General features: G+C 50.0%; 44 protein-coding genes, 4 tRNA genes and 9 pseudogenes. 35 read left to right on the forward strand and 22 right to left on the reverse strand.

Annotation, left to right across the window (positions count from 1 at the left end):
- The coding region (locus SPH27_RS21725; protein WP_322435831.1) for a hypothetical protein at positions 1-189 on the forward strand (189 nt) is incomplete at its 5' end.
- Positions 190-238: 49 nt separating this feature from the next.
- A pseudogene (locus SPH27_RS21730) lies at positions 239-490 on the forward strand (IS66 family transposase); the annotation flags it as partial.
- Between the two features lie 483 nt (positions 491-973).
- On the opposite strand, the gene SPH27_RS21735 reads toward SPH27_RS21730, so the two are convergent.
- A complete protein-coding gene (locus tag SPH27_RS21735) occupies positions 974-1,576 on the reverse strand; it encodes a helix-turn-helix domain-containing protein (protein ID WP_322435832.1) in 603 nt (200 codons plus the stop codon).
- Positions 1,577-2,123: 547 nt separating this feature from the next.
- Here SPH27_RS21735 and SPH27_RS21740 point away from each other — a divergent pair.
- Complete coding sequence (locus SPH27_RS21740) at positions 2,124-2,642, forward strand: hypothetical protein (RefSeq protein WP_322435833.1); 519 nt, start codon at positions 2,124-2,126, stop codon at positions 2,640-2,642.
- Positions 2,642-3,421 carry a site-specific integrase gene (locus SPH27_RS21745; protein WP_322435866.1) on the forward strand — a complete coding sequence of 260 codons (780 nt, stop codon included), beginning with the start codon at positions 2,642-2,644 and terminating at the stop codon, positions 3,419-3,421. Before SPH27_RS21740 ends, SPH27_RS21745 begins: the two co-directional genes overlap by 1 nt.
- 146 nt (positions 3,422-3,567) lie before the next feature.
- Here SPH27_RS21745 and SPH27_RS21750 read toward each other — a convergent pair whose 3' ends face one another.
- From SPH27_RS21750 to SPH27_RS21760, 3 genes are all read right to left on the reverse strand, one after another.
- Entirely contained in the window at positions 3,568-4,497 is a 930-nt protein-coding gene (locus SPH27_RS21750; RefSeq protein ID WP_322435834.1) for an Rpn family recombination-promoting nuclease/putative transposase, read from the reverse strand.
- A gap of 362 nt (positions 4,498-4,859) precedes the next feature.
- A complete protein-coding gene (locus SPH27_RS21755; RefSeq protein WP_002215068.1) occupies positions 4,860-5,186 on the reverse strand; it encodes a type II toxin-antitoxin system RelE/ParE family toxin in 327 nt (108 codons plus the stop codon).
- Positions 5,186-5,413, reverse strand: a complete 228-nt coding sequence (locus SPH27_RS21760) for a type II toxin-antitoxin system Phd/YefM family antitoxin (protein WP_002211753.1) — start codon at positions 5,411-5,413, stop codon at positions 5,186-5,188. Before SPH27_RS21760 ends, SPH27_RS21755 begins: the two co-directional genes overlap by 1 nt.
- 301 nt (positions 5,414-5,714) lie before the next feature.
- Here SPH27_RS21760 and SPH27_RS21765 point away from each other — a divergent pair, with 301 nt between their 5' ends.
- Positions 5,715-6,920 (forward strand): AAA family ATPase, encoded by a 1,206-nt coding sequence (locus tag SPH27_RS21765; RefSeq protein ID WP_002211752.1) that lies wholly within the window; start codon positions 5,715-5,717, stop codon positions 6,918-6,920.
- Positions 6,917-7,888, forward strand: a complete 972-nt coding sequence (locus SPH27_RS21770) for a ParB family protein (protein ID WP_002215070.1) — start codon at positions 6,917-6,919, stop codon at positions 7,886-7,888. The genes SPH27_RS21765 and SPH27_RS21770 overlap by 4 nt, the downstream gene beginning before the upstream one ends.
- Before the next feature lie 136 nt (positions 7,889-8,024).
- On the opposite strand, the pseudogene SPH27_RS21775 reads toward SPH27_RS21770, so the two are convergent.
- Positions 8,025-8,145 (reverse strand): annotated as a pseudogene (locus SPH27_RS21775) (DUF4113 domain-containing protein); the annotation flags it as partial.
- Positions 8,146-8,266: 121 nt separating this feature from the next.
- Here SPH27_RS21775 and SPH27_RS21780 point away from each other — a divergent pair.
- On the forward strand, positions 8,267-9,664 hold the full coding sequence (locus SPH27_RS21780; protein WP_322435835.1) for an ATP-binding protein: 1,398 nt from the start codon (positions 8,267-8,269) through the stop codon (positions 9,662-9,664).
- Between the two features lie 161 nt (positions 9,665-9,825).
- On the opposite strand, the gene SPH27_RS21785 is transcribed toward SPH27_RS21780, so the two are convergent.
- The 3 genes from SPH27_RS21785 to SPH27_RS21795 form a co-directional block, all read right to left on the reverse strand.
- Positions 9,826-10,026: a hypothetical protein gene (locus tag SPH27_RS21785; protein ID WP_002211750.1), complete on the reverse strand. Its 201-nt coding sequence runs from the start codon at positions 10,024-10,026 to the stop codon at positions 9,826-9,828.
- A gap of 193 nt (positions 10,027-10,219) precedes the next feature.
- Positions 10,220-11,512: a site-specific integrase gene (locus SPH27_RS21790; RefSeq protein WP_322435836.1), complete on the reverse strand. Its 1,293-nt coding sequence runs from the start codon at positions 11,510-11,512 to the stop codon at positions 10,220-10,222.
- Positions 11,513-11,556: 44 nt separating this feature from the next.
- Positions 11,557-11,814, reverse strand: coding sequence for an excisionase family protein (locus SPH27_RS21795; RefSeq protein WP_322435837.1), 258 nt, complete (start codon positions 11,812-11,814; stop codon positions 11,557-11,559).
- Positions 11,815-11,912: 98 nt separating this feature from the next.
- Here SPH27_RS21795 and SPH27_RS21800 point away from each other — a divergent pair.
- A pseudogene (locus SPH27_RS21800) lies at positions 11,913-12,176 on the forward strand (antiterminator Q family protein); the annotation flags it as partial.
- Positions 12,177-12,341: 165 nt separating this feature from the next.
- On the opposite strand, the gene SPH27_RS21805 reads toward SPH27_RS21800, so the two are convergent.
- Both SPH27_RS21805 and SPH27_RS21810 read right to left on the reverse strand, forming a co-directional pair.
- Positions 12,342-12,632: an addiction module antidote protein gene (locus SPH27_RS21805; protein ID WP_322435838.1), complete on the reverse strand. Its 291-nt coding sequence runs from the start codon at positions 12,630-12,632 to the stop codon at positions 12,342-12,344.
- Positions 12,629-12,934 carry a type II toxin-antitoxin system RelE/ParE family toxin gene (locus SPH27_RS21810; RefSeq protein ID WP_322435839.1) on the reverse strand — a complete coding sequence of 102 codons (306 nt, stop codon included), beginning with the start codon at positions 12,932-12,934 and terminating at the stop codon, positions 12,629-12,631. The genes SPH27_RS21805 and SPH27_RS21810 overlap by 4 nt, the downstream gene beginning before the upstream one ends.
- Before the next feature lie 392 nt (positions 12,935-13,326).
- Here SPH27_RS21810 and SPH27_RS21815 point away from each other — a divergent pair.
- The 11 genes from SPH27_RS21815 (at position 13,327) to SPH27_RS21865 (ending at position 17,206) form a co-directional block, all read left to right on the forward strand.
- A tRNA-Ile gene (locus SPH27_RS21815) sits at positions 13,327-13,403 on the forward strand.
- A gap of 2 nt (positions 13,404-13,405) precedes the next feature.
- A tRNA-Gln gene (locus tag SPH27_RS21820) sits at positions 13,406-13,481 on the forward strand.
- A gap of 1 nt (position 13,482) precedes the next feature.
- Positions 13,483-13,559: transfer RNA gene (locus SPH27_RS21825), tRNA-Arg, on the forward strand.
- A gap of 1 nt (position 13,560) precedes the next feature.
- Positions 13,561-13,635: transfer RNA gene (locus SPH27_RS21830), tRNA-Gly, on the forward strand.
- Positions 13,636-13,931: 296 nt separating this feature from the next.
- The gene (locus SPH27_RS21835) at positions 13,932-14,336 is read left to right on the forward strand and encodes a putative holin (RefSeq protein WP_088475323.1); all 405 of its coding nucleotides are present in this window, start codon (positions 13,932-13,934) and stop codon (positions 14,334-14,336) included.
- Positions 14,333-14,629, forward strand: coding sequence for a phage holin family protein (locus SPH27_RS21840; protein WP_047625964.1), 297 nt, complete (start codon positions 14,333-14,335; stop codon positions 14,627-14,629). The genes SPH27_RS21835 and SPH27_RS21840 overlap by 4 nt, the downstream gene beginning before the upstream one ends.
- On the forward strand, positions 14,626-15,168 hold the full coding sequence (locus SPH27_RS21845) for a glycoside hydrolase family 108 protein (protein WP_023150208.1): 543 nt from the start codon (positions 14,626-14,628) through the stop codon (positions 15,166-15,168). Before SPH27_RS21840 ends, SPH27_RS21845 begins: the two co-directional genes overlap by 4 nt.
- Positions 15,165-15,431 carry a hypothetical protein gene (locus tag SPH27_RS21850; RefSeq protein ID WP_322435840.1) on the forward strand — a complete coding sequence of 89 codons (267 nt, stop codon included), beginning with the start codon at positions 15,165-15,167 and terminating at the stop codon, positions 15,429-15,431. Before SPH27_RS21845 ends, SPH27_RS21850 begins: the two co-directional genes overlap by 4 nt.
- 16 nt (positions 15,432-15,447) lie before the next feature.
- Positions 15,448-16,068: a hypothetical protein gene (locus SPH27_RS21855; protein ID WP_322435841.1), complete on the forward strand. Its 621-nt coding sequence runs from the start codon at positions 15,448-15,450 to the stop codon at positions 16,066-16,068.
- Positions 16,069-16,354: 286 nt separating this feature from the next.
- The gene (locus tag SPH27_RS21860) at positions 16,355-16,591 is read left to right on the forward strand and encodes a hypothetical protein (RefSeq protein ID WP_322435842.1); all 237 of its coding nucleotides are present in this window, start codon (positions 16,355-16,357) and stop codon (positions 16,589-16,591) included.
- A gap of 189 nt (positions 16,592-16,780) precedes the next feature.
- Positions 16,781-17,206: a hypothetical protein gene (locus SPH27_RS21865; RefSeq protein WP_322435843.1), complete on the forward strand. Its 426-nt coding sequence runs from the start codon at positions 16,781-16,783 to the stop codon at positions 17,204-17,206.
- Positions 17,207-17,446: 240 nt separating this feature from the next.
- On the opposite strand, the gene SPH27_RS21870 is transcribed toward SPH27_RS21865, so the two are convergent.
- Positions 17,447-17,578 carry a hypothetical protein gene (locus SPH27_RS21870; RefSeq protein WP_322435844.1) on the reverse strand — a complete coding sequence of 44 codons (132 nt, stop codon included), beginning with the start codon at positions 17,576-17,578 and terminating at the stop codon, positions 17,447-17,449.
- A 339-nt stretch (positions 17,579-17,917) separates the two neighbouring features.
- Between SPH27_RS21870 and SPH27_RS21875 the strand changes: the two genes are divergently transcribed.
- From SPH27_RS21875 to SPH27_RS21895, 5 genes are all read left to right on the forward strand, one after another.
- Complete coding sequence (locus SPH27_RS21875; protein WP_322435845.1) at positions 17,918-18,259, forward strand: DUF2190 family protein; 342 nt, start codon at positions 17,918-17,920, stop codon at positions 18,257-18,259.
- Between the two features lie 280 nt (positions 18,260-18,539).
- On the forward strand, positions 18,540-19,118 hold the full coding sequence (locus SPH27_RS21880) for a DUF1441 family protein (protein WP_322435846.1): 579 nt from the start codon (positions 18,540-18,542) through the stop codon (positions 19,116-19,118).
- Positions 19,051-21,597: a phage tail tape measure protein gene (locus SPH27_RS21885; protein WP_322435847.1), complete on the forward strand. Its 2,547-nt coding sequence runs from the start codon at positions 19,051-19,053 to the stop codon at positions 21,595-21,597. The genes SPH27_RS21880 and SPH27_RS21885 overlap by 68 nt, the downstream gene beginning before the upstream one ends.
- Positions 21,594-21,929, forward strand: a complete 336-nt coding sequence (locus tag SPH27_RS21890) for a phage tail protein (protein ID WP_322435848.1) — start codon at positions 21,594-21,596, stop codon at positions 21,927-21,929. Before SPH27_RS21885 ends, SPH27_RS21890 begins: the two co-directional genes overlap by 4 nt.
- Before the next feature lie 8 nt (positions 21,930-21,937).
- Entirely contained in the window at positions 21,938-22,636 is a 699-nt protein-coding gene (locus SPH27_RS21895) for a phage minor tail protein L (protein WP_322435849.1), read from the forward strand.
- A gap of 68 nt (positions 22,637-22,704) precedes the next feature.
- Here SPH27_RS21895 and SPH27_RS21900 read toward each other — a convergent pair.
- Both SPH27_RS21900 and SPH27_RS21905 read right to left on the reverse strand, forming a co-directional pair.
- A pseudogene (locus SPH27_RS21900) lies at positions 22,705-22,845 on the reverse strand (type I toxin-antitoxin system Hok family toxin); the annotation flags it as partial.
- Positions 22,781-22,918: pseudogene (locus SPH27_RS21905) on the reverse strand (hypothetical protein); the annotation flags it as partial. The pseudogenes SPH27_RS21905 and SPH27_RS21900, both read right to left, overlap by 65 nt.
- A gap of 179 nt (positions 22,919-23,097) precedes the next feature.
- Between SPH27_RS21905 and SPH27_RS21910 the strand changes: the two are divergent.
- The 5 genes and pseudogenes from SPH27_RS21910 (at position 23,098) to SPH27_RS21935 (ending at position 29,524) form a co-directional block, all read left to right on the forward strand.
- Positions 23,098-23,835, forward strand: a complete 738-nt coding sequence (locus tag SPH27_RS21910) for a C40 family peptidase (RefSeq protein WP_322435850.1) — start codon at positions 23,098-23,100, stop codon at positions 23,833-23,835.
- Complete coding sequence (locus tag SPH27_RS21915) at positions 23,733-24,338, forward strand: tail assembly protein (protein ID WP_416208288.1); 606 nt, start codon at positions 23,733-23,735, stop codon at positions 24,336-24,338. Before SPH27_RS21910 ends, SPH27_RS21915 begins: the two co-directional genes overlap by 103 nt.
- Positions 24,339-24,347: 9 nt before the next feature.
- Positions 24,348-27,858 (forward strand): annotated as a pseudogene (locus tag SPH27_RS23135) (host specificity protein J).
- 44 nt (positions 27,859-27,902) lie between these two features.
- A complete protein-coding gene (locus SPH27_RS21930) occupies positions 27,903-29,402 on the forward strand; it encodes a prophage tail fiber N-terminal domain-containing protein (protein ID WP_322435854.1) in 1,500 nt (499 codons plus the stop codon).
- On the forward strand, positions 29,402-29,524 hold the full coding sequence (locus tag SPH27_RS21935; protein ID WP_322435855.1) for a hypothetical protein: 123 nt from the start codon (positions 29,402-29,404) through the stop codon (positions 29,522-29,524). The genes SPH27_RS21930 and SPH27_RS21935 overlap by 1 nt, the downstream gene beginning before the upstream one ends.
- A 322-nt stretch (positions 29,525-29,846) precedes the next feature.
- Here SPH27_RS21935 and folP read toward each other — a convergent pair whose 3' ends face one another.
- Together folP and SPH27_RS21945 are read right to left on the reverse strand one after the other, a co-directional pair.
- Positions 29,847-30,692, reverse strand: a complete 846-nt coding sequence (gene folP, locus SPH27_RS21940; protein ID WP_322435856.1) for a dihydropteroate synthase — start codon at positions 30,690-30,692, stop codon at positions 29,847-29,849.
- Between the two features lie 280 nt (positions 30,693-30,972).
- Entirely contained in the window at positions 30,973-31,974 is a 1,002-nt protein-coding gene (locus SPH27_RS21945) for a hypothetical protein (RefSeq protein WP_322435857.1), read from the reverse strand.
- A 524-nt stretch (positions 31,975-32,498) separates the two neighbouring features.
- On the opposite strand from SPH27_RS21945, the gene SPH27_RS21950 reads away from it, so the two are divergent.
- Entirely contained in the window at positions 32,499-32,798 is a 300-nt protein-coding gene (locus SPH27_RS21950) for an excisionase family DNA-binding protein (protein WP_322435858.1), read from the forward strand.
- 332 nt (positions 32,799-33,130) lie between these two features.
- Here SPH27_RS21950 and SPH27_RS21955 read toward each other — a convergent pair whose 3' ends face one another.
- From SPH27_RS21955 to SPH27_RS21965, 3 genes are all read right to left on the reverse strand, one after another.
- Positions 33,131-33,496 carry a hypothetical protein gene (locus SPH27_RS21955; protein ID WP_322435859.1) on the reverse strand — a complete coding sequence of 122 codons (366 nt, stop codon included), beginning with the start codon at positions 33,494-33,496 and terminating at the stop codon, positions 33,131-33,133.
- Positions 33,497-33,698: 202 nt separating this feature from the next.
- Positions 33,699-33,899, reverse strand: a complete 201-nt coding sequence (locus tag SPH27_RS21960) for a type II toxin-antitoxin system antitoxin SocA domain-containing protein (RefSeq protein ID WP_322435860.1) — start codon at positions 33,897-33,899, stop codon at positions 33,699-33,701.
- Positions 33,868-34,017 carry a hypothetical protein gene (locus tag SPH27_RS21965; RefSeq protein ID WP_322435868.1) on the reverse strand — a complete coding sequence of 50 codons (150 nt, stop codon included), beginning with the start codon at positions 34,015-34,017 and terminating at the stop codon, positions 33,868-33,870. The genes SPH27_RS21960 and SPH27_RS21965 overlap by 32 nt, the downstream gene beginning before the upstream one ends.
- 694 nt (positions 34,018-34,711) lie before the next feature.
- Here SPH27_RS21965 and SPH27_RS21970 point away from each other — a divergent pair.
- The 3 genes and pseudogenes from SPH27_RS21970 to SPH27_RS21975 all read left to right on the forward strand — a co-directional run.
- Positions 34,712-34,882 carry an EAL domain-containing protein gene (locus SPH27_RS21970; RefSeq protein ID WP_322435861.1) on the forward strand — a complete coding sequence of 57 codons (171 nt, stop codon included), beginning with the start codon at positions 34,712-34,714 and terminating at the stop codon, positions 34,880-34,882.
- Positions 34,883-35,164: 282 nt separating this feature from the next.
- Positions 35,165-35,356, forward strand: coding sequence for a DUF4158 domain-containing protein (locus SPH27_RS23140; RefSeq protein ID WP_416208289.1), 192 nt, complete (start codon positions 35,165-35,167; stop codon positions 35,354-35,356).
- Positions 35,323-35,887 (forward strand): annotated as a pseudogene (locus tag SPH27_RS21975) (Tn3 family transposase); the annotation flags it as partial. The gene SPH27_RS23140 and the pseudogene SPH27_RS21975, both read left to right, overlap by 34 nt.
- Before the next feature lie 456 nt (positions 35,888-36,343).
- Here SPH27_RS21975 and SPH27_RS21980 read toward each other — a convergent pair.
- The 4 genes from SPH27_RS21980 to SPH27_RS21995 all read right to left on the reverse strand — a co-directional run bounded on the left by SPH27_RS21980 (position 36,344) and on the right by SPH27_RS21995 (position 41,356).
- Positions 36,344-37,093, reverse strand: a complete 750-nt coding sequence (locus tag SPH27_RS21980) for a hypothetical protein (protein ID WP_322435862.1) — start codon at positions 37,091-37,093, stop codon at positions 36,344-36,346.
- 91 nt (positions 37,094-37,184) lie between these two features.
- On the reverse strand, positions 37,185-37,739 hold the full coding sequence (locus SPH27_RS21985; protein ID WP_322435863.1) for a fimbrial protein: 555 nt from the start codon (positions 37,737-37,739) through the stop codon (positions 37,185-37,187).
- Between the two features lie 84 nt (positions 37,740-37,823).
- A complete protein-coding gene (locus SPH27_RS21990; protein ID WP_322435864.1) occupies positions 37,824-40,448 on the reverse strand; it encodes a fimbrial biogenesis usher protein in 2,625 nt (874 codons plus the stop codon).
- Positions 40,449-40,543: 95 nt separating this feature from the next.
- Complete coding sequence (locus SPH27_RS21995; RefSeq protein WP_322435865.1) at positions 40,544-41,356, reverse strand: fimbria/pilus periplasmic chaperone; 813 nt, start codon at positions 41,354-41,356, stop codon at positions 40,544-40,546.
- A 368-nt stretch (positions 41,357-41,724) separates the two neighbouring features.
- Here SPH27_RS21995 and SPH27_RS22000 point away from each other — a divergent pair.
- Positions 41,725-42,096, forward strand: a pseudogene (locus SPH27_RS22000) (GNAT family N-acetyltransferase); the annotation flags it as partial.
- A 195-nt stretch (positions 42,097-42,291) separates the two neighbouring features.
- A pseudogene (locus SPH27_RS22005) lies at positions 42,292-42,956 on the forward strand (helix-turn-helix domain-containing protein); the annotation flags it as partial.
- Positions 42,957-43,134: the final 178 nt, after the last annotated feature.

A 43,134-nucleotide genomic window follows, 5' to 3' on the forward strand; every position in this document is an offset into this window, starting at 1 on the left:
GTGTTATGCCCTTACTGTGGTTGCCTGAGCGCTTACTACGAAATCGACAAACTATCTGCTTTAAGAGAAAAAAACGGTAAAGGGCATCTGTCTGATTGGGATAACGTACTGAGAAACTATACAAAAAAGGCGTTTTGCCTCATGTGCCATAATACTATTGAACTTTCAACGTGCCCCGGTAAAGAATAATAGAGCAGGTTATTGTGAAAATTTAATACCCTTCATATCTTTGATAATTATGTCGCGACACTCGGAGCTGGCGAAGGCGTTCATATACGCCCTGAACCAGTGGCCGGCACTGACGTACTATGCGGAGGATGGCTGGACCGAAGCGGATAACAACATCGCTGAAAATGCCCTGCGGATGGTCAGTCTGGGTCGTAAAAACTGGTTGTTCTTCGGCTCAGACCACGGTGGTGAGCGTGGAGCGTTACTGTACAGTCTGATCGGGACGTGCAAACTGAACGGAGTGGATCCAGAAAGCTACCTATTGTCGCTCCCTGACGGGCAGTGTGTTTCCCCCGGGAAATATATTCCCGGAGCCTACACAGCGTTCAACTTTCAGGCCATGCGTCCTTATGTGTAAATGTGTAAATGTGTAAATGTGTAAATGTGTAAATGTGTAAAATTATAAACATTGCGCATATGGCAGCTCAACATTAATATGATGGCGTGGCGTATTTATATATATCTGTTTGCAATTAATTTTCTGAACAAATCATTGAAGGTTATAATGGTATCTTTTAAGGTTTTCTTTATCTGCTGGTGCATAATGATTATGTTGATTTGTATACTTTCTCACTTTCTTAGAGGGATCTTTCCATGACGTTATAATCATGTTAAAGCGCTGCCTGGATTTCAACGTAAAAGGGCTAACAGACCGCAACGCTTTCTGATTCAGGTCAAAACCCCTGCCACATCAGAAGCGTTGTGACAAAAAAACTTGCTTGGGATCCATTGAAAAATTTAATTATCAGGGCAGGTTACACATAGTAAGAATACCCCGAGAAACACTGATAACACCATCTTTTTCAAGTTCTGATAAAACTTTATGAATCAGGCTTCTGGAGATATGCGTTCTCTCCAAAAGGAAAGTGTATACAGATGTACTCTCTCTTTGTGTGTTTTCAAAACCCCATATATATTTAAGATATTGAATAATTGATTCCTTAGCTGTCGGTCGTGTCAGGTTATTGTCTCTGACATAATAGATATATAAATATCGACTTATGATATCAAAGGCGTCAGACCATAATGAGCCTTTATCAATTATATCGCGTAAGTAATCAGTGTTTATGACATGAAGCTCACAGTCCGTGACGCATCTTAGGTGGTTCAGGATCTTATGGTCTTTGAGTTTTTCCAGACAAATTATTTCAGGGGCGAAAATATTAAAAATAAGAACCTCACCATCGAAGGAGTAAGCGCCTATGTTGCCTTTTGCCAAATAAAAAACGTGATTCTTATTATGTACATCAATTCTTTGTTTACTTTTATGCATCACTAAATGAGATTTATCGGATTTTGCAATAGCTTCTCCCAGTCGATGGATAGGTTCAATATTTGCAGGTTTCATTTTAATGTCTCGAAATAGTAAGAAGTCATGACAAACAGTATAGCATGTTTACACTCTAGGTTCGTATCAGCCTGCCGGATGCCATCCGGGGTCCAGCGAACAGTATCCAGTTGCTGACAGCATCCGTGACGGCAAAGCATGGTCTGGTCGGAATTATATGGACTGCCCCTGAGTTCGAAGCAGCAGGGGGGCGAATAACTCCGAACGGCAGTCAGGCACTACAGGTTAGCTTACCTGATTATCATCCCGGTGCAGTCAATCAGTACATAATCCATGCACGGGCTAAAGATTTAAACGGGAATTACTCGGAGGATGTGCAAACTCAGCTGATAGTTGAGAAAGCTGAAGTTAGCGTGGCCAAAAGTGCTGTATCGTTTAGCAAGGGCGTTCTACCTGCAGATGGATCGTCCACCACACAGATCCGGATGATACTTCGTGATGTCCAGGGAAACCAGCTATCTGGCCTCTCTCAGGCAGTTGTTCTGCATTCTGTCTTTACTCCTTTATCAACAGCGATGAATACTGCCACGTCAACAGGTGATCGGCTATGGTACCTGCTGACTACGCCTATTTTGTTTTTTTGCTGGAAAAATTTGTCGAATCCTGCGCAGATGTGGCCGCAGATACCGGGGAGGATAATAACGATCCTCAACCCATCCGTGAGCCTACGGTTGATTATCCGGAACTCAGCTACCGAGATATTACCGGCGACTGGAAGGTGCTCCAGCCACGAATTATTTACCGCATTCGTGAACTACCTGTCCTGCATAGTGAAGCCAGTAAGGCAATTGATTACGTCAAAAAAGCCGACTTCCCCGGAGACTACAGAGAATACTTCCGTGAACGACGGTATCAATATGCCCGATTGGGTCTCAGGACAATCATTCAGGTAAGACGTCTTCGGAAAATTGCTGGATTTCCGGAGACGCGTCTTGCTGCAACCTTCTGGTCAGCGCAGCCTGTACTCTGGGAAGTATGGCGAATCGAACGACGGCGCAGGGCTAAAGAAGCGGCTGAACACCGGAAGTTATACTGTACGGAACCTTACGAGGATAGCATGGGATGATGAGCAATCTTATTACATATTCGTCGCCAGTTGATCCAGCTACCCAACTGCCGGTGGCCATCGACTATCCGGCGGCACTGGCCCTGCGTCAGATGGCCCAGGTTCAGGATGAACTTCCGAAATACCTGCTGGCACCGGAAGTGAGTGCCCTGCTCCACTACGTCCCCGATTTGCACCGCAAGATGCTGCTGGCAACACTCTGGAACACGGGCGCGCGCATTAATGAGGCACTGGCGCTGACTCGTGGGGATTTTTCGCTGGCACCGCCCTACCCGTTCGTGCAGCTGGCCACCCTTAAGCAGCGTACGGAGAAAGCGGCCAGAACGGCGGGGCGATCGCCCGCCGGCAGCCAGGCGCACCGGCTGGTACCGCTTTCCGATCAACAGTACGTCAGCCAGCTGGAGACGATGGTGGCCACCCTGAAGATCCCGCTGGAGCGCCGCAACAGGCGAACCGGCAAGACAGAGAAGGCGCGCATCTGGGAGATCACTGATCGGACGGTCCGCACCTGGCTGGGCGAAGCCGTGGAAGCGGCAGCCGCCGACGGTGTGACATTCTCAGTTCCGGTTACCCCGCACACGTTCCGCCACTCCTACGCCATGCACATGCTGTACGCGGGAATTCCGCTGAAGGTGCTGCAGAGCCTGATGGGGCACAAATCGGTCAGCTCGACAGAAGTGTATACGAAGGTGTTTGCGCTCGATGTGGCTGCCCGTCATCGGGTTCAGTTTTTGATGCCGGGTACCGAGGCGGTGGCAATGTTGAAAGGGCATCTTTAAACTTTACAGGCTGACGCGCCGGAGGCTTGTCCAACGCGGGAGCTGTGCAGAAACAAGTTCTGAACAACTCCCGTGTTCGGAATGAGCTGCAGTGAGGGAGATAATATCTTCAGCCTGATAGCAAAGAGAATTTCACGAAAGAATACTCAGTGGCGGATCTGCGCCAGGTCATCTTCGTTCAGACCGGTCATTTTCATAACGGTACTGCGGTCAATGCCGTTCTGCAGCATGGTCCGGGCAATTTTAAGGGTGGCTTCCCGCTCGCCTTTTTCAATTCCACGTTGTTCACCGAGCTGAATCCCCTTCTCGATACCTTTCTGTTCAAGCTGTTGTGCGATGGTCATAAGTGCGTCTCCGTGTTGCGGCACACGCTGTGCCAGTTCGCGTACAAAGGCTTCGGCGTCGGCTGTTTCGCCTGCCTGTACTATATAGTGTACCAGCGATATCACCTGTGATGAAGACAGATATCCGGTCAGTAATATGGGGGCCAGTCGGTCCACCAGTTCCGCCAGGTCCCGCTGATGAATATGTTTCTGAAGCAGAGTCAGAGCGGCCATACTGCGATGACCAGCGATTTCATCATCCGGGATCACGGTAACGTCAACCAGCGGAAATGCACTGCCGTAGAGCTCTCCCGCCAGCGCCGGATCGTCAAACTCATCGAGCCACCTGGTTGAGTAAGGATACGGGCTGCGTTTACCTGTATAGAACAGCACAGGTATCACCAGTGGCAGTTTTTTATGCCCAGCCTCCAGGTGGCGTTGCATGGCCGCCACGGCATAACGGATCAGACGGAAAGCCATATGTTTGTCAGGTGACGACTGATGCTCAATGAGCACGTGAATATAGCCATCACTGCCTGTGGTTTTCAGGCTATAAAGTACGTCACTGAAGTACTGCCGCAGATCATCTTCAACGAATGAGCCCGACTCCAGTTTAAGCGTACTGAGATCGCAGATTGCCTGTAACTCTGCTGGTAGATGAAGCTCCATAAAGTCACGGGCAATGCCCGGCTGTGTCAGAAACTGCCTGAACGTCGCATCGTGGGGCGTCGGGGTAGTATTTCTCTTTTTCATCAGTCCATGCTCTGAAAAATGACCGGGATATAATACCACAGGCAAAAAACGCTCACATTGGTGTGGAAGACAATTGCTATTTATCCTGTATGTTTTGCCACATGAACATTGTTCATGCCTTTCTTTTTTATCATTACTTCTCTGGGGCTCATTCGCTTTCCAGCTATGCATGTCCTGACGACATTTAGGTGGTCATAAATTTAGTAGTACCAGATATATGGTCACAGTAATGCAGGGATCCAAGGTCTGGCTAAGTATCGTTGAGGCATACCCGAATGTGACAGGCTGACGCGCCCGTAGGGCTTATCCAACCCTTCGCCTCAGATGCAAGCTCTGAACAGACTCACGGTTTTCGTTTCTGGTCAAATTCTAATTAGGCGTTTAAAGAGAAGGTTTTGTATATCCTGCCTGTGGGATAGTATTGCGTGTGCTGTTATTACATTATCCTCCACTGAGTACAATACTCTGTAGCCGTCAGGGGTGTTGCACTCACGATATTTAGCACAACCTATCTTGAGTAACTCCGGGCAGACCTGACACCCAAGTGGAAAATCACTGACTCGTTTTTCGAAGTGCTCAATGATGCCGCTGATCACTTCCTTTGGTTCTGACTCGATATGACGTAAGTGGCTCGCAATATCATCAATGCAGGTTTTGACAGTTCTGGTGTACTGAATAACAATCGCCATTACAGACCCGCCAGTAGTTGTTCTTTACTGAAAATATTGCCGTCTGCCTTATCTTGCTCTGAAAGCGTCAGCAACTTCAGTAGTGCAATCGCGTTCTGTCGCTCCTGTTGCGCATCGTATGACTCAATAACATATGCCGGAACCCCATTTTGAGTAACAAGAATTGGTTCTTCCAGATCGAGTGACGCTGCGTTTTTTTTCACATAGCTAATGGTTTCAATTTTCATAACAACCTCACATAACAAAGAGGTTTAAATATAGTCTATATTTGGTCTTGTCGCAACAGTCTCTGGACAGAATGACCTGAATGTCCTAGCTGTGTAGTGATTACTTGTTACCACCATACCCTCCACCCCCTCGCCTGCTCAGAAACGATGTCTAACTGCGCGGTTTGATGTGAATGATGGTTGGCTACGTACAATAATTTAATGACAATACAAAATATGTTGTACATTTTTTGTGTGTATGTACAATGTGATTGAACTTTATAGGCAATATATGGGCAGGGAATCTATCTCAGGGGAAACTATGAAACGAGATTACGGTAGTGTCGGTACCATAGCGCTCAGAGCAAGTGCTCTACTTCAGGCAATGAGTCGGGATATTGAGGAACAAAGAAAAGAATTCAATCTGACAGAATATCATCAAACATATACTCGTAATGCGGTCGCAAAATTGCCTAAGCTGAGCCGACGCATCGTAGAGCTGGCCGTTAAAGAAATGGAAGAAAGCGGCTATGAATTTAATAAAAAGCAGGTTGGCAACGTCGAGCAATATGCACTAACAATTCAGAACGTTATTGATATATATGCTCACCGACAGATACCTAAGTACCGTGATATTCATAAAGCACCTTACGTAATTTTTGTCGTCAACCTAAAAGGTGGGGTATCAAAAACAGTCAGTACAGTAACGCTGGCACATGCATTACGTGTACATCAGGATTTGCTTCGCCATGATCTTCGTATTTTGGTTATAGACCTCGACCCGCAGGCATCCAGCACCATGTTTCTGGATCACACCCACAGCATCGGCACAGTCCTTGAAACCGCCGCTCAGGCAATGCTGAATGATCTGGATGCTGAAACGTTGCGAGAAGCGGTTATACGGCCGACTATTATTCCAGGTGTTGATGTTATACCTGCTTCTATTGATGATGGTTTCGTGGCGAGCCAGTGGGAGTCTCTGGTAGCAGAACATTTACCTGGTCTTAAACCTTCTGAAGTTCTCAGAAAAACAATCATTGACCGTATCGCTGGTGATTATGATTTTGTCTTTATTGATACTGGCCCTCATCTTGATCCATTCCTTCTGAATGGCTTAGCTGCGAGTGATTTGCTTTTGACCCCTACCCCTCCGGCACAGGTTGATTTCCATTCAACCCTTAAGTATCTGACTCGTTTGCCAGAAATGCTTGAGCGTCTTGAAGAAGAAGGTGTAGAGCCACGCCTGAGTGCAAGTATTGGATTTATGTCAAAAATGACCAGTAAGCGCGATCACGAAACGTCCCATAGTCTGGCTCGTGAGGTGTATGCGAGTAACATCCTAGACTCATCGCTCCCGAGGTTGGACGGATTCGAACGATGTGGTGAGTCTTTTGACACCATCATTAGTGCTAACCCTGTTTCGTACCCGGGAAGTGCAGAGGCATTGAAAAAGGCACGTACTGAAGCTGAACGGTTTACTAAGGCCGTATTTGACCGAATTGAATATATCAGGGGAGCGTCAAAATGAAACAGGTTATAGCTCGTGGTCGGGTTCTGGGAAATAGTAATTCAGAGTTCGCTAGAATGCTCGAAGGCGACGGTGATGTTAAAACATTTACCCTTAAATCAGGCGTGCAGGCTAGGTTTGTCAAAACAGTTGTGTTAAGCGGAGAAGTTGAATCAAAAACGTTCGTTGATGCTTCGGTTAATGGACGTGATCAGACAATGCTTACGCGCGAGTCCGTCAGTGATATTTCCCGGACGATAAAGCTGCAGCAGTTCTTTCCGGCTATTGGTCGGGAGGTTAATGGACTAATTGAGATATTAGATGGAACCCGACGTCGTGCTGCCTGCATCTTTAATAACGTTAAATTCGAAATTCTGGTAACAAAAGATGATATCTCACTCGCCGATGCACGGCAGTTGGCGAAAGATATCCAGACTGCCAGAGAACATAGTCTTCGCGAGCTGGGGAAGCGACTCGAAGTTACCTACGGAACCAGCATGACGAAAGAAGATATTGCGTTGAAAGAAAATCTCTCTCCGGCGAAAGTGACACGTGCGTTTCAGGCCGCAGCAGTGCCAGACGAAATGGTTGCAGTGTTCCCGGTGATAAATGATATTTCGTTGTCGGATTATCAGTTTTTACTGAAACTGGCCGAAGAAGCAAACAACAAGCAAACATCGGTAACAGAGCTGATGGAAAAAGTTCAGCATCGGTTGAAGACCATGCCAGATTATCCGGCAATTGATAAAAGCAAAATTCTTGCGGTTATCCGGTCGGAGAGCAAATTGCTGACAGCCCTCCCAACTAGAACGGTTCAAACAGAGAAGCTGAGAGAATTTTCAGATCGTAATCAGTTTGCCAGAAAGAAAACTGATCCAAAGAAGCGACTTGTTGTTTATGAGTTTTCCCGTATTTCCGCTGAGGCACAGTCGGAGATTGATAAGGCAATAAAACGTATTCTGGAAAGACTTCCAGAATCAGGTGAGTAAGGGATAAGGATGCCGAAGAGCATCCTTTTTTGTATGTTTTTCACCACGCCAATTTCATGGTTATTTATTTGATTATAAAGGAAAATTGAAAATTCGTTCACACTGAAATCACCACGCTTTTCAACCTCTTCGTGACTCATAATTTCGCTATTGGCAGTTCAGACCAGCGAGTTGTATAGGCAGGCGAAAGCATCTCCCGTTTTATATGCCATTCAGACGCTACCCCTTCCAGCAAACCACACTTTTCCCAGACATGAATATCCATGTATCTCATCTGTTCCAACTTATGTAATTTACTTTCTCCATTTACACTGCGTTGCCATGCACTCGCTTTCAGGAAATCAGTATAATAGCCCCTAAATCATCTTCTCGGAGTGAATGGACGTGGCTATTGCAGGTTGCGATTTACCAACTTTTGCCACCCGGCTCAATGAAGTGCTTACTCTCAGTGTGCCAGTGCGTACACCTGAAAAGCTTTTTGGGCGGGATAAGCAGTTGGAGACGATACAACTGGCGCTTCATTCACCGGGCCGACATGTGTTCATTTATGGCGATCGCGGAGTAGGTAAAACCTCCCTCGCCCACACAGCCGCTTCGCTTATCCAGTCTTCGGATAACCGTCCTATTACCGTCAGTTGTGACCATGACTCGACCCTGGAAACAGTCATCGAATCGGTTATTAGCCAAGGAATGATGCGCATGCCGGTAGACCGGTACAAAACGTCTGCAACTTTTGGTCTCAATATTCCTGTTTTAAAAGCCGAAGCCCGTGTTGAAGAGCGTGAAACTTCTCGCGTTCGTTCAGTCGTTAATATGGCCAGTGCTGTTGAAGCCCTGAACTATCTGACGGAACGCTATTCGGATAACACGGTTATTGTTATTGATGAATTTGACCTGATCCGTAGCGAGGAGCAGCGTGCCCGCTTTGGTGTTTTGCTCAAGCAGTTAAGCGATGGGGATGTACCCGTTCGTATCATCTTCACCGGGATTGGGCAGTCGGTATCTGATTTGATTGGCGGACATCTGTCCAGTCAGAGACAGATTGAGCAGGTTGATCTTGAACGTCTGCACTGGACAGGTCGTCAGCGTATCGTTGAAAGTGCATTTAGATATTTTGATATTAATATCCCTGATGATATCGCAGACCGTATATGCGCGTTGAGTGATGGATTTCCCTACTATGTCCATCTCATGTGCAGCAAGCTCCTTCATGAGTGTTACATGGCAGATGAAGTCGTTAGCACAGTTACACGTGATCTATTTCTAGCTTCGCTCGATGCAGCTGTATTGTCTGCTGAGGAAACGCTCAGATCATGTTATGAGGCAGCTACCTGCCGAGATGAGCATATGCATCACATTCTTTGGGCGATGGCTGAAGGTGCAGACCTCAACAGAATGAAAGACCACATCATTACCTCCTATATCCAGGTGATGAAGTACCTCGACATTGAACCTCTGACGCAGAAAAACTTCGACAGTCGTTTTGCTCGGCTTCGTAAAGAGAATCACGGATCTATTCTGTGCCATGCGCTTGTCGGGAAGGATGGTGTCCGGCCAGGATGGTTTCGGTTCAGGGAAAACATGATCAGAGGCTTTGTCAGAATGCAGGCAGAGAAGTGCGGAATAGTTCTGGATTTTGATCGGCAGTATAGCGCCCATACAGCAAGTACCAGAACAGCTGCAGTTAGAGGGGTATACAATCCCCTCAGCACGGTGGAACGCAGCGTAGCTCGCCTCAGACGTGATGATGAAAAGGAAGCTGAAGAAAACGAATAACGTATCTGTAAATGAATGGAATACCCGCGAATTATATATGCAATACTCGGGTATTCAGCGTTTGCATCATGTCGAGTTACCCGTACAGCGGAGTCTTGCTCTTCTCCTGTCTCTTGATCAGGCAATTACTCAATTTTCGAGGCTAACATCTTAATGCTGTTTTAGTGTCGGGGGATGCTGCTAACATCTTCTTCAGGCTGTGGGGCACGACCAGGCGCATTGAACGTGATAGTGATGATCTTTCTGGCCAGCCCCTCCTCTGAAAGGGCATCATCCACACTGACATCACGAATCAGTGGACTTTCCTCTTCTATATGTCGGGCAATATCCCGCAGCCACTCTGCCAGCATTTCTCTGTCCATCTTTCTCCGCTCCGGTTGTGTACATTCAGCATCAACATACCACACCAGAAAAAGTGAAGTCTGCGTAGTGTGGTTAAAAGATGACCGTTTTGTCAGGCGCGCTGTCATCCGTGCTGGTAGCGACCTGCGCGGAATACCCTCATTTTATACAAATGTAGCAATAGTGCTGCTAACCACTTGAATTTAAGGTTTTCTACTGTGCTACAACCATGCTTTGGGGCAGTGATGGGGCAAAGCGTGAAAGGGCCTGGTTGAGCAGGGAAACCTGTTCGGCACTCTTCTCTGACATCCACTTTCCATACACCTTGTAAACCATCTGTGCATCGGTATGTCCCATTTGAGTTGCTATAAAGTTTGGGTTTGCCCCAGCTGATAATGACCAGCACGCATAAGTATGTCGCGACTGGTAGGCGTTGCGGTACCGTATTCCGGCGCGCTTTATTATCGGGGCCCAAATTTTATTAATCGAATTAACCGCGTAGTGATATCCTCTACGAGGACCATGCTTGACGCATTGAGGACTGAAAACGAAAGTGCAGGGGTGTATGACTGACTGGCCATATTCCCGCAATTTCACTTCAATCTCATACTGCCGGCCAAGGCGCGCCAGCTGGGCCTGATTCCTCAGGGCATCAATAGCTGGTTCAATGAGATAAATCACCCTGTCAGTGCCTGCGTCGGTTTTTGGCAGGGTGAACTCATTCGTCTGGGTAAGGTTGCGTTTCACTGTGATGGTTCCGGCATGCAGATCGATATCCTCCCACGCCAGACCGCACAACTCCCCATGCCTCATTCCAGTATAGACTGCCAGCGACCAGAGATTTCTCATCTGCTGGTGGCCGCAAGCCTGGATAAACCGGATAAACTCTTCTGTCGTGAGTGGATCTGGTTCACCTTTCGCTTTTTTGAGGCGGTTAATTCCGCTAAACGGGTTTTCCTTCGCGTAACCGTTATCTGCTCCGAACTGGAAGATCTCGGCCATCAGCATCATGTAATTATTCACGGTGGAAGACTTCCTGCCTTTAACCTGTGTCCGGTGATCCTTCTTCATTACATGAAAACCCGTCAGCAACTCCTTTCTCACGTACAGCAAATCCTCAGTGGTCACCGCAGAAACCATTTTGTTTTCGCCGATGCGCGGAAGCATGTTTTTTATGATGGATTCGTACCGACTCATAGTGTTTGAGCTGATTTCCATTCTCTTCAGCTCAGACCACTTTTCGGTAAGCTCCAGCACAGTAATTTCCTTTCTATCCTGACCGAACCGGGCAAGGTTCGGTGAGTTTGGGAATTTTTCCGCATAGTTAAAATTCCCTATCCTTATCGCAAAACAAACTGAAGAACGAAGCTCGCCGGCTATCTTGCGATTTTTGGCAGTATCAGGGACACCGAGGTTTTCCCTGACTCGCTTGCCTTTATATACAAACCAGATGCGGAGTGAACCGCCGTGGTTTTCGACGCCTGTCGGGTATGATGCATTAGCCATTAATCCCTCCTGACGTCCAGGAGCGCTGACGAGTGTACTGCTTTTCATGCTGTCTTCGCACCTGGTTGATTTTTTTTCTGAGCCTCGATCCACTGATCAACGGCTTTCCTGTCGTACATACATTCGCTCGAAGGCTTGGGATTACCATCTGGTGAGATGTGCAGGTACTCGCGTCCCAGCATCCAGGATTCTTTTCTGGCGCGGGTGATGGTTCCGGGCTTGAGTCCGGTAACCGCAATCAGAACCTTTTCGCTAACCCAGTCATTCGGCACCAGAAGAACGATTTCAGCACTGGTTTGCATGGATCTCCTCCATTTTCTCTTTAGCCAGACGCACGCAACGCGCAAAAGAGGAGGGCGTTACAATTTCGCGCAGAGCCTGAACCAGGAAGTCGTTGTGCTGCTGGTGTATCGCCAGGCTGAACAAAAATAATCAGGATTTACATGATCTGCTGGTGGATTATTATGTGATGGGCATGACGTTTATGGCGCTGGCCCGTAAGCATAAGTGTTCAGATACGCATATAGGTAAGAAACTTCAAAAGGCAGAAGGTGTAATTGAGGGCATGCTTATGGTGCTTGACGTTACGCTGGAGATGGACCGCTACGTTAATCGCGTGCCTGCATCAACCAAAATAACCGGAGTGAAACATGTACTGGTTTGAGATGATATCTGGATTGATGGGGGTGGTGATTTCCGCCGCGCTTATCTGGATAGTGATCGACAGATTCAAATACTGAGGTTTGCCCCCTGACGATACCGGGGCTGTGGTCGCCACGCACCAGTAAAGTCTGGCGTCGATTTACGCAGCCCGGATATCAAAGTGATGCTAAGCTGCAGTAGAATGCAGACGCAGCCCCAGTGCCTTGATGACTTTTAGAATAGTGCCAAACTCAGGATTTCCGTTACCTGATAATGCCCTGTACAGACTTTCGCGCGACACTCCTGCATCTCTGGCGACCTGCGTCATTCCGCGTGCTCTGGCTATTGTGCCGAGTGCTTTCGCTATAAATGCCGCATCATCACCGGCTTCCTCAATGCAGGCATCGAGATATGCCGCCATATCTTCTTCGGTTTTGAGATATTCTGCGCTATCCCATTCTGAAAATTTTTCTGTCATTTTTTTTCCTCCTTCCAGTCCTGTGCGATGCGCCTGGCCTGTCTGATATCTTTTTTCTGGGTACTTTTGTCTCCGCCGCACAAGAGCACTACGATTTGATCGCCCTGGTGCATGAAATAGACCCGATAGCCGGGACCATAATGGATTCTGGCTTCACTAAGCCCTTCCCCCACAGGTTCTACATCGCCGAAATTGCCCTCTGACATCCGGTCAATGCGCATCATGATCCGCGCTCTGGCGCGGGCATCTCTCAGAAACTCAAGCCACAGAGAAAATGTTTCGCTTCGGATGATTCTGTTCATGCATTGAGTGTAGCTCATGAGCTACGGGGTGGCAAGTAATAGCGAAGTTGATTTGCGATAAATGTACGAAAAATTCCACCAAGCAAAAATGGTGCTACAAAATGTATTTTTGACATTTTAATATTCCTTTAGGGTTATATTAATTCTGGTGCGGAAAATACCGTATATAAAATAATGAGATAAAAATTGATTGGTATCACAATGCTACGATGTTGTTGGTTTTCATTTATGTCCGTTATTGGTCATTTATTTTTTGTAGAGGTAGTGCTGGTTGTGCATTAATGTGTAAAAGTGAGTGTTTTATATTGTTGCCTGTGATTGTACAACGTGCACAATATGCGCCGTGCTTGCGTCAGAGCATTTTTGTAATCTGTTTTTTTGTCACAGGCAACGGCCCTTTAGCTCAGTTGGTTAGAGCGTGCGACTCATAATCGCCCGGTCGCTGGTTCAAGTCCAGCAAGGGCCACCAAACCGCCATTAACTCAATTGGCAGAGTATACGACCTTGATGTTGTAGGAACGGGGTTCGAGGCCTCGATGGCGGACCAAGCGCTGTTAGCTCAGCAGGATAGAGCAATTGCCTTCTAAGCAATCGGTCACTGGTTCGACTCCAGTACAGCGTGCCATGCGGGCATCGTATAATGGCTATTACCTCAGCCTTCCAAGCTGATGATGCGGGTTCGATTCCCGCTGCCCGCTCCAGTTATAGCTTTTCGGTCTGCGATGATGGGTTGCCCGGAGTGACTGAAAAGCACCCCCGTTTTGAATGGGCGCTGCTTTTCGCAAAATTGCTGTGTGAAAATACTGACCTTTGAGTTCAGCGCTCATCCAAAAGCATCTCGTCAAAATCCAATTAACCTCGGGTGGTTTGTTGGATGAGGTGCCTCAAATTCAAATAACCTCGCTTTGGCGAGGTTATTCTTTTCTAAGGCTGCCATCTGGTGGCCTTTTTAATTTCCCCTCGTTCTGAGAGGACTTACAGCAAAAGAGGGGGCTAAATGTCCGCAGAACCAATAACTGCAACGGTAACGGCTGGCGTGGCCGCTGGAACCACTGGAATCACTTTTGCCACGTTATTTCCTGAGGCCACTCCTGCGGTTATGGTCTGCTCCCTCGCAGGGGCGGCGCTGTATATCCTCAGTTCTGAGGACCACAAAATCTGGAAGCAGATTCTTTTTGCGCTCATTTCGTTTATCGGTGGCATTTACTGTGCCGGTACTGCTTCAGAAATTATTGCCGCCCTTATCAACGCCGGACTGAATCAGCTTAGCCCGCCGGTCACTATCAACGTATCACCCGCGATTGGCGCACTGGCGGCCTCAACGGTTTCCGTGACAATTCTGCTGCGCATTCTTGCCCGCTCAAAAACAGGCAATCTGCCCGGCGTGAAGGGGGAAGAATGACGTGGCTGCTGCTGAACTTTCCATGGCTGTTGCTTCACCTTAATGCACTGGCCTGCATCATGATTTCGTTCCGCCTGATGTTTTTCCGCAAGCGCAGTATGCGGCGGCGCCGGGTAATGGAGTTTCTGGCCTACGGGCTGATTCTGGCTCCTGCGTACACGGCTTTCCGCATCTGGCACGGAGATTATGTGCAGGTCGATTACGGTGAAATCCTCATCAACGTTGTTGTCTGCGTGGCTGTCTGGCGTGCGGGCGGCAATATCGCTCGTATTACGGGAGAGAGCACAACGTGACGAAAGACGAAATTTTTGACGCCATTCTTGGTAAGGAGGGCGGGTACGTTAATCACCCTGACGATAAAGGCGGCCCAACAAACTGGGGGATCACGCAAGCGGTAGCTCGCGCCCACGGTTATAACGGTGATATGCGCAACCTTACCCGCCAGCAGGCGCTGGATATCCTGACTGCTGACTACTGGACAGGGCCACGCTTCGATCTTGTTTCCGAGGTATCACCAGCCATTGCCGCCGAACTGTGCGATACCGGCGTAAACATGGGCCCATCGGTTCAGACCAAATGGTTCCAGCGCTGGCTGAACGTGTTCAACATTCAGGGCACGCTCTATCCCGATCTGATTGCAGATGGTTTTATCGGTCCGCGAACTATCAGCGCGTTAAAAAGCTATCTTTCCCGGCGCGGAAAAGAGGGTGAGCTGGTTATGCTTCGGGCCCTGAATTGTAGCCAGGGTCAGCGTTATCTTGAGCTGGCAGAACAGCGCAGCGCGAACGAGACGTTTGTTTATGGCTGGGTAAAGGAGCGGGTGGTTATATGACGCTTGAGATGATTATCGGACTCGTTGTCGCGGTGTTTGCTGCTATTGCCGCCGCGTTTGGCCTGGGTCATACACGCGGCACCAGCAAAGCGGAAGCGAAAGCAGACCAGAAGCGCACCGAAGAAAAGGCCGCAGCCACTGAAGCAGTAGCCGAACGCCGGGTAGAAGCAACGAAAGAGGCCAGCAATGTACAGCAGACTGTTAACCGCATGCCTGATGACGATGTTGATCGCGAGCTGCGTGACACGTGGAAGCGTGGCTAATACATAAGGGGTGAACATGAGGAAAACAATCGACTTAACCGGCGTTAAGTTCGGCAAGCTGACTGTACAGTCCTACGCCAATAAGGATAAATCGGGCGTTTCAATGTGGTTGTGCAGTTGTGAGTGTGGAACAGAAAAAATAATCAGGTCTAACGCCCTGCGCTCTGGCAGGACACAATCTTGCGGTTGCATGTCAGGTGTAAAACACGGGCATCGCAGACCGTCAGAAACTTCTCCCACTTATATCAGTTGGCTGTCAATGCAGCGGCGTTGCAATTATCCCGGCGATGCGTATTACGGAGATTATGGTGGTCGCGGAATTTCAGTTTGTGAGCGTTGGGGCAAATTTGAATCTTTCCTGAAAGACATGGGCGAGCGTCCAGCAGGTCACACGCTTGATCGAATTGATGTAGATAAGGCGTACTCACCAGAAAATTGCCGATGGGCGACACCCAAAGACCAGGCAAGAAACCGACGTAGTAACCATATGCTCGATACACCAGCCGGTCGAATGTGCATTACCAAAGCGGCAGAAACCTATGGCATAAAAGTAAAGACAATCGCGCACAGATTGAGCAGGGGATGGAGTGTTGAAAAGGCGCTGCTAGCTCAACCATGGCAGGGCAACAATGAATAAATATTTCATTTTTATCTCTATGCTTTCCGTTTCAGCATTGATTGCTGGCTGTGTCGGTGGCACTCCAAAACCCAACTATGTATTCGTCCACGATTCGTGTGACTGAGTCAGGCCACTTTACCTGACTGAACACGACATCGACGTTATGGACCGTCAGACGAAGAAAGACATCCTGGCGCATAACAAAGCGTGGCAGGCGAACTGCCAGAAACAGGAGTGAAGCATGCTGCTGTGTTCACATTCAATCGCGGGAATATTTCCATACCCACCCAAAAGAGAGACACAGATGAAAGTTCAGGACTTAAGTCGTGCCTATAGCATCTGGGAAAACATTCGAGAACTGCAAAAACAGCGCGATCTAATCGCTGGCGGAGGTGGATTCGGTGTGACTATCCAGTCAGCATATCAGGATGCTGCCTTTGAAGAGGCAATCCGCCCTCATGCGGTAGCAGAGCTTGAACGTCGTATTGAGGAACAGAAAAAAGTCATCATCGACCTCGGTGTTTCTTTTTCTGACGGCTAGCCATTACAAAGCTCACCTGCTGGTGGGCTTGATAATGGTTGGAATAAATACCGAAAAATCCAGGCATTTCCAACCGTATGGCATGACTTTTATCAATTTCACTGCTATTAATATATAGGATATTTATACATCTGAATGGACAGAACTTCCTGATGAAAGTTATCTGTAAAATATGTTATTAAGGTGTATATGAAAAAGTTAATTATTCTTGTTTCTACAGCGTTATTTCTAGCTGGATGTTCAAGCCCGACATCTCGAATGGCGGATTGCGAAGCACAGGGTGTTAGTCGAGATACGTGCTATCTGTCTGAACAAAACCGACAGTCTGGGATCAATGCTGCTGCAGAAAAGCAGGCGTTGGAAAACGCTCAGGCACAGTATCCTCAGAAAGCTCAGTCCGGCAAGAAGGACTCCAGCTTCATTAAACATTATGACGGGATAGCGATTAAACGCGACAAATTCGGTATTGTTACCGTGGACGGTAAGCCAGCTGCTCAGGATGAAGTAACAGCCACTGCTACTACCTATTCTCAGGGCTTAAACAAAATTATTATTTACAAGTCAGGGAAGGTCGCAGTGATGAAAGATGGTCAATTTCAAGGCTACGCAAAGTAAAATTCTCCCATGATTTTAAGCCGCCTTCATTCCGGGCGGTTTTTTATTGACGTCACCATGGATAGAGCCATCATAAACTATCGAAACAGTGACGTAGCCGTTCCTGTCAACAACGGGTAAAAAGTGATCCACTAACCGTCACCATCAACGGTTTAATATTGATCCACCTTGTTTACTCCGGATTAGCTTCCGCTATAGCCCCGGCCTTTCGTTTCTGCTTCAGTCGATAGCTCTCTCCTTTTATCTAACATCATGCGATAGCTGAGTGAAAAGTATGGCAAATGCAAAGCGCATGGCCTGAAGTTCTTCAGCCAGCTCACCCAGGCTTGCTGCCTTGATATCATTATCAATTTGGATATTAATTTCTTTCATTATTTATTCCTGCTCCAGAGTTTATCAGCCATCCCTCCGGGTTGATTGCGCCAGTGTCCCATCACTGGCAGGCTAAAACCCTGCTTTAACCCGGGTTAAACTGAAGCAACACCCTGACATACGGACAATAATCGCGATCGCGGGGCTTTTTAATGCGCATCGCACGCGCACTTCGAAGATAGTCTTTCATCAGCGAGCCCGGGCAAGCTCTTAACTTTCGGTGGTTTTGCCGTGCGACAGGCTCTCCCTTGGACACACAGCCGCGCGGACGTTCTGAGCCGCGACCTGCGCAATGGCTTTCTGTGGGCTCTCTTATCAATCCAGACGGAGAATACAACGATGGCAAAGAACTATTACGAAGACGGTCACACGATGGACTGGCATAACAGCACGGGCAAGGATGTGGTATCCGGCCAGCCGGTGACTGTGGGGGCGATTACGGGTGTGGCCCAGCATGATATACCCAACGGCACTCACGGCGTGCTGATGATGACCGGGGTGTTTGTGCTGCCTAAGGTGGCCGCTGAGACCTGGCAGCGCGGCGCCCGTCTCTGGCTCACTAAGGATGGCCATCTGACAAAGGAGCCGAAAGACGGTACAGATGAAAACCCTCTGGCAGGCACCGCATGGATCACAACCAACCCCGGGGAGACGGAAGGGCGCGTCAGGCTGGGATACTGATTCATCAGTGAAGCATGAAAATGATAGTCATTATCATCTATGGGTCCTCCCGGTGGGGTGGCCCTGCCACGGGTAGGCAGCGCCGCGGAAAAAAACAGATTTTTGCATTTTCATGTGCTCCACCACAGGTTTGTTAACATATTGATATTTATTAATAAATTGAGTTTTCACCTGTACATTTTGAATTTATAGATGTACAGGTGTCATTGTCTTAATGCATTGATTATAAATAAAAAAAAACAAAATGAGCTGTACATCTGAGCTGTGCATGGAGTGAGGTATGTCTAATGTCAGCGATATTGGTGGTGTTTATCACTGGAGTATATCCAAGCTTGCTGAAGCGTTCGGCATCGATCGCAGGACAGTCAAGAGCCGGCTGGCAGAGGCGCGAGTTCCGGTGGTGGGAAATGTCCGCGGAAGCCCTGTTTTTGAACTAAAGGAGGCTGCACCCGCATTATTTCGCCCCACTTCTTCACTGGATCCTGATGACCTTCATAACCCAAACACAATGCCCCCGAAAGAGCGTAAAGACTGGTATGACTCTGAGAAAGGGCGTGTCTGGCTGGAGAAAGAGCTGCGTCAGCTTATTCCTGAGCATGAAGTGACCAGTGTTTATGCTGCTGCCATCAAGGCCGTCGTTCAGCAGCTTGAAACGCTTCCTGACAGGCTTGAGCGCGACGCCGGAATGATGCCGAAAGACCTCGCGATGGTGCAGAACACTATTGATGATTTGCGAGAGGCATTGTTCGCCCAGACCTATCAGGCCAGTGCGTCAGCAATATTTAATCGAGATGAAGAAGAAATCCGCGGCGACAAAACGGTTTCTGGAGAGTATCGATCCGACGCTGAGGGCATTTAACCGTCTTGATGAGAATGTGTCCGAACTGCACCGTCGCTTTGAGGCCGGGCTTATACCTGAGGCGCAGTTTAAAGGCACACTGGCGCTGCTGGAGCAGGAGCGTACTGAACTCTATGCGCTGTCGGAGGCCGCAGAAAAGGCCGGTCATAAAATGGCGTCCGGATTTTCCACCCATGAGCTTGCGGCGAAGAAAGCGGGTATTTCGGTCGGGCAGTACACCATGGCACTGCGTACCCTGCCCATGCAGATGACGGACATTGTGACCCAGCTTGCCGGCGGGCAGAACCCCTTGCTAATTCTCATTCAGCAGGGCGGGCAGGTACGGGATTCATTTGGGGGTATTCGTCCGGCGCTGGGTGCAGTTGCCGGAATGCTGAATCCGGTGACACTGGGGATTGGTGCGCTGGCGGCGGCGGGCGGGGTACTGGCTTATAACCTCTGGAAAGACCACGAGGCTACGGCAGCATTCAGTCAGGGGCTCGCCAAATCAGGGAATTATGCCGGTGAATCCCGGCAGTCTCTGGCTGCACTGTCTCAGGAACTGGCGGGATTTAACTGGGTCAGCCGTGATGTCGCGAATACTGCGGTAGCAACGGCGGCGGGATTTCGTCTGACTGAGTCGCAGCTACGCTCTGTTGCGGATGCGGCGATAGCCACCTCACACAGCACGGGTGACGCGGTGGATAAGCTGGTCGAGAAATTTGCCGGCATGGCAGATTCCCCTGTAAAGGCGCTGAAAACCCTGGGAGACAGTTACAGCTTTCTGACGCCTGAGATAGTGAATCAGGTGTTTGAACTGGACAGGCAAGGACACCAGGCAGCGGCACTTAAAGTGATTACGGATGAACTGGCCAAATCCCAGCGTCAGATGGGACAGGATGCACCTGTCTGGTCGGCACAGGTTAGCTCCGGGTATGAAGCTATTGCGGGTGCGGCCGGTGATGCCGCGCGTGCACAGCGTGCAGCTCAGACGAAGGCGCTCTCGGACACAGCAGCTTCTCAGGCCGGGATGGACGATTATCTCAATGCTGCGATCAAGCGCGAGGCGGCACATACCGCGGAGGAGCGTCGGCAGTTTCTTGATGAGGAAAAGCAGTTTGAGGATCATGCGGCAACGCGGAAACGCTATATCGATGATGCTGCAAGATTGCTGAAGTATCACGTCATTAACCAGGCAGAGTATGCAAAACGTGTCAGTGACATTAATGACAAATACAAGGATCCTAAAACCCCCGCTTACCATGATGATGAAGCCACAAAACGTCTGGCCACGCTGAAAGAACAGGCGGAGGTGCTCAGGGAGCAAAGCGAAACGCTGAAAGGCACCCTCAGTCTCGATGACCGGCTGACTGAGTCAGATAAAAAACTGGCAGCGTTTCGTGCAGAGATTGCTGGTCTGACGGGGAAAAAACTGACGGCAGAGCAGCGATCTCTTCTTCTGCATCAGGGGGAGATTGATACCCAGCTTCGCCTTAATGCGGCACAGGAAAAAGAAAACCTGATTATCCAGGCTGCCAGTAAACTGATGGCGGAACAGCGGGGTCTCCGCCTGAGTACCGATAAACTTAAAACACAGACTGACACAGATGTTGCCGGGGTGACGCTCAGCCAGAAAGAGCGGGAGCACCAGGAAAAAATTCAGTCCATCAGGGACAGTTTTGCGGCAAAACAGATGCAACTGGAGGATGACAAAGCGCAGTACACGAAAGACCAGTACCGCGAGCAGACTGAGTTCCTTCGTCAGCAGATGCAGGAGCAGATCGATACCGTCAATAAAGGCGAACAGGCAAAAGCGGCGGCACAACAGGACTTCCTGGGGGGCGCTATGGCAGGTATGCAGGACTGGGCGAATAACCAGATGGATCTGGCCGATCGCGCCAGGCAGGCCACGGCGGGGCTGTTCGACAACATGTCCCAGTCGGTCATTAACTTTGCGCTGACCGGGAAGCTGAATTTCCGCAGCTTCACTGCTGAAATACTGAAAGATATCGCCCGGATCGCCATGCAGGCGGCGATATCTAAAGCAGTATCGGCAATTCTGGGTTCGTTTGGCGGTGGTGGAGAAGGGAGTACGCCCTCTGGTGCTTATGATGCTGCGGCCGCTAATGTCAGTTTTAACGCCCTCGGTGGTGTTTTCCGGTCTGCTTCGCTTGGTGCCTTCAGCGGCCAGGTGGTGGCCCGCCCGACGCTTTTCGCTTTTGCGCACGGCGCCGGGCTGATGGGCGAGGCCGGGCCGGAGGGGATATTCCCGCTTCGCCGTGGTGCGGACGGTAAGCTCGGCGTGGTGGCGCAGATGGCGGGTGCCGGCGCGCCGGTATTTGCGCCGCAGTACCACATTGCCATTCAGAACGACGGACAGAACGGGCAGATTGGGCCGCAGGCGCTGCAGGCTGTTTATGATGTTGGTCAGCGGGCAGCGGCGGACTACATTCGCAACCAGCAGCGCAGCGGCGGTTCGCTGGGAGGGGGTAGAGTGTGACAGATGAAGTGTTTCACTGGAAAGTAAGGCCTGATATGCGGGTCGAGTCAGAGCCGCGCGTGAGGGTGGTGAAGTTTGGTGATGGCCATGAGCAGCGTCAGCCTGACGGGCTGAATACGGACCTGAAAAAATATACCGTCACGCTGTCGGTACCGCGGCAGCAGGCGGCGCTCCTGGAGACCTTTTTATCCCGTCACGGCGGGGTGAAATCCTTTCTCTGGACGCCGCCCTACGGTTACCGGCAAATCCGGGTTATGTGCCGGAAGTGGAGCGCCGGGGTGAAGGCCCTGCGCTGCGAGTACAGTGCCACCTTTGAGCAGGTGATGATGTAGGAGCTGTTATGCAGGACATGCCACAACTGATGCTAAGAGAAACCACTGAGGCGGCGCAGTCCGCCCGGCTGGAATTCTGGGAGCTGGATTTAACCCCGAAAGGCGGGCAGGTTTACCGCTTCCATAACGGGGTGAACGAGAAAGGGGAAGGCGTGATCTGGCAGGGGCACGTCTATGAACCCTATCTGGTGCAGGGGGAAAACTTTACCTTCAGCGGCAAGGGGCCTGCCGGTCGGCCGGAGCTGAAAGTGTCAAACCTGTTTGGCCTGGTCACCGGGATGGCAGCCGATTATGCAGGACTGAACGGTGTCCGGCTGACCCGCCGGCAGGTGTATGCCCGTTTTCTGGATGCGGTGAATTTTACTGCCGGCAATTCGCAGGCTGACCCGACACAGGAAATCGTGACCCGCTGGGTGGTGGAGCAACTGAGCAGCCTGACGGCGCTGTCAGCGACACTTACCCTGTCGCAGCCGGTGGAATCAGACGGACTCCAGACTCCGGGGCGGGTGATGCTGGCGGATGTCTGTACCTGGGTTTACCGCAGCGCGGAGTGCGGTTACAGCGGCCCGCCGGTGGCGGATGAATTCGATAAACCGACAACCGAACCGGCGAAAGACAAATGCAGCCACTGCCGGCGCGGCTGCGAGCTGCGCAATAACGTGGACAGTATCGGGTGCTTTTTCTCGATAGCGAAACTGGGGCGGTAAAAAAACGGGTGCCCGGGGTCATGAACCCGACAAGCCAGAAACGCGGGGATTTCTCCCCGCGCCGGCTCTTACTTAACGGATTTACAGGCCATTGAAGCGGCAACCTCCCTGTCTCCGTCCCGTATCCGCAGTTCGTAAAGCGTCTGGCGGGTGAGAAGGGTGAATACGAGGATCGTCACGCAGACGATCAGCAGACACCATATCAGGGGGTTGTGCTTCATAGCCTTTTTCTCCTTGCCGTGAGGCGAGTAAGAGGCTAACATCTGAATTGTCTAAGTTCATGCGCTGGCCTCGGTTGATAGAAATATCAGTCGGGGCCTTCGTCTTTTCAGTACCTTATTGTTCATGCCCGAAACTGAAAAGCCTCAGGCACCCGTCCGCCTTTTTACGCGCTTTCCCTTTTCTTCGCAACACGAACCGGTGTTGCCATCCTTCAAAATATTACCATTTCTGGACATCCCATGACTCCGGCAGAACAGCACATTCTGGCGCACGCGGCTGCGTGCTCGCCACAGGAGGCTTGTGGTCTTGTGATTACCACGCCGGCAGGTGAACAGTATTTTCCCTGTGAAAACCGCCATCCCGACCCGACGCAGTTTTTTGAGATTTTACCCGACGACTGGCTGCGGGCCGCTGCGGCAGGCGATATCACTGCCGTGGTGCACAGCCATCCTGAGGGACCGTCGACGCTGAGCGTGGCGGACCGGCAGGCGCAGCGCCGGACGGAGCTGCCCTGGTGGCTGGTCTGCGACGGGAGAATAACCGTCTGGCGCAATATTCCCCCGCTGACGGGGCGCACCTTTGAGCACGGCGTCACCGACTGCTACACCCTGTTCCGGGACGCCTATGCGCTGGCCGGTATTCAGCTCCCGGACTTTGTCCGCGAGGATGACTGGTGGCGGCACGGGCAGAACCTGTATCTGGACAATCTGCCGTCCATTGGTCTTTACCGGGTCATGACCCCGCAGCCGGGCGACATTATTCTCTGCTGCTACGGTGGCTCCGTCGCCAACCATGCCGCGGTTTACTGCGGTGACCAGCATATTCTTCATCATCTTCCCCATCAGCTCAGCAAACGCGAGGTGTATAACCACTCATGGCAACGCATGACTCACTCATTCTGGCGCCACAGAGAATGGCAACCATTGTCTTTCACGGCGATCTGCAGCGATTTGGCCGCCGCTTCCGCCTGCAGGTAGCCACCGCGCGGGAGGCCCTGCATGCCCTGGTCATGCAGCTGCCCGGTCTGCGGGCGCATATCTCCCCCGGCTGGTACCAGCTGCGCATTGCCGGCAGCGATACCGGGGAGCATGAGCTGCATCAGCGGCTGAACGACCCGCTGCCGCAGGGTGCCGTTATCCATCTGGTACCGCGGGTGGCGGGGGCGGCAAAGGGCGGACTGATGCAGGTGGTCCTGGGGGCTGCGATGGTTGCCGCGTCGTTCATTCCCGGAGTGGGTGTTGCGGTTGCCGCCGGACTGATGTCGGCCGGTATTGGCATGGCCGTCGGCGGCGTTGTGAATATGCTGACGCCGGTACCAAAGACACCCGCTGCCCGCAACACCGATAAAGGCAGGCAGAACACCTACTTCTCCGGGCTGGATAACGCTGTGGCGCAGGGTAATCCGGTACCCGTGGTGTATGGCGAAATGGTGGTGGGCTCCAGGGTGGTTTCCCAGGAAATAACGGTGTGGGACGAATAAGGCGCAGATATGGGTAAAGGTGGCGGTAAGGGGCACACCCCGAAGGAAGAGCGCGATAACCTGAAATCGCAGCAGAAGGTGCAGATTGTTGATCTGCTGAGCGAGGGACCGATCGAGGGGCCCGTTGGCGATATGAAAGGCGTGCTGCTCAACGACACGCCGGTGCTTAATGATGATAGCAGCGTGAACTTTCACGGCTTTACGGCGGAATGGCGAAGCGGCACGCAGGAGCAGACTGTGCTGGACGGGTTTGCAGAATCTGCCTCTGAGGTGAGCGTGGGCACTGAGGTGAAACAGGCCACCCCCGTGACCCGCACCATCACGTCGGCGAACGTGGACATGCTGCGGGTGATTCTGGGCGTGCCGGCGCTGGAAAAAACGGAGAATGACGGCGATCGGGTTCGTACCTCGGTCACGGTGGAGGTGCAGGTACAACGCTCCGGAGCCTGGGTAACCGATGCAACCGTGGTCTTCAGCGGCAAGACCCTCTCCGCCTATGAGCGCGCGGTGCTGGTGAAAAATCTGCCGGCGCGGCCGTTTAATATCCGCGTGGTGCGCATCACCGCCGACAGCGCCACCGACAGGGTGCAGGATAAAACCTCCTGGGTGAGCTACAGCGAAATTATCGCCGTGCGTCAGCGCTATCCGAATTCTGCGGTGGTGGGGATCACCGCGCTGGCCGATTATTTTGGCGGGCAGATCCCGCGGCGTAACTACCACATCCGTGGCCGGGTGGTGCAGGTGCCTGACAATTACGACCCGGCCACCCGGACGTATACCGGACTGTGGCAGGGGCAGCTGAAGCCTGCCTGGACGGATAATCCGGCGTGGTGCCTGTACGATCTGCTGACCCACCCGCGGTACGGGCTGGGCCGGCGCATCGGTATCCCGGAGGTGGACAGGTGGGCGCTGTACGTCATCGGACAGTACTGTGACCAGCCGGTACCGGATGGTTTTGGCGGTACCGAACCCCGCGCCCGGCTGAATGCCAGCCTGACGGCCGCGCGGCCGGCGTATGACGTGATTGCGGATATCTGCTCGGTGATGCGCTGCATGCCGGTCTGGAACGGAGCACAGCTGTCATTTGTGCAGGACCGCCCCGGGGACAGCGCCTGGGTGTACACCAGCAGTAACGTGGTGGGCGGTCTGTTCAGTTATACCTTCTCGGCCCTGAAGGACCGGCACAATGCGGTGTATGTCCGCTGGACCGACCCGGCGAACGGCTGGCAGACCACCACGGAATATGTCTCTGATGACGCCGCCATCGCGCAGGACGGGTACCACGAGCTGAAGGTGGATGCGTTCGGCTGTACCTCGCGTGGCCAGGCGCACCGCTTCGGGCTGTGGATTATCGCGACGGAAAAACTCGAGATACAGACTGTCACCTTTCACACCGGGGCGCAGGGGCTGCGGCACCTGCCCGGCGATATTATCGAGGTGGCGGACAATGATTACAGCGGGCTGCAGCTGGGCGGGCGGGTGCTGGTGGCTGACGTGGCCACTCATACTCTGACGCTGGACCGGGATGTTCATCTGCCTGCAGGGCAGACGTATATCACCCTGCCCGGTGGAGACGGTAAACCCGTCAGGCTTACGGTGGACTCCGCGCCGGCAGCAAACCGGCTGCACGTACCGGGATTACCGGCCACTGTGGAGCCAGGCGACGTCTGGGGATTGTCCCTGCCTTCCCTGCAGCGGCGTCTGTTCCGCTGTGTGGCCATCAGTGAAAAGAGTGACGGCACGTTTGAGGTGACCGCCCTGCAGCACGTGCCGGAAAAAGAGGCCATCGTGGACAATGGCGCCACCTTTGCCCCGACCCCCTCCACCGCCTTTACCACCCGCATACCGCCCGTGGGGCACCTGCGGGCGGAGACGGAGGCGGTGGCGGATGGCTACCGCATCACCGTGAGCTGGGACACGCCGCGCGTGGTGAACGATCTGCGCTTTGAGGTGGTGGTCAGACGGGAGGGGCGGGAGGTCATGCGCCTGACCACGCCGGACACGCAGATCGCGTTCACCCTCACTGAGCAGGGGAATTATACCCTGCAGGTCTGCGGAACGGGCAGCCGCGGCGAGCGGGGGGAGCCTGCGGAGGTCAGCCTCGCCATTACGGCGCCACCGCCACCGCAGTCGGTCGATATCGTCGCTGGCTATTTTCAGCTGACGGCCATCCCCCGGCTGNACGGCGCCACCGCCACCGCAGTCGGTCGATATCGTCGCTGGCTATTTTCAGCTGACGGCCATCCCCCGGCTGGCAGGCAGTAACCTGCACACCCGGTTTGAATTCTGGTTCACGGATACGCGCATAACCGACACGCGCACCGTGACGGAGCATGCCACCCTGCTGGGAACCGGTACGCTGTGGGTGCGCGATAATCTCCTGCCGGGTAAAGCGTACTGGTTTTACGTGCGCAGCGTGAATGTGGCCGGTCGCTCGGTTTTTGTGGAAGCCACCGGCACACCCCGCAGTGATGCGGAGGGGATGCTGCCGATATTCCGGGAAAAAATCGACCAGAGCTGGTTGGGCAGTGAGTTTTACAAAAAAATCGACAACAGCGAGCTGCAGGGAGATTTCACAAACCTCTCGCAAAAAGTGGACGACACGAAAAGCGAGATTGAACAGATGGTCGGTAAGCAGCTGGGCGACCAGACCACCACCATTCAGCAGATTGAAAAAGTCCAGGCAGAAACAGGTAATAAGCTTAACGCCATGTGGGCAGTGAAGCTGCAGCAGCTCAGTAACGGTCAGTATTATATCGCCGGTCTGGGCGTGGGCATGGAAAACACGCCGGAGGGCATGCAGAGCCAGATACTGATGGCGGCAGACCGTATTGCCATGGTGAATCCGGCGGACGGCAATACCACGCCGCTTTTTGTGGCGCAGGGTAACCAGCTCATCATGAACGAGGTGTACCTGAAAAATCTGTACGCAGCACAGATAACCTCTTCCGGAAGCCCGCCGTCATTCAGCCTGACGCCGGACGGCCTGCTGACCGCGCGCCAGGCAACCATCAGCGGAGACATCACCGCGACCAGCGGTCATTTCAGCAATGCGGTGATAGATGAGACCTGTGAAATTAAGGGAATGCTGGAAGCGACGCATATCAGGGGGGACCTCGGGGATTTTCTCATCGCCCAGAGTGAACATTATGATGCCGGTACTCCCACGGCCAGCGGAACGCTGCTTGTTCTGACGCGTCAGGCCATTCCCGTCAAGGTCGGCCTGTTCGGTACCGGGCTGAGTTCTGCCTCCATCGGAACCTGGGGCACCATAGAAAACGGCACCGTTCACAGTGCATGGTGCCGGATAAAGCTCGGCAGCACGGTTGTATGGGAGGTGTCCGGTGTCTTTAACGGTAATATTCCGGCCATCAGCTTTATCCTGCCAGCCGGAGCCGGGGACGTCAGCCTGACGTGGGAATGCGGGCATACCGGCGGCACCGGGGGACCCCGCACCCGGTTTAACGCGGACTATTCTGTTTTTGCATTCCGCCAGGCGGGGCTTCTCCGCCGTCACTGAGTGTATTCACTGTTTTTTTTATCTGCTTTCGCGGAGGAGTATTTATGCCTGTAAAAATCAGCGGCGTGCTGAAGGATGCCGTCGGTAAACCCATTCCGGACTGCATTATCCGCCTCACGGCCACCGGAACCACCCAGACGGTGATAGTGACCACCCGGGGAGAAACCGCACCGGACAGTGCCGGCAGTTACAGTATGGATGTTGAGCCGGGAGATTACCGGGTGACGCTGGTCATACCGGGCTGGCCACCACAGGAAGTGGGAAAGATTGAGGTCAGGAGCTACTCAGCACCGGGCACGCTGAACGACTTTCTGACAAAAATAAAGTCTGCTGACCTTGATGAAAATCTGATGGCCCGATTTGAGAAACTTGCTGCAGATATTGCTCTCGATCGCCAGCGGGCAGAAAGCAGCGCTACGGCTGCGGCGGACAGTAAGACTGCGGCAAAAACGTCTGAAGACAACGCAGCGGCCAGCGCCTCGGCAGCAGCGGGCAGCAAGACGGCGGCAAAAACGTCTGAAGACAACGCAGCGGCCAGCGCTACGGCTGCGGCGGACAGTAAGACTGCGGCAAACACGTCTGAAGACAACGCAGCGGCCAGCGCCTCGGCAGCAGCGGGCAGCAAGACTGCGGCCAAAACATCTGAGGATAATGCTGCGGCCAGCGCTACGGCTGCGGCGGACAGTAAGACTGCGGCAAAAACGTCTGAAGACAACGCAGCGGCCAGCGCCTCGGCAGCAGCGGGCAGTAAGGCTGCGGCCAAAACGTCTGAGGATAATGCTGCAGTCAGTGCGACAGCTGCAGGTACCTCAGAGGCAAATGCACATGCGTCAGAACTACTGGCCGCGCAGCATGCCGCGGATGCACAGGGCGCTGCTGCCGGTTCCGGACGTCTGATCGCGTTTAAAAAAATGGAAGTCTCCGGGAAATATGTGCCATCACCGGGAACAACACGCATCATATTTGAAGTGCAGGCTGCCGGTGGCAGCGACTACACTCAGGATAACCGGCCTGACACGCTGAGCACGCCAGCATCCAGCGGTGCATATGCCAGGGTGATGGTGACAGAGCCTGATATTGAAGCGGAATATGACGTGCAGACGGGGGCCGCCGTTACGGGCAAAAACGGCGGTGACACCCTTATCGAACCGGTCATTATGGTGGAGGGGGGGCGGGTTTCCCGAGTCGTCAGTTTTGACGGTGCGGTGCCGCCCGCACCGGTGATACTTCACGCAGACACCGGTCCCGGGTTCGGCTGGCTCGGACCGGGGGAAAAATTCACGCTGCTGGCCCACAGCGCCCCGTTCATGTTTATCACGTGGCTCATTCCTGCCGGGGGCGATGCCGCAGTAATGCAGGCCACCGGTGGCGAGACGCCGCTGGGAAGCACGCCCCCGGTCATGAATATAACCCAGGCCGCGTTCTATCAGTCAGCTCGGGGGTACGGTGCCGGCTCACCCGGATATAATCCTGCCCTGAAAGGGATTGATGAAGGGGTCAGGGCCGGGCGGCCTGGTGTTGTTTATATCTGGGAGTACAGCTGATGAATGTCAAAACGTATGCAGTGATTAAGGATGGCCGGGTGGGTAATCTGATCCTGGTGGACGAGGAAAACCTGCCGGAGATAAAAGGAGCCCTGCTGGTGCCTGCTGGTGCCTGCGGGTGAGGGCGCAGACAAAGAGGGCCGTTATGAACACGACAGGTTCATGCCTGAAAAGAGTGAGTATACCGGGTGAGGTGAAAAAAAAAGGGAGGCACGGGCCTCCCTGAAACCGAAACAAAAGGAATTGTCGTTCCACTCAATGAAAAAATATACCGTCATATACCCACGCTATCAATGCAGGAATATGTTCATTTTTGTACAAATTACATTCCTGTCCGTTGAGATACTTAATTGTAAGTAATGTTAATGAATATAAACAGCTGTGCGGTAAATAAGGTTCTGTTTACAACAGAATACTGTTAAAGCTTATATGCATGACTTAGTATCAGAAGTTGAGTTTGTAATGCTCAAGGGTTGCTCTGACTATTTGTAATGCTTCGTAAGTTTCTTTAACGTCATGTACGCGAATAATATGCGCTCCTTTCATTGCCGCCATAACAGAGCTTGCAATTGTCCCATTGAGTCGATGCGCAGTATCAGCGTTGCTTAACAATTTACCGATCATCGACTTGCGTGACATCCCAACCAATAATGGCAACTCGTACCGATTAAAATAATCTAAATTGTGCAAGAGTTGATAGTTATGACTGAGGGTTTTACCAAAGCCAAATCCTGGATCAAGGATGATATTTTCTCTTTTTATTCCAGCTCTCATGCATGTCTGGATTTGCTGACTAAAAAACAAACTAACTTCAGCCACGACGTCATCATAAACGGGAGCATTTTGCATGCTGGCTGGTTGCCCTTGCATATGCATCAGGCATACAGGCAAACCAGTTTTCGCCGCAGCTTCGGGGGCACCGGAGACACTCAGAGAGCGAATATCATTAATCAAATGCATTCCGGCTGATGCAGCTTCTCTAATTACTTCGGGTTTCGAAGTATCGACAGAAATCCAGACATCGAACCTTGTGGCTACAGCCTCGACGATTGGAATAACTCGATGGAGCTCTTCGTCAACGCTGATGACACCGGCTCCCGGTCTGGCTGACTCTCCTCCAATATCAATAATTGTAGCACCATCCTTTATCATGTTTTCGGCGTGGCTGATTGCTGCATCAAAGGTGTTGAAACATCCTCCGTCAGAAAATGAATCAGGAGTGACATTAAGGATCCCCATGACATGGGGAACAGACAAATCTAGAGTAGAGTTTCTTGCCTGTAGTTTCATTGATTAATCCATCTCTTTTTACTGAGCATTATGGCAAATGCTGCTTTCAAAGTTTCGACATCTGTTTTGAGAAAGGTTGGGTTGTGCATAGCATCAAAATAATCTTATTTAAGATAATAAAAAACCTCAGTGAAGGTTCCCTGGTTATTAAATATGCTTTGGACTATAAGTACAAATGTACGGTTGCTGAAGTCCCTCTGGTTGATTATTTCCGCTAAATGCAAACATACTGTAACTGGATCCCGTGACAGTGCGGGTACTGGTGTACCCGCAAGTTCAGTTAAACCACGTTGGAAGTCAGCATGGGTGCCACATTTTGATTCACAGTTGGGATGTCTGGGGTGGCATTCATACCATCAGGGGCAGCAAAGGATGACATGGCCTGTGTCAGTTTCTGAAGATTGAAATTGTCTATAACTACCGCGCCATCTCCAGACCCAGGAGCCATTTTTATCTTTAACGGCTGCCCTGTCAAAGATGAATATGTTGCTCCATCCACATTGAATGTTGTTGTAGTCCAGTCTGAAGATGTGCTAACAAGTTTTTCCCCTAATTTGGTATCACCAGCCCATAATTGAAGATATTCATTTTTTATATCACTATCTTTTTGTTTTGTATCAACAGACAATCGATATTGATTCGCAGAATTAAATTTCTCAGATAGCGTTTGCTCTATCGACTCCGTCCCGGCGATATATATACTTATATCTCCCCCGGACATACGACTATTACCCCCATTATCATACACTCTTACTCCTTCGTGGTGCTCGTACTCGCCGCCATAACCACTTGCACCAAGGTCTATATCCCATCCGATGTAAGAAGCATAAGCGTTATTATGCCAAAGGCCAGCTTCTTCAAATTTCGGATTCCATATCGCGATATTTTGCCACACAGGCGATACAGGTAATGGAATCTCTTCGGCATGGGGCATACTAGCGACACTTGTACTTGCATTAATCGAATCCGGTTTTCTGAATAATGTGCTATTACCGACATGGTAAAGCCTTATACCTGTTATCATTTCAGCAGAGCTGAGATGTAATCCGGCTACAAGTTGTTTATTGTCATCCGGCCATTTGACCTGAACTGGCTGCAGTTCCCAGGTTCCGTTCTTTTGTATTGCAACCTGGTACAGATTATCTCCATGGCTGTCAGTAGTGGATGGATGACGGCTTGAAAACATCACCGTATTAATGCTAACCGGCCCTCCAAAATCGCTGCCCTCTGACTGGTAAGCAAGTTGAGTGTTCGGTGGTAAATTATTCTGTGTGTCAGTCATACTGAAACCCTCTTCAGTGGCTATGAGGAATATGGTTATAACCTCGTATGGAAAGATACTAAAAATATCATATTAGCAGAGGAGAATGTAGATGAAAATGTGTGTAATATCAGATGTTTGTTTTTGTCAGATTATACAAAATTAATCATTGCTCAGAATGTAAACGTATGAATACTACATAAGGGGCTGACCGTCTGCCTACAAACGATTAAAGTGAACTCCCCTGAATAATATAATTATTATGGCATAGTCGCCACTCGTTAACGAGCTAGAATTTCGTTTGTTTATTAATTATCACAATGCTAGCTTAGCAGCAAGATTATGCATGTTAGCAGGTTGTATTGGTGTGGGGGCAACGATTTGATCCACCTACCGCGAGTTCTTCAGAGATCATCATTGGCCGAATCTGATCAAAAGTGATTACCTCTACCCCATCGTATGTCATCGCCACATCGCCTGATGATACATCCGTAAAGCGTTTTGTGTAAGGATGGCTTTAGACGAACGGGATTGCGAGGGCATCCATGGAAAAGCTAACATTGACACGAAAGGAAGCCGCCGGACTACTCGGCATCTCAACGGCTACCGTCACACAGTGGGTTCTTGAAGGCAGACTCAAAGCCTACCGGGTCAGCGATAGACCCAAGTCACCGTACTTGTTTACGAAAGAAGATTGCCTGGCCGCCTTGCTAGCTGTGGAAGTAGAGCCAGCCAAGCTAAGGAACAAAGAGCGAGGGGTTGAAGCTGAGGTGGCGTTTACGAGGCGACAGAAAGAAGTGAATACAACGCTGCGTCGGATGCTTAACATGCCTGAAAAGGAATAAAGAAAACCCGGCGTTGTGGCCGATAGATTTTGAATGAGGTCTGAATATATTCTTGGCGTAGATGGCGTAAATATTATTAGTCATCAAGTCATTTTTCTTCGTCCCCGACTTATTGTAATATGTTAGCCATTATCAGCAAAATGCATCTTATTTTTTCTCAGTTTTTTCCACGGTCTTGTCGGCTTCTTTATCTTCTTTTTCTGATGAAGGGAAAAGATTTCTCATAACAATAATGAATACTGCAACAATATTTACAGTAACCCCAGTAATCAAAGCTATCAATACAGGATCATTTAACTCAAATTTTGATGTGAGCTTGAAGTCAAGTGCCTCTATTGTAAGGTTTTTGTAGCCAGAAGTAAAAAGATAAGAAAGAAAAAAATTGACCAAAGCCATACAAATTTGTATGCCTTAGACGCATATATTTTTCTCATCTTGTTGTTCTGCTTCTGGCGTCTTACTTGACCTTTAAGCAGTTTTCGTTTGAGCTTGGAAAATTTTGCGTCGGATAAAGCCGCAGCCTTTTTTATTTCAGCTAACGATTCTGGATCTGGTGCTGCTTGCGCTGCGTAGTCATCTTGCTCTTCCTGAACCATTTCGTCGGAAGAGGAGTCAATTACTGGCTCCTCTTCTTTCTGATTATTTGCCGCTTGTGCTAAGCGGGTATAAAAAGAACCAGACTTATCCTTGTCAGACATTTAATCGATCTTTAATTTCTTGATGGTCGTTTCTTTGATAATGTCGTTTGGGATAACAAACTCCCTCACGCCGCCATCACAATGTAACTTGCGAGTTACCGCCCATGCGGAACCTGGTTCATGGGTTAAATTAGATAAGTATGTAGCTGTTCTGTTGCCATAAGTATCTAATATTGCATTAATAATCGCGTTGGCATGCTCATCATTCTTCGGCAACATTAGGGATAATGTATTTCATATCAAACACATCATCGCTATCTAAACCTTCAAATTCGGTACCGAGAGAAACGATATTTCTGGAGCCGTATGATTTAAATTCATGATAGATAGAATCAATCACAGGTCCATACTTCCAGGCTTTTACAGGTTCCTTAATCAGTGGTTTTCCAGACAAAGCAAGCATCCAAGAATGTGCAAAAAAAAACAAGTTTTTGCAATTTCATAGGAGAAAGGTCACAGATACCTCTTTCGTTCGCCTTCTCAATGAAGGCATTTGCAACAGCGATAGCTGAATAAGCCATTTTTTGCCTCCTTGTGCTGTATGAATTACCAGTTGTCTTTAGAGGATTTTACCGTATTGGTAACCTTTAGTACATATTAATAAGTTTACAGCTTGTAGTCACTCAAAATCGGATAGGATTTTTGTCTAAAATCGTGCTCATGATAGTAGAAAATTTTGATGTTAATGTTTTTTTTCATCAAATAATACCAATTAGTGGTGTTTTTCATTTTTCAACCCCACATGTAGGGGCTAACACAATTTTTTCAAGCGCACGCATGGCTAACCATGTGTCAGCCACATGTCGGATTCTTCAAACATTTCCTCCAGTATAGGGGTCAGTTTGGAGATCAGAAATTTTTGTACGTTAGGAGCATTATTTAACCAATCGTGGTGCGTAAGGGATTGATTTGGCGTCAGCGGCTATCACTTTTAAGTTATCGCCCTTGAGGTATCGCATTTAGGTTATCCGATTAAGGTCAAATCCCTGAAAAGGCCGTATAGCGCGGAAGTACACCCAACTGCTATAGGTAAGCCTGTTCAAAAAACAGGCTTACCGTACAATAATTCTCTATATCCAAACTGACCCCATGTACTAGAGCCAGCCAGCAGCTTTCGGAAAAGCGGAAAAATCCGACCTGATGCTGCTGTGAGTTTCATCATGTAGGGCACTGTAATGATTACCGCTCTGCTTCGCGGCAATCATTAAGACTAATATGCTTAAAACCATCTTGCAGAAGTTACCTATTGACGTATTAAAAATCGATAAAGCATTTATCAATAGCTTGGAAGAAATGAAAGTCACACTACACATTATTGAGATTGCTCACACCTTGGGTATAAAGATGGCAGCTGAAGGAATTGAAACAGAAAGACTGGTTGATTGAACATGGTGTTCAATTTGGACAAGGATAGTTATCCAGTAAAGCGCTCCAAAAAACTGAGTTCATTATGTGGTCAGAAAATAAATTGAATCATTAATGCTAATGTTTTTTAGCCATTACGTCTGCTTCTGGCACAGGGCTGCTGTTGCAGCCCTGACAACCTTAGACTTCAATCGATTCAGAGATCACTAACGCATCATCGACTTCAATGCCCTGTGAGTTCAACCGACCGATTTCGATCAGTGCAGATGTTACTATAATGAACTATATGCAGGGGAAGCATTTATGCAGCGGAGACAAATACTCAGTAGTGAAGAAAAAGAATGCTTGCTGGTCGTACCGGATGATGACGTTCTTTTGACCCGCATGTGCTTTTTGAGTGAGCATGACCTCGTGCTTGTTAATAAACACCGCAGGCCAGCTAACCGCCCGGGTTTTGCTGTATTGAGCTTTCCGTTCACCAGAACCGGCTCCTGAAACTCGCACGCGAAAGCAGGAAAATGAGTAGCCGTGACCTGGCAAAATTTACGGATGTTCGCCGTTATGCCTCACTGGTTTGTATCATATCGGAAGCCAGGGCCACCTTGACTGACGAAGTTATTGATCTGCACGAACGTATTCTTGGCCGTCTGTTCAGTAGGGCAAAACGCACGCAGGCCGTACGACTTCAGCAAACAGGAAAGCTGATTCAGAGTAAGCTGAAGCAATACGTTACCGTCGGGCAGGTATTGCTTAATGACAGAGAATCCGGGGAAGATCCCTAGGCCGCAATAGAGGACGTCCTTCCTTGGCAGGAATTCATCAACAGCGTGGAAGAGACGCGGTTCCTGTCACGTAAGGACAACTTCGAGCCGTTGCATCTGATCACCGAAAAAATACAGTACGCTGCGTAAATACGCCCCCCGGATGCTGTCCACGTTGCAGTTCAGGGCTGCTCCCGCCGCAATGCAGCTCAGCGACGCGCTGGATACCGTCAGAGAGATGTATCGAAAACAACTCCGAAAAATTCTTCGCAAGTCCTGAGAGTACCGAGGCAGAGTGCAACGTGAAAGCACCAGATAGAAAAAACGCTGTAACGTTGAATTATCTGGCAACAAGCGAGAGCTATTCCTTATGTCTGGTCAATTTAAAGAATAACCGCATGCTGTTGTCGTTGTAAGTGCGGGTTTTCTTAATGCAGGCGCCTAAAGATGTTTCGGCTCAAAGACATGACTCATCAACATCATAAAATAAAAGTATCTTACTTGGCGCCACCTTAATGCGACAGAACCCTGCAGCCTGCCTTTGGGGGATTTAATTTATGGCAGCGGATGCAGGGTGATATTCGCTGCGCTGTTCCAGCAGAATTCGGACAACCTTCCTCCAGCGGGTTCGACTGGATGTCATTTCGGATTTATTTTCTCTAAGCGTTTAGACTTACTCAAACCCGGTAAGGCTCAAAATCCTGCTCCGGTTAATATTAACCTACTGGCAGGTTATTGACACTATTAATGAACCGGAGTACAAACCCGCTTTTTGTGACGTTGATATGGAATCAATCTTAATGCTGGATATATTTATAGGTCCGGATATCATCCCATCAATATTAGTTATCCCTGTCCCAGTTATATGATATGAAAGAGAATCAGTTCCAGAAGAAAGTATCGGATTTTGTGTTGCATCCCGTAGGCCTGGTGTGTAGGTTATCGTGCCTGTTCCTTTTGGATTAGTAACAAGCTCAACTGATTTTGCGCTTCCGCCTGCAGTGCTTGTCCCGAGATTCACGCTACGGGGCACGTCAGCCGAACATTGACTAGAGATATTGTTAGGCTTGCCTGCATCAATTACAGAATTTAGAATAGAACCGGGGCTGCCGTCAGGTTTTTTAAATGTAAATTTAATATTTCCTTTCCTGCCATTGGGATTAAATATAGCAGTACCACGCAATTGAAAGTAGTCCCCCCTGACTGTATAAACAGTAGAGCCATCGCATTCTCCACCGGAGATATCGGCTATATCAGAATCTTTGCTAGAACTTAAACTGGTGAAACCTGAGTTAAAGGTAATGTTTGGTAAGTCACTTGAGCAGATAAAACTGTTCCAAGTAGAATAATCACCTCCGATAGTCATGTAGGTAGTCGACGCATCTACCCCGTTGGCTGAATTTGAAATTGTCTGGGCTTCTGCACACGAACTGAACAAAGTAATTAAAAATAATAAAGTAATTAACTCCATGATATTCCCGCACGTTAAATTAGCTCTGTAACACAAAAGCGACACAAGAGCCGCTTTTGTGTTCGGATATGGGTATGATAAGCAGCTTCGATTACTCGTAGGCAATATCCAGCGTAATTTTACTTTTCACAGCACCTGGTGTGACACCGGTTCCTTTCGTGTTAATCAGTTTTGCCGTAAATGGCATATTGATAGTATTACTTGCAGCAGTGAAATTGTGCGATTTCCCGTTAGAAAGTACTTCAGTTCCCGTGAGCAACTTAACCGCCACGAATTTTGCCCCCGTAGCTTCACTGTTTGCATAGGTTTCAGCAACATCGGTATCAGGTGTCCCTCTCGCGGTGACATCCACCGAGGTAACCCCGGGATCACAGTGTGTCAGCGACAGGTTGAAGTCTTTCGACAGCCCCGCATCTCCTACCGCGTTTCCCATTGAAGCTGTGGATACACTCCCGAGCTTGACTTCCGTATCACTACTCCAGCTGGGAGTACAGGTAGTTGCCAGTACCTTGGCGGTGACGTTTACCGTCGCCGAGTTGGCCGTGTTGGTCGTCGGCGGAACGACCGCACTAGCCATCCATGATGCGCCCAGCAAAGTCGAGGACAACAGACTCAGTGTGGTAAATTTATTGATATATGAAGGCATTTTATTTCCTTTTTCAATTGGTTACACTATTAACATGATGAAGGGAGGTCTCCCTCCCGGACTTACAAAAAAAACGCCGGAAAGTCAGCGACAGTTTTCCTGAAAACGCACCAGCCGGGCATGAAGCTCGTTCTCTGTCAGACGGTGGTGCATGACACATTGCTGGTCAGGCTTGTTACCCCATTTCGCCGTCAGGCTGACGTCCTGCGCCATACCGGACAAATAAACCTGACCATTGTCACCCACCAGATCGCTGTTACCGGCAGCGAGGGTGGCGGTTGCCCCAAAGGGAACGGGCCTGCCGTTATGCTGCAGCGTAATCAGGCCCCGGGCCCCTGTGTATGTGTCAAAGTGAGCCTTCACCACCGCGCCATGCGTGGGCACGACCTGAACCGCTGCATTGCTGATATCGGTATGGTCGTCAAGCTTGCTGGTATCCAGCATGACGTCGTTTTCACGATAAGCATTGGCATAGGGAACAATCGAATAACCCCGCCAGTCGGTGTGAACACCGGTACTGTTTTCTACCGGAACATCCACCGCCCCGGGAGCAACTACCAGCACACTGGTGGTACCCAGCGGTTGCCCAAGCGTCAGGCCCTCACTGTGCAGTACCGCGCCACCTGACACCCCGTAGCGCCACTGATGGTAGTCCTTACCATAGCCGTATCCGAACGAGGCATTACCGTATGTACCCTGATAGCTCATACCCGCATCACCACTTTCTTTCTCCTGACGCCCGTATCCCTGCGATACGCTCCAGTCAAGATTATTTTCCGCCAGTGCCATTCCGCTTAAGCCGGCCTGATGTGTGACTCCACCGTCGGTATCACTGCGTGCGCTGTAAGTAGCCCACACCGGATGTTCACTGACATGTGCCTCAAGGGGGACTGACAGTGACAGCCAAAATGTCCTGTTCCTCTGCGCCCGGTCACTCATCCTGCTGTAGTCGTAAGACAGGTTGTAGGTGATACGACTCAGCATGCCGCTGAACCCTATCTGAAAGGAGTCTGTGACAGTGCTTTTATGCCAGTAGCTCTGATGGTTACCTGTAACATAGAGAGAACCCAAGTCACCGAGTCGCTGAGAAATATTAATCTGAAGACGCTCACGTTTGCTGCTGTAAAGGTTGTAATAGTCATTCCAGTCAGCTTTGACAGGATGCCCGGCAGCATCTGATATATCCGGGTTAACTAACCAGCCGGACATTTTTTTCAGCGCAGTTTCATCCAGGGTATGGAAGCCCTGAGTGGAATAACGATAACCCGCCAGCCGGAATGTTGTGCCGGTAGATATCAGTGAGCGACCATACAGGACGCGCAGGGACTGGCCCTGATGGCGGGAGCCATCCGCCAGCAGGCTGTCAGCCTGAGTCACATCCCAGGACAGTGCCCCCCAGCCCCCCATATTAAACCCCGTTCCGATGGCAATTGCCTGATAATTATCGGCAAGCTGGGTTCCCCCGTACGCCGTAATACTGAACGGGAGTCCCCATTGCAGGGTCCCCTGAACAAATGCAGGATGGGTGTAGCGGTCATTATTGCTTCGGTAACGCCCCGCGGTGAGGCTGTAGCGAATACGCCCCTGACGTTGCAGAACCGGCAGGGAGGAGTAAGGCACGGTGAATACCCGTAAGGCACCATCCGCTTCTTTAACCGTGACCTCAAGGTCCCCTCCCGAGGAGAGGGGATAGAGATCATTAATCACAAAGGCTCCCGGTGCAACAAAGGTCCGATAAACCTCATTGCCGTTCTGCGTGATACTGACCTGGGCGTTGCTGTTTGCCACCCCTTTGATTTCCGGCGCAAAGCCGCGCATGGAATCAGGGTACATAGTATCGTCCGTGGCCAGTTGAAGCCCCCGGAATGTAAGTGAATCGAACACATCACTGCCTGTGGTACTGTCCCCGCCAGTAAATTCACTGTTCAGCGGTATAACGGTACGCTGAATATAGGTATCCAAATGTTGCCAGCGCTGATTATGTCCAAATCTGCTTGTATAATGACTCCACACACTGTTATCCCGCAGACGCCAGGCGCCAAAGTTTACCCCGCTGCTTAAGTTCAGGTACTGACTGCTGCTGTCATTACTCCCGGTCTGGCTGTTGCTGCCACTGAACTGCCAGCTCAACAGCGCAGCATTGATGCCTTCATCCCACTGCTCCGGAGGTATCCAGCCACGTGGATTGCTGCGGAGGGCAATCTGGGGAATGCTGACATCCAGACGCATGGCCTGAAAGTTGAACGCGATATAAGCACCAGGAATATATTTCCCGAGGGAAACACACTGCCCGTCAGGAACCGACTGCAGGTCCGCTACGGCAGAGAAATTAACTCCCAGTTCAGCCAGTTCTTTTTTCGTCAGACAGGCTGCCAGCCCCGTACTGTCACGAACTTCACCGTCATTGCTTTTGGCCTTTCCTGCGGGAAGAGAAGAAGGAGCAGGTATGGTTTCGAAGCGAAGCTGCCTGCTAAATACACTGTGGCCGTTCAGATAAACATCAACCAGATAAACACCGGGAAGCTGGTTTTGTCCGTCCTCAAACCGGGAAAGGTCTGTCACCTGATTCGGATCGCCTGATAACATTGATGGGTCAAAATATAGTCTGGCGCTGGTCACACGAGAATATGACAGAAGCAACAATGTTAATAATAAAATCACTCTACCTGATTGATTGAGATGATATTTAATCTTTACTAGCAATGTCATTTGTTAGCGTAAACCGGCTTTAATAAGTTGAAAGAATTAACTTTAGACATTTAATTTATTCGCAATCGCAACATAAAGATAATGTTACGGGGTTGTCATTTAATTGTGTATTGCAGCTGTTTCGTTTCTGCACCGTAGTCATCAAGAGACTTAAGCACCACCATATTTACATCCGCCGGCGCTTTCTCATAAGAATGCTCGTTCGGGTTAACCATAATATCATTAAGAGCATGCCCGTTTGCATTCAGGTGTGTCAGGGTTAGGTAATAGGGTGTGGGATTATAAATATCAAGTCCCGACGAAACATGAGTGAACGATAAAAGTGAAGGCGCGTCTTCTCTGGCGACGGCCAGATCGTCAGGGCGGACAAACAATTTAATTCGGGTTGCCAGTGCGACCTTCAGGATATTTTTACCCTCGAGCTCCTTTTTGTCTTCTGAAGGGATTTGCTTTGTAACAAAATAATATAATGACTCTTTATACTGCGGTAACGACGCTCCGGTAAATAGAAGGCGAAGGGTGTTTTCTCTCCCCGGCGTACTAAGAAAAAGAGGAGGAGTGACCACAAAGTCATCACTTTTTTTACCGTGAGCATCTTCCACCCACGACTGAACCAGAAAAGAAGCGGTGGTTGAAGAATTACTGACCCGCACAGTTTGTTCTTTTGCGTTTTGTGGGTAAATAATTCGTGTCCCCTGAACAGATACCCCCCCTTCTGCAAAGGTCGGGACGGAAATAAGAAAACATGCTCCGACAACTAACATTCTTGTGAAAACCACGAGTGGAGACAGGGCGTCCAGGCAACAACGCTCTGCCAGACCAAACGCCGACAACAGAGATTTTAATTCTGCCGGTTCCCCCCCGTAGGAGAAAGACTTTCTTTTTTTCTGATGATGATTTGATTTCATGATTGATTAAGTCCGAGATATAGAAAAACCTCTCCCGACTCAGGGAGCTGGTCAATTTAGTTAGAATGCTATAACCAAAGAAGAAAAAATGGGAGCATGAGGAATTTATAAAAAGTATATTATTGCACATATTTAAAAAGGATAAAAAAAACAGTCATATAGACTTCGATACCCTGTAAAATAAACTAAATGGTAACAATTCAGAAACACATAAAAACATTTATTTTCAGTAATTCGCCATTTGTTAACAAATAAATTTCGGATTAATTCACTCCATGCAGGAAATAAATCACCCGCAATACCCAAAAAAACACTCAATTGATCGGTGGCGCCGATCAAATAGCAGTTATTAACACGTAAAATTTATGGTTCGCGGTGCCGCCCGTACGTTCGTTATCTGTAAAACAGGCACCAAACAGGTTTCCGGTTTTTACTCCCTGGCCACCGGCAGCGTTAACCATGTAGAAGCGACGGGAAGTCTCAGGCGCAATATACCAGATCCAATCCCGGTAATTATACTTGCTCGCCTAGCTGTCGATGTCTCATTTCGTGGACAAGGGCTGGGTGCTGATTTACTGCACGATGCAGTATTGCGCTGTTATCGGGTGGCTGAAAATATAGGCGTTCGTGCAATTATGGTTCATGCGCTGACAGAAGAAGCCAAAGGGTTTTATCTTCATCATGGTTTTAAACCATCGAAAACCCAGGAACACACTCTGTTTCTTAAGTTGCCGCAATAGATTCATTGGCAAGAAAGGGATGCGCATCATTAATAACATATTGATTTTAAATGAACGACGGACTAAATTTAACATAATCTTTGTTATGCGCACTAAATTTGTAGTAGCTAAATTGAGATGTCCGTCTCTGACCAAATAGACATGTCCGCGCTACAGTCTCACCACAGCGATAATTGCTTTCAAAGGATGAGACTCATGACGGCATACGGAACGGAGTTTTTCTCAATGAACGATGTAAACCGCCTCAAAATCCTTCAGGATGTCATCGATCGCAATCTACGTCCTGGCCAAGCTGCGGAGATGCTCGGCATTACGCCACGTCATTGCAGCCGACTGCTGAAACGCTATCATCAACTCGGACCGCTTGGCATGAACAACCAGAGTCGTGGCCAGCCTGGCAACCAGCAACTCATGCCGGGCCTCGCTGAACGAGCACTACGTATTATCCGCGAACGCTACGCTGATTTTGGCCCGACTTTAGCCTGTGAGAAGCTCGCCGAGGTTCATGGGCTGTATCTGGCCAAAGAGACAGTACGCAAGCTGATGACACAGGCTGGTTTATGGATCCCCCGCAAGTTACGGCCGCCTCGCGTGCATCAGCCACGACCGCGTCGGGCCTGCAATTACAGTACGATAAGAAGCTATATCTGCTTGAAGATAATGAAGAAAATCGTCGTTTTCAGGGGAAATACATCGATGTCTGGCAGTATCCGGATGGCACTATCGAGCTCCGTGCCGGTGGTACTTCCCTGCCCTTCATCACTTACGACCGGCTGGGAGAACTGGACCAGGGTACCATCGTCGACAACAAACGCCTGGGACGCGCACTGGAAATGATAAAGCTGGTTCAGGTATACAGGTAGCGCTGTAAGTTCTGCTGTATAACCCAGTGCTTGCTGATAATTAACCGGGTCCTGTATAGTTTCTCAGTACGTTATCCCAATCAGACAGATGCCCTTTACCGTTTTTTTCTCTTAAAGCAGATAGTTTGTCGATTTCGTAGTAAGCGCTCAGGCAACCACAGTAAGGGCATAACAC

The sequence above is a fragment of the Enterobacter sp. A103 genome (assembly GCF_034427535.1).
Classification (GTDB): Bacteria; Pseudomonadota; Gammaproteobacteria; order Enterobacterales; family Enterobacteriaceae; genus Enterobacter; species Enterobacter asburiae_B.

What these genes read in the sequence shown, in the direction of transcription:
- SPH27_RS21735 (WP_322435832.1), bottom strand. Translation starts at nt 1,576, where the DNA reads ATGAAACCTGCAAATATTGAACCTATCCATCGACTGGGAGAAGCTATT.
- SPH27_RS21740 (WP_322435833.1), top strand. Translation starts at nt 2,124, where the DNA reads ATGGTACCTGCTGACTACGCCTATTTTGTTTTTTTGCTGGAAAAATTT.
- SPH27_RS21745 (WP_322435866.1), top strand. Translation starts at nt 2,642, where the DNA reads ATGAGCAATCTTATTACATATTCGTCGCCAGTTGATCCAGCTACCCAA.
- SPH27_RS21750 (WP_322435834.1), bottom strand. Translation starts at nt 4,497, where the DNA reads ATGAAAAAGAGAAATACTACCCCGACGCCCCACGATGCGACGTTCAGG.
- SPH27_RS21755 (WP_002215068.1), bottom strand. Translation starts at nt 5,186, where the DNA reads ATGGCGATTGTTATTCAGTACACCAGAACTGTCAAAACCTGCATTGAT.
- SPH27_RS21760 (WP_002211753.1), bottom strand. Translation starts at nt 5,413, where the DNA reads ATGAAAATTGAAACCATTAGCTATGTGAAAAAAAACGCAGCGTCACTC.
- SPH27_RS21765 (WP_002211752.1), top strand. Translation starts at nt 5,715, where the DNA reads ATGAAACGAGATTACGGTAGTGTCGGTACCATAGCGCTCAGAGCAAGT.
- SPH27_RS21770 (WP_002215070.1), top strand. Translation starts at nt 6,917, where the DNA reads ATGAAACAGGTTATAGCTCGTGGTCGGGTTCTGGGAAATAGTAATTCA.
- SPH27_RS21780 (WP_322435835.1), top strand. Translation starts at nt 8,267, where the DNA reads ATGGACGTGGCTATTGCAGGTTGCGATTTACCAACTTTTGCCACCCGG.
- SPH27_RS21785 (WP_002211750.1), bottom strand. Translation starts at nt 10,026, where the DNA reads ATGGACAGAGAAATGCTGGCAGAGTGGCTGCGGGATATTGCCCGACAT.
- SPH27_RS21790 (WP_322435836.1), bottom strand. Translation starts at nt 11,512, where the DNA reads ATGGCTAATGCATCATACCCGACAGGCGTCGAAAACCACGGCGGTTCA.
- SPH27_RS21795 (WP_322435837.1), bottom strand. Translation starts at nt 11,814, where the DNA reads ATGCAAACCAGTGCTGAAATCGTTCTTCTGGTGCCGAATGACTGGGTT.
- SPH27_RS21805 (WP_322435838.1), bottom strand. Translation starts at nt 12,632, where the DNA reads ATGACAGAAAAATTTTCAGAATGGGATAGCGCAGAATATCTCAAAACC.
- SPH27_RS21810 (WP_322435839.1), bottom strand. Translation starts at nt 12,934, where the DNA reads ATGAACAGAATCATCCGAAGCGAAACATTTTCTCTGTGGCTTGAGTTT.
- SPH27_RS21835 (WP_088475323.1), top strand. Translation starts at nt 13,932, where the DNA reads ATGTCCGCAGAACCAATAACTGCAACGGTAACGGCTGGCGTGGCCGCT.
- SPH27_RS21840 (WP_047625964.1), top strand. Translation starts at nt 14,333, where the DNA reads ATGACGTGGCTGCTGCTGAACTTTCCATGGCTGTTGCTTCACCTTAAT.
- SPH27_RS21850 (WP_322435840.1), top strand. Translation starts at nt 15,165, where the DNA reads ATGACGCTTGAGATGATTATCGGACTCGTTGTCGCGGTGTTTGCTGCT.
- SPH27_RS21855 (WP_322435841.1), top strand. Translation starts at nt 15,448, where the DNA reads ATGAGGAAAACAATCGACTTAACCGGCGTTAAGTTCGGCAAGCTGACT.
- SPH27_RS21860 (WP_322435842.1), top strand. Translation starts at nt 16,355, where the DNA reads ATGAAAGTTCAGGACTTAAGTCGTGCCTATAGCATCTGGGAAAACATT.
- SPH27_RS21865 (WP_322435843.1), top strand. Translation starts at nt 16,781, where the DNA reads ATGAAAAAGTTAATTATTCTTGTTTCTACAGCGTTATTTCTAGCTGGA.
- SPH27_RS21870 (WP_322435844.1), bottom strand. Translation starts at nt 17,578, where the DNA reads ATGAAAGAAATTAATATCCAAATTGATAATGATATCAAGGCAGCAAGC.
- SPH27_RS21875 (WP_322435845.1), top strand. Translation starts at nt 17,918, where the DNA reads ATGGCAAAGAACTATTACGAAGACGGTCACACGATGGACTGGCATAAC.
- SPH27_RS21880 (WP_322435846.1), top strand. Translation starts at nt 18,540, where the DNA reads ATGTCTAATGTCAGCGATATTGGTGGTGTTTATCACTGGAGTATATCC.
- SPH27_RS21885 (WP_322435847.1), top strand. Translation starts at nt 19,051, where the DNA reads ATGAAGAAGAAATCCGCGGCGACAAAACGGTTTCTGGAGAGTATCGAT.
- SPH27_RS21895 (WP_322435849.1), top strand. Translation starts at nt 21,938, where the DNA reads ATGCAGGACATGCCACAACTGATGCTAAGAGAAACCACTGAGGCGGCG.
- SPH27_RS21910 (WP_322435850.1), top strand. Translation starts at nt 23,098, where the DNA reads ATGACTCCGGCAGAACAGCACATTCTGGCGCACGCGGCTGCGTGCTCG.
- SPH27_RS21915 (WP_416208288.1), top strand. Translation starts at nt 23,733, where the DNA reads ATGGCAACGCATGACTCACTCATTCTGGCGCCACAGAGAATGGCAACC.
- SPH27_RS21930 (WP_322435854.1), top strand. Translation starts at nt 27,903, where the DNA reads ATGCCTGTAAAAATCAGCGGCGTGCTGAAGGATGCCGTCGGTAAACCC.
- SPH27_RS21935 (WP_322435855.1), top strand. Translation starts at nt 29,402, where the DNA reads ATGAATGTCAAAACGTATGCAGTGATTAAGGATGGCCGGGTGGGTAAT.
- folP (WP_322435856.1), bottom strand. Translation starts at nt 30,692, where the DNA reads ATGAAACTACAGGCAAGAAACTCTACTCTAGATTTGTCTGTTCCCCAT.
- SPH27_RS21945 (WP_322435857.1), bottom strand. Translation starts at nt 31,974, where the DNA reads ATGACTGACACACAGAATAATTTACCACCGAACACTCAACTTGCTTAC.
- SPH27_RS21950 (WP_322435858.1), top strand. Translation starts at nt 32,499, where the DNA reads ATGGAAAAGCTAACATTGACACGAAAGGAAGCCGCCGGACTACTCGGC.
- SPH27_RS21955 (WP_322435859.1), bottom strand. Translation starts at nt 33,496, where the DNA reads ATGTCTGACAAGGATAAGTCTGGTTCTTTTTATACCCGCTTAGCACAA.
- SPH27_RS21960 (WP_322435860.1), bottom strand. Translation starts at nt 33,899, where the DNA reads ATGCTTGCTTTGTCTGGAAAACCACTGATTAAGGAACCTGTAAAAGCC.
- SPH27_RS21965 (WP_322435868.1), bottom strand. Translation starts at nt 34,017, where the DNA reads ATGGCTTATTCAGCTATCGCTGTTGCAAATGCCTTCATTGAGAAGGCG.
- SPH27_RS21970 (WP_322435861.1), top strand. Translation starts at nt 34,712, where the DNA reads ATGCTTAAAACCATCTTGCAGAAGTTACCTATTGACGTATTAAAAATC.
- SPH27_RS23140 (WP_416208289.1), top strand. Translation starts at nt 35,165, where the DNA reads ATGCAGCGGAGACAAATACTCAGTAGTGAAGAAAAAGAATGCTTGCTG.
- SPH27_RS21980 (WP_322435862.1), bottom strand. Translation starts at nt 37,093, where the DNA reads ATGGAGTTAATTACTTTATTATTTTTAATTACTTTGTTCAGTTCGTGT.
- SPH27_RS21985 (WP_322435863.1), bottom strand. Translation starts at nt 37,739, where the DNA reads ATGCCTTCATATATCAATAAATTTACCACACTGAGTCTGTTGTCCTCG.
- SPH27_RS21990 (WP_322435864.1), bottom strand. Translation starts at nt 40,448, where the DNA reads ATGACATTGCTAGTAAAGATTAAATATCATCTCAATCAATCAGGTAGA.
- SPH27_RS21995 (WP_322435865.1), bottom strand. Translation starts at nt 41,356, where the DNA reads ATGAAATCAAATCATCATCAGAAAAAAAGAAAGTCTTTCTCCTACGGG.